The organism is Stenotrophomonas sp. STEN018 (assembly GCF_056760235.1).
Map to the genome: position 1 here is coordinate 1 of NZ_JBRREK010000038.1, position 45,291 is coordinate 45,291.

The 45,291-nt window shown below is 64.0% G+C and carries 38 protein-coding genes; 19 read left to right on the forward strand and 19 right to left on the reverse strand.

The genetic code is table 11. From position 1 onward, the window contains the following. Positions 1 to 41 precede the first annotated feature (41 nt). Positions 42 to 1,028, reverse strand: a complete 987-nt coding sequence (gene dmeF / locus ACVOMB_RS14560; protein WP_481531837.1) for a CDF family Co(II)/Ni(II) efflux transporter DmeF — start codon at positions 1,026 to 1,028, stop codon at positions 42 to 44. 64 nt (positions 1,029 to 1,092) lie between these two features. On the opposite strand from dmeF, the gene ACVOMB_RS14565 reads away from it, so the two are divergent. The 5 genes from ACVOMB_RS14565 to ACVOMB_RS14585 all read left to right on the forward strand — a co-directional run bounded on the left by ACVOMB_RS14565 (position 1,093) and on the right by ACVOMB_RS14585 (position 5,737). After that, complete coding sequence (locus tag ACVOMB_RS14565) at positions 1,093 to 1,365, forward strand: metal/formaldehyde-sensitive transcriptional repressor (protein ID WP_481531838.1); 273 nt, start codon at positions 1,093 to 1,095, stop codon at positions 1,363 to 1,365. Between the two features lie 245 nt (positions 1,366 to 1,610). Continuing rightward, positions 1,611 to 2,327 (forward strand): DUF3348 domain-containing protein, encoded by a 717-nt coding sequence (locus tag ACVOMB_RS14570; protein WP_481531839.1) that lies wholly within the window; start codon positions 1,611 to 1,613, stop codon positions 2,325 to 2,327. 10 nt (positions 2,328 to 2,337) lie between these two features. Continuing rightward, positions 2,338 to 4,425, forward strand: a complete 2,088-nt coding sequence (locus tag ACVOMB_RS14575) for a DUF802 domain-containing protein (RefSeq protein ID WP_481531840.1) — start codon at positions 2,338 to 2,340, stop codon at positions 4,423 to 4,425. Between the two features lie 5 nt (positions 4,426 to 4,430). Continuing rightward, entirely contained in the window at positions 4,431 to 5,081 is a 651-nt protein-coding gene (locus ACVOMB_RS14580; protein ID WP_481531841.1) for an OmpA family protein, read from the forward strand. Beyond that, positions 5,078 to 5,737 (forward strand): DUF2894 domain-containing protein, encoded by a 660-nt coding sequence (locus tag ACVOMB_RS14585; RefSeq protein ID WP_481531842.1) that lies wholly within the window; start codon positions 5,078 to 5,080, stop codon positions 5,735 to 5,737. The genes ACVOMB_RS14580 and ACVOMB_RS14585 overlap by 4 nt, the downstream gene beginning before the upstream one ends. Positions 5,738 to 5,755: 18 nt before the next feature. Here the strand turns inward: ACVOMB_RS14585 and ACVOMB_RS14590 are convergent, their stop codons facing one another. The 5 genes from ACVOMB_RS14590 to ACVOMB_RS14610 form a co-directional block, all read right to left on the reverse strand. Beyond that, entirely contained in the window at positions 5,756 to 7,123 is a 1,368-nt protein-coding gene (locus ACVOMB_RS14590; protein ID WP_481531843.1) for a heavy metal sensor histidine kinase, read from the reverse strand. Next, entirely contained in the window at positions 7,120 to 7,812 is a 693-nt protein-coding gene (locus ACVOMB_RS14595) for a heavy metal response regulator transcription factor (RefSeq protein ID WP_481531844.1), read from the reverse strand. The genes ACVOMB_RS14590 and ACVOMB_RS14595 overlap by 4 nt, the downstream gene beginning before the upstream one ends. Positions 7,813 to 7,837: 25 nt before the next feature. Continuing rightward, the gene (copD, locus tag ACVOMB_RS14600; RefSeq protein WP_481531845.1) at positions 7,838 to 8,734 is read right to left on the reverse strand and encodes a copper homeostasis membrane protein CopD; all 897 of its coding nucleotides are present in this window, start codon (positions 8,732 to 8,734) and stop codon (positions 7,838 to 7,840) included. 12 nt (positions 8,735 to 8,746) lie between these two features. After that, complete coding sequence (gene copC, locus ACVOMB_RS14605; protein ID WP_481531846.1) at positions 8,747 to 9,127, reverse strand: copper homeostasis periplasmic binding protein CopC; 381 nt, start codon at positions 9,125 to 9,127, stop codon at positions 8,747 to 8,749. A gap of 132 nt (positions 9,128 to 9,259) precedes the next feature. Further along, positions 9,260 to 9,940 carry a TetR/AcrR family transcriptional regulator gene (locus ACVOMB_RS14610; protein ID WP_481531847.1) on the reverse strand — a complete coding sequence of 227 codons (681 nt, stop codon included), beginning with the start codon at positions 9,938 to 9,940 and terminating at the stop codon, positions 9,260 to 9,262. 154 nt (positions 9,941 to 10,094) lie between these two features. On the opposite strand from ACVOMB_RS14610, the gene ACVOMB_RS14615 reads away from it, so the two are divergent. From ACVOMB_RS14615 to ACVOMB_RS14635, 5 genes are read left to right on the forward strand one after another with little or no spacing between them, the layout of a single operon-like run. Further along, positions 10,095 to 10,898 (forward strand): SDR family NAD(P)-dependent oxidoreductase, encoded by an 804-nt coding sequence (locus tag ACVOMB_RS14615; RefSeq protein ID WP_481531848.1) that lies wholly within the window; start codon positions 10,095 to 10,097, stop codon positions 10,896 to 10,898. Positions 10,899 to 10,934: 36 nt separating this feature from the next. After that, positions 10,935 to 12,065: a DUF5938 domain-containing protein gene (locus ACVOMB_RS14620; protein WP_481531849.1), complete on the forward strand. Its 1,131-nt coding sequence runs from the start codon at positions 10,935 to 10,937 to the stop codon at positions 12,063 to 12,065. A 17-nt stretch (positions 12,066 to 12,082) separates the two neighbouring features. Next, the gene (locus ACVOMB_RS14625) at positions 12,083 to 13,642 is read left to right on the forward strand and encodes an AMP-binding protein (protein WP_481531850.1); all 1,560 of its coding nucleotides are present in this window, start codon (positions 12,083 to 12,085) and stop codon (positions 13,640 to 13,642) included. A gap of 52 nt (positions 13,643 to 13,694) precedes the next feature. Beyond that, positions 13,695 to 14,564, forward strand: a complete 870-nt coding sequence (locus ACVOMB_RS14630; protein WP_481531851.1) for a transporter — start codon at positions 13,695 to 13,697, stop codon at positions 14,562 to 14,564. A gap of 49 nt (positions 14,565 to 14,613) precedes the next feature. Continuing rightward, complete coding sequence (locus tag ACVOMB_RS14635; RefSeq protein WP_481531852.1) at positions 14,614 to 15,798, forward strand: lipid-transfer protein; 1,185 nt, start codon at positions 14,614 to 14,616, stop codon at positions 15,796 to 15,798. A 324-nt stretch (positions 15,799 to 16,122) separates the two neighbouring features. Here the strand turns inward: ACVOMB_RS14635 and ACVOMB_RS14640 are convergent, their stop codons facing one another. Beyond that, entirely contained in the window at positions 16,123 to 16,833 is a 711-nt protein-coding gene (locus ACVOMB_RS14640) for a pirin family protein (protein WP_481531853.1), read from the reverse strand. A 137-nt stretch (positions 16,834 to 16,970) separates the two neighbouring features. On the opposite strand from ACVOMB_RS14640, the gene ACVOMB_RS14645 reads away from it, so the two are divergent. Beyond that, positions 16,971 to 17,900 carry a LysR family transcriptional regulator gene (locus tag ACVOMB_RS14645; protein ID WP_481531854.1) on the forward strand — a complete coding sequence of 310 codons (930 nt, stop codon included), beginning with the start codon at positions 16,971 to 16,973 and terminating at the stop codon, positions 17,898 to 17,900. 46 nt (positions 17,901 to 17,946) lie between these two features. Here the strand turns inward: ACVOMB_RS14645 and ACVOMB_RS14650 are convergent, their stop codons facing one another. The 3 genes from ACVOMB_RS14650 to ACVOMB_RS14660 form a co-directional block, all read right to left on the reverse strand. Beyond that, entirely contained in the window at positions 17,947 to 18,678 is a 732-nt protein-coding gene (locus tag ACVOMB_RS14650; RefSeq protein ID WP_481531855.1) for an outer membrane beta-barrel protein, read from the reverse strand. 278 nt (positions 18,679 to 18,956) lie between these two features. Further along, positions 18,957 to 20,132 carry a GDSL-type esterase/lipase family protein gene (locus ACVOMB_RS14655; RefSeq protein WP_481531856.1) on the reverse strand — a complete coding sequence of 392 codons (1,176 nt, stop codon included), beginning with the start codon at positions 20,130 to 20,132 and terminating at the stop codon, positions 18,957 to 18,959. Positions 20,133 to 20,411: 279 nt separating this feature from the next. Then, on the reverse strand, positions 20,412 to 21,050 hold the full coding sequence (locus ACVOMB_RS14660; protein ID WP_481531857.1) for an RpiB/LacA/LacB family sugar-phosphate isomerase: 639 nt from the start codon (positions 21,048 to 21,050) through the stop codon (positions 20,412 to 20,414). Between ACVOMB_RS14660 and ACVOMB_RS14665 the strand changes: the two genes are divergently transcribed. After that, positions 21,038 to 21,460, forward strand: coding sequence for a hypothetical protein (locus ACVOMB_RS14665; RefSeq protein ID WP_481531858.1), 423 nt, complete (start codon positions 21,038 to 21,040; stop codon positions 21,458 to 21,460). The genes ACVOMB_RS14660 and ACVOMB_RS14665 overlap by 13 nt on opposite strands. Here ACVOMB_RS14665 and kduD read toward each other — a convergent pair. The 6 genes from kduD to ACVOMB_RS14695 all read right to left on the reverse strand — a co-directional run bounded on the left by kduD (position 21,457) and on the right by ACVOMB_RS14695 (position 27,532). After that, positions 21,457 to 22,212 carry a 2-dehydro-3-deoxy-D-gluconate 5-dehydrogenase KduD gene (kduD, locus tag ACVOMB_RS14670; protein ID WP_481531859.1) on the reverse strand — a complete coding sequence of 252 codons (756 nt, stop codon included), beginning with the start codon at positions 22,210 to 22,212 and terminating at the stop codon, positions 21,457 to 21,459. The genes ACVOMB_RS14665 and kduD overlap by 4 nt on opposite strands. A 218-nt stretch (positions 22,213 to 22,430) precedes the next feature. Continuing rightward, positions 22,431 to 23,483, reverse strand: a complete 1,053-nt coding sequence (locus ACVOMB_RS14675; RefSeq protein ID WP_481531860.1) for a LacI family DNA-binding transcriptional regulator — start codon at positions 23,481 to 23,483, stop codon at positions 22,431 to 22,433. A 342-nt stretch (positions 23,484 to 23,825) separates the two neighbouring features. After that, positions 23,826 to 25,109, reverse strand: coding sequence for a TRAP transporter large permease (locus ACVOMB_RS14680; RefSeq protein ID WP_481531861.1), 1,284 nt, complete (start codon positions 25,107 to 25,109; stop codon positions 23,826 to 23,828). Between the two features lie 3 nt (positions 25,110 to 25,112). Next, positions 25,113 to 25,649, reverse strand: a complete 537-nt coding sequence (locus ACVOMB_RS14685) for a TRAP transporter small permease (protein ID WP_481531862.1) — start codon at positions 25,647 to 25,649, stop codon at positions 25,113 to 25,115. Positions 25,650 to 25,662: 13 nt separating this feature from the next. After that, positions 25,663 to 26,667: a TRAP transporter substrate-binding protein gene (locus ACVOMB_RS14690; protein ID WP_481531863.1), complete on the reverse strand. Its 1,005-nt coding sequence runs from the start codon at positions 26,665 to 26,667 to the stop codon at positions 25,663 to 25,665. Positions 26,668 to 26,704: 37 nt separating this feature from the next. Continuing rightward, positions 26,705 to 27,532, reverse strand: a complete 828-nt coding sequence (locus tag ACVOMB_RS14695) for a 2-keto-4-pentenoate hydratase (protein ID WP_481531864.1) — start codon at positions 27,530 to 27,532, stop codon at positions 26,705 to 26,707. A gap of 140 nt (positions 27,533 to 27,672) precedes the next feature. On the opposite strand from ACVOMB_RS14695, the gene ACVOMB_RS14700 reads away from it, so the two are divergent. The 3 genes from ACVOMB_RS14700 to ACVOMB_RS14710 all read left to right on the forward strand — a co-directional run bounded on the left by ACVOMB_RS14700 (position 27,673) and on the right by ACVOMB_RS14710 (position 31,013). Next, complete coding sequence (locus ACVOMB_RS14700) at positions 27,673 to 28,659, forward strand: alpha/beta hydrolase (RefSeq protein ID WP_481531865.1); 987 nt, start codon at positions 27,673 to 27,675, stop codon at positions 28,657 to 28,659. Positions 28,660 to 28,761: 102 nt separating this feature from the next. Then, positions 28,762 to 30,366, forward strand: a complete 1,605-nt coding sequence (locus ACVOMB_RS14705; RefSeq protein ID WP_481531866.1) for a carboxylesterase/lipase family protein — start codon at positions 28,762 to 28,764, stop codon at positions 30,364 to 30,366. 56 nt (positions 30,367 to 30,422) lie between these two features. Further along, positions 30,423 to 31,013, forward strand: coding sequence for a cysteine dioxygenase family protein (locus ACVOMB_RS14710; protein ID WP_481531867.1), 591 nt, complete (start codon positions 30,423 to 30,425; stop codon positions 31,011 to 31,013). A gap of 287 nt (positions 31,014 to 31,300) precedes the next feature. On the opposite strand, the gene ACVOMB_RS14715 is transcribed toward ACVOMB_RS14710, so the two are convergent. Together ACVOMB_RS14715 and ACVOMB_RS14720 are read right to left on the reverse strand one after the other, a co-directional pair. Then, complete coding sequence (locus tag ACVOMB_RS14715; protein ID WP_481531868.1) at positions 31,301 to 35,095, reverse strand: LamG-like jellyroll fold domain-containing protein; 3,795 nt, start codon at positions 35,093 to 35,095, stop codon at positions 31,301 to 31,303. Between the two features lie 140 nt (positions 35,096 to 35,235). Beyond that, on the reverse strand, positions 35,236 to 38,004 hold the full coding sequence (locus ACVOMB_RS14720; RefSeq protein ID WP_481531869.1) for a TonB-dependent receptor: 2,769 nt from the start codon (positions 38,002 to 38,004) through the stop codon (positions 35,236 to 35,238). A gap of 273 nt (positions 38,005 to 38,277) precedes the next feature. Here ACVOMB_RS14720 and ACVOMB_RS14725 point away from each other — a divergent pair, with 273 nt between their 5' ends. Together ACVOMB_RS14725 and eda are read left to right on the forward strand one after the other, a co-directional pair. Further along, positions 38,278 to 39,300 carry a sugar kinase gene (locus ACVOMB_RS14725; RefSeq protein WP_481531870.1) on the forward strand — a complete coding sequence of 341 codons (1,023 nt, stop codon included), beginning with the start codon at positions 38,278 to 38,280 and terminating at the stop codon, positions 39,298 to 39,300. Then, complete coding sequence (eda, locus tag ACVOMB_RS14730) at positions 39,287 to 39,925, forward strand: bifunctional 4-hydroxy-2-oxoglutarate aldolase/2-dehydro-3-deoxy-phosphogluconate aldolase (RefSeq protein ID WP_481531871.1); 639 nt, start codon at positions 39,287 to 39,289, stop codon at positions 39,923 to 39,925. Before ACVOMB_RS14725 ends, eda begins: the two co-directional genes overlap by 14 nt. 218 nt (positions 39,926 to 40,143) lie before the next feature. On the opposite strand, the gene ACVOMB_RS14735 is transcribed toward eda, so the two are convergent. Then, positions 40,144 to 42,003 (reverse strand): sigma-54-dependent Fis family transcriptional regulator, encoded by a 1,860-nt coding sequence (locus ACVOMB_RS14735; protein WP_481531872.1) that lies wholly within the window; start codon positions 42,001 to 42,003, stop codon positions 40,144 to 40,146. Positions 42,004 to 42,246: 243 nt separating this feature from the next. Between ACVOMB_RS14735 and adh the strand changes: the two genes are divergently transcribed. Then, positions 42,247 to 43,776: an aldehyde dehydrogenase gene (gene adh, locus ACVOMB_RS14740; RefSeq protein ID WP_481531873.1), complete on the forward strand. Its 1,530-nt coding sequence runs from the start codon at positions 42,247 to 42,249 to the stop codon at positions 43,774 to 43,776. Between the two features lie 109 nt (positions 43,777 to 43,885). Further along, entirely contained in the window at positions 43,886 to 44,914 is a 1,029-nt protein-coding gene (gene adhP / locus ACVOMB_RS14745; RefSeq protein WP_481531874.1) for an alcohol dehydrogenase AdhP, read from the forward strand. Positions 44,915 to 45,291 lie beyond the last annotated feature (377 nt).

Consider the following 45,291-nt stretch of genomic DNA (forward strand, 5'->3'; position numbering starts at 1 on the left):
CACTGTCTAGGCGCGTGTCGGCGCCGCGGGCTGTTCCGTGTTTATGTTGGTTGTGCGCCCGCCGCTGGGGGCCCCCCGGCGCGCCCCCCACTACGCACCTCCACCGTCACATGCACGATCTCTTCGTGGATCGCCAAGGCGCGATGGAATACCTCCGCCGCTACCACCGTTTCGGTCACCACTTCCATAGCGCAGGCATAGCGGCCACGGCCGACCTGCCACACGTGCAGGTCACTGATGTGGGCAGGCACTTCACCCTGCTCCACCGCTTCGCGAATCTCGGCCACCACCGGTGCATCCATTTCCGCATCCAGCAGCACGCCGCTGGTCTGCTTGATCAAGCCCCAGGCCCAGACCGACACCAATACCGCACCAACGATGCCCATCAGCGGGTCCAGCCATGAGGCGCCGAAGTACAGGCCACCGAGCAGGGCGATGATCGCCAGCACCGAAGTTGCCGCGTCCGCCAGCACATGCAGGTAGGCCGAGCGTTGGTTCAGATCGTGGTGGTGATGGTGGTGATCGCCATGCGTGTGGTGGTCATGCCCATGATCGTGACCATGATGATGATGTTGATCGCGCAGCCACCACGCACACAGCAGGTTCACCGCCAGCCCAACCACCGCGATCGCAATGGCCTGTTGGTAATGAATCGGGCTGGGCTTGAACACGCGCAGGATGGACTCGAAGGCCATGATCGCGGCCACCCCCAGCAACAGGATCGCGCTGGTGTAGCCGGCCAGTATCTCGATCTTCCAGGTACCGAAGGCAAAGCGCGGATCATCGCGGTAGCGCCGTGCACAGGCATAGGCGAACGCCGCCAAGCCAAGCGCCAAAGCGTGCGAGCTCATATGCCAGCCATCGGCCAGCACCGCCATCGAGTTGAACCACCAGCCACCGGCGATCTCCACCACCATCATCACGATGGTCAGCACCATGGCGCGGCGGGTGTTCTTCTCCGCCATCGGATTGCCTTCGCTGAAAGCGTGGCTGTGGCGGCGGGACTGGGCGAGTGCGGCGAGTTGCATGGAAGCTCTGCGGGGCGGGAAGTCGGCGTGATCATATACCCCCATGGGGTATATGATGTGGCCCATGGCTCACATCCAACGCGACAAGAAAAAGCTGCTGACCCGGGTGCGGCGCATCGCCGGCCAGGTGGCTGCACTGGAACAGGCACTGGAGAGCGGTGATGACTGCGACGCTGTGCTGGTGCAGATCGCCGCGGCCAAAGGCGCCATGCACGGGCTGATGCTGGAAGTGATGGCCGGTCATCTGAGTGACCACGTCGTCGCCGAAGCGGACCCGGCCAAGCGCGCGGCCGAGGCCGAGCTGCTGCTGGAACTGCTCAAGCGCCATGCACGCTGAGCCGGGCTACGGCGCGCTTGTTATCGGGCCTCGGCTCTCTTGTGGGAGTGGTGCAAGCCGTGAAGCAAGCCTCGCGGGAGCCATTGGCGCTGGTGCAATCTGGTGATGTGTGTGCTTCGCGGCTTACACCGCTCCCACAGAGAGCCCGTCCGGGCGCAGGCGCCGACAGGGTCCCCGGCCCTGAACCTCCGGGCGAGGGCGCAGTTTGCGCCAGCATGTAAAATGACCAATTTTTAGTCAGGACCATGGCGAAAGCATCCGAACGGGCGCCCGTTCTGGGCCCGGCGTTCATTCGCCTGCTGGCCCGCTTCAATGACGAGGGAGCATCCCCTACGGCGCCTGCGGTGCCGGAGCGGCTGGCGCAGTGGTTCGACTGGAACCGTGCCATCATCCTGTCCAAGGCGCTGGACAACCCGCCGCCGGAGCCCGAACCCGGTGCCGCCTACGCGCCGGCGCAAGATGCTGAATACGCCAATGCGCGGATCAAGCTGGTGGAGGCCATCCAGGCCGAGATCGACCTCAGCCCGCCACGCAACCCGCCACCTGCCGACGCCGAGTTGCCACCCGGCTTCGCTCCCTACCGCCAGCATTACCTGAACCAGCAACGCGCCATGCAGACCGCCAGCGGTCGCCTGCGCGGCCGCCTGCGTGACATGCTGGCGCGGCAATCCCCGGCCAAGGCGCGCCTGGCCGAAGTCGACGCGGTGATGGAAGCCACCCTCAGCCCGCGCGAACACAGCCTGCTTTCCCATGTGCCGGCGCTGCTCGGCCTGCACTACCAACGGCTGCTCGCTGCAGCCGCGCATGACCCCGCCGATGCAACCGCATCGGATACCACCGCGGCACCCACCGGCCCCTGGCTGGTCACGTTCCGGCAAGACCTGCGCATCGCGCTGCTGGCCGAACTGGATGTCCGCTTCCACCCCATCGATGGCCTGCTCGCAGCGCTACGCACCCGGTAATCCGTACCTCATGTCCAGAAACCTCGTTGCTGTCGTTGTCTTCCTTGTTGGCCTGCTGGCCGTGTGCTGGATCGGTGTGGGCTATGCCGGCACCCATCCGCTGGCCGCCGTGGTCGCCGCAATCATCGCCGCCTGCTATCTGGCCGGCGCGGTGGAACTGTTCCGCTACCGCCAGGCCACCAGCACCCTGCAGCAGGCCTTGCCGGCCATCGGCGAAGCGGCAGACAACCTCGACGGCTGGCTCAGCCGTCTGCAGCCGGGCCTGCGCGGTCCGGTGCGCCTGCGTGTGCAGGGCGAACGCGTCGGCCTGCCCGCACCTGCGTTGACCCCCTATCTGGTCGGCCTGCTGGTGTTGCTGGGCATGCTCGGCACCCTGCTCGGCATGATGGCGACCCTGCGCGGCACCGGTCTGGCGCTGGAAAGCGCGACCGACCTGGATGCGATCCGCAGCTCGCTGGCCGCACCGGTCAAGGGTTTGGGTTTCGCCTTCGGCACCTCGATTGCCGGTGTTGCCAGCTCGGCCGCACTCGGCCTGCTGTCGGCGCTGCTGCGTCGTGAGCGCGCGCAGACCGTGCAGGAACTGGATGCCAGCATCGCCAGCCAGCTGCACACGCACTCGCAGCGTTTCCAGCGCGGCGAAACCTTCCGCCTGCTGCAGGAACAGAACGCGCTGATGCCGACCCTGGTCGAGCGTCTGCAGTCGATGATGAGCAGCCTTGAGCAGCAGCATCAGAGCAACAACGAACGCCTGCAGGCCAGCCAGCAGGAGTTCCACCAGCGCACCGAAGCGGCCTACACGCAGCTGGCTGCATCGCTGCAGCAATCGATGCAGGCCGGCATCAGCCAGCAGGCGAATGCCGTTGGCGCCGCACTGCAGCCAGTGGTTGATGCAACCATGGCCGGCCTGGCTGACAAATCCAACGCCCTGCACGCCAGCATCGACAGCGCCGTGCACAAGCAGCTCGACGGCATCAATGCCGCCGTGCAAAGTGCGGCCGCAACTGCCGGCAGCAGCTGGAGCAATGCACTGGACGCACAGCAGCGCAGCAACAGCGCGCTCAACGAACAGCTGCAGCAGGCGCTGGCACAGTTCAGCAGCACCTTCGAGCAGCGTTCCAACAGCCTGATTGATGGCGTCGCCGCGCGCATGGAAGACAACGTCGGCCGCACCGCCGAGGCGTGGCGCGATGCACTGGCAAAGCAGCACAGCACGCACGACCAACTGGCACAGCGTAATGAGCAGGCTTTGCTTAGCGCGTCGTCCGCATTCGAGCAACACGCACAGTCGTTGTTGTCTTCGCTGCAGCAATCGCATGGAGAGCTGCAGAGCGCCTTCGCCGAGCGCGATGAACAGCGTCTGGGTCAGTGGTCGCAGGCACTCACGGCGATGGTTGCCACACTGGACAGCAGTTGGCAGCGCAATGGCGAAGCAGTCGCCCAGCGTCAGCAGCAGATCTGCGACAGCCTGGCGCAGACCACCCAGAGCATGAGCGAACAACAGCAGACGCAGGCCCGCGACACCATCGCCGAGATCTCGCGTCTGGTGCAGAGCGCTTCGGAAGCACCGCGTGCCGCCGCCGAAGTGGTGGCCGAGTTGCGCCAGAAGCTGTCCGACAGCATGGTCCGCGACACCGCCATGCTGGAAGAACGCAGCCACCTGCTGTCGACGCTGGAAACCCTGCTTGGCGCGGTTACCCACGCATCGACCGAACAGCGCAGCGCGGTCGACGCACTGGTCAGCACCTCGGCCGATCTGCTCGAACGCGTCGGCAGCCGCTTCAGCACCCAGCTCGAAAGCGAGACCAGCAAGCTCGACCACGCCGCCGCCAACGTCACTGCCAGCGCGGTGGAGATGGCCAGCCTGGGCGATGCCTTCGGCAGTGCGGTGCAGCTGTTCGGCCAGTCCACCGCGGCCTTGAACGAACGCCTGCAGCTGATCGAAAGCGCGTTGGACAAGTCGCTGGCGCGCAGCGATGAGCAGCTGGCTTACTACGTCGCGCAGGCGCGCGAAGTGGTGGACCTGAGCATGCTCTCGCAGAAGCAGATCATCGGCGAACTGCAGCAGCTGGCCGAAGCCCGCGACAACGCTGGAGCCTGAGCGCGATGAGCGACGAAATCGAATTCGACGCCGAATCCAGCGCCACCACCTGGGCGGCGTTCGGCGACCTGATGTCGGTGCTGCTCGGTGCCTTCGTGCTGATCCTGGCCAGCGTGATCGGCATCCAGCTGTTGCTGCACAACCGGCTGGATGAAGAGGTCAAGCAACGCCAGGAGCAGACCGCCAAGCTGAAGACCTTGGAACAGGCCTTGGCTGCACCGCTGGCGGCCGGCCGCGTCACCGTGATCAACGGCCGCATCGGCATCAGCGGCAGCGTGTTGTTCGCGCTCAACTCCGACCAGCTGCAGCCGGAAGGCCGTGAGCTGCTGCAGAGTATCGCCGCGCCATTGCGGGACTATCTGGGCGCACGCGAGGAGATCCTGATGGTCAGCGGCTTCACCGACAACCAGCCAGTGCGCGTGGTCCATGGCCGCTTCGCCGATAACCTGGAGTTGTCGGCTGCACGTGCACTTACCGTCACCCGTACCCTGATCGCCGATGGCGTGCCGTCGCAGTCGGTATTCGCTGCGGCATTCGGTGCCGAGCAGCCGGTCAGCAGCAACGATGACGAAGCGGGCCGCGCCAAGAACCGCCGCGTCGAGATCGCGCCGATCCCGCGTCCCAAGCAGGTCGACAAGGCCGATGCCGCGCAATGATGCCCGCTGATTCGGCAGCACTCGCACAGCTGCAGGCATGGCGCGAAAGCGGCGCGGATCGTTTCGATCCGCCACGTTTCGAGCTGATCGCGGCGCTGGCGCAGCGCGCACAGCGCTACGCGGGCAGCGCGCGCGCGCAGTTGGATGCACGCTTGTCGCAATTGACCGACGCATATGCGCAGCTTGTTGCCGTCGAAGTTAAGGAGCCTGCCGCAGATACCTGCGCTGAAAGCCCTTTGCAGTCATTGCTGCAGCAGCTGGAAGCAGATCCCCTGCAGTACCAGTTGCCGCTGAGCACCGCCAACGCAGCAATTGGCGACAGCGACACTGGCGATAGCACCGAAGCAGTGTTGATGCCGGCACTGGATGAATTCCAGCAGCTATGGAGCCGCATCCGCATCGACAGCCTGTTGCGGCAGTGTCTGGATTCGCTGCCAGAAGATGCCGGTCCATTGAACTCCAGTGTGCTCACCTATCGCGCGATGGCGCTGATGCAGGAGCTGTCGCCGGAGTACCTGCAGCACTTCATCGCCTACGTGGACGTGCTTACCTGGATGGAGCAACTAGGCGCCAGCAGTCCGCAAAGCAACACCGGCCGCGCTTCCGGCAGCCGCAAGCCGCCGCGCGCGAGCACAGGCAAACGCAAAAAGACCTAGCGCTTCAACGCGCGCCGTTCATGCCAGCGGCAGCTGCAGACTGAACACCGTGCCTTGTACTGTGGAAACCACCTGCACCTGCCCGCCATGCGCCTGGGCGATGGCGCGGGTGATCGCCAAACCCAAGCCTGCACCCTCACCATGGCCACGCCCGCGCGAACGATCCGCGCGATAGAAGCGGTCGAACAGTCGCGGCAATACCTCGGCAGGAATCGGCGCACCTGGATTGCGGACTTCGATATTGCAGCGCCCATCGTTGCTGCGGATACGTATCTGAACCACGCCGCCAGGCGGGCAATGCTGGATGGCGTTGGAAAGCAGGTTGGCAACGGCACGATGGATCATCAAACGATTGCCCTGCAGATCGACATCACCGTCGCGCTGCAGCTGCACTTGTTTGTCTTCAGCCAACAAACCATAGAACTCCAGCAAGGCATCCACCAGGCTGCCCAGCGCTACGCGCTCGCGGGTTGGCAACGCGTCCACTGCTTCGGCCTGGGCCAGATACAGCATGTCCGCAACGATGCGCGACAGCCGCTGCATCTCCTCGGCGCAGGAACCCAAGGCATCGCGATAGGCGACGTTGTCGCGCGGCTGCGCCAGCACCACGTGCACCTGGGTAAGCAGGTTGGTGATCGGCGTGCGCAACTCATGGCTGAGGTCTGCGGAGAATTCGGACAGACGCACGAAATCGTTCTGTAGCCGCGCCAGCATGCTGTTCAAGGTCTGCGCGAGGTGATCGAGCTCGGCCGGTGCCGCGCCCACTGACAGGCGCCGGTCGAGATGCTCGGTGGTGATCTGCTTGGCTTCATCGGCCAGGCTTTGCAGCGGCCGCAGCGTGCGCCGCACCACGTAGCCACCGAGCAGGCTGCTGGCCACCGCCGCCAACACAATGCAGGCCGCAAGCAGCTGGTGGAAGCCTCGCAGGAACGGCGCGTGGCGGGCGCCGTCAATCGCCAACAACAAGATCAACGGGCGGCCCTGTTGCACCTGCCGCAGATGCAGAACGATGAAGCGGTTGCCATCCGGCAGGCGCCACAGCTGTTGCCGCAGCTGCGCCGTCGGTGAATGCTGCTGCGCATAGGCCAACAAGGTGGATGGCGCGGTAGAGAACAGAACATTACCGTCGCCATCGCCAATCCAGAAGGCGATATCGGGATGATGACCCAGAGCTTCACCCAGGCGCTGTCCGAGCTCCTGCGGCGGCACGGTCGCCGCCATATCGCTGATCAGTGCCGCCTTGTTCTCCAGCTCGGCGTGGTCCAGGGCATTGAAGTTGTGCCGCACCGCCTGGTCGATGGCGATGCCGAGTACCGCCATCACCAACACACTGATCGTGGCCAGCAGTGCGGTCAACCGCCAGACGGTGGAGCGGCGCCGCGTCACGCATCGTCACCGGCGGCTGGCGCTTCCAGCACATAGCCCATGCCGCGCACCGTAACGATGAGCTTGTCGGCGAAATCGTCGTCGATCTTGGCGCGCAGCCGGCGTACCGCGACATCGATGACGTTGGTGTCGCTGTCGAAGTTCATGTCCCACACCTGCGATGCGATCAGCGAGCGCGGCAGCACTTCACCACGGCGCCGCGCCAGCAGTTCCAGCAAGGCGTACTCCTTTTGGCTGAGTTGGATGCGGCGCTCGCCGCGCTGCACGCGGCGGCGCAGGGTATCCACCACCAGATCGGCGATGACGATGCGCTCTGCCTGCGGCTGAACCTGGCCGCGACGCAACAAGGTACGCACCCGCGCCAGCAGTTCGACAAAGGCGAAGGGTTTGACCAGGTAATCGTCGGCGCCCAGTTCCAGGCCTTGCACGCGATCAGGGATGCTGCTGCGCGCGGTCAGGAACAGCACCGGCAGCGGATTGCCTGCATCACGCAGCCGCGCCAACACGCTCCAACCGTCCATGCCCGGCAACATCACATCCAGGATCAGCAGCTGATAGTCGCCGCTGCTGGCAAGGTGCAGCCCGTCCACGCCATCGGCGACCAGGTCCACCACATACCCAGCCTCTTCGAGCCCTTGGCGCAGATAGCTGCCGGTCTTGGGTTCGTCTTCGACGATCAACAACTTCATTGCGGGTCCTCGAAGCAGCGCTGGCTCAGGCGGTGGGGTCAAGCGTACCCAGTACGGCGACACATGCCAGTACCAGCAGCGCCAACGCAGCTTCGAGCGACAGGCTGCGGCGCAGTGCCCGCAATGGGTTGGCGGCCTTGGTCTGCAGTGCTGCGGCCAGAGCCGGCACCAATCGCCAACGGTGCAAGGCTGCCAGCAGCAGCATGCCGGCCACCAGCAGCAGCTTGAACGACAGCCAACGCCCGTGCGTGGTCCCGGTAAGGCTGGCGATGCTACCCCCCAGATCGATGTAGCTGATGCTGCCGGTAACGGCCAGCAACGCGACGATGACCGTGCCAGGCAGCGCGAAGCCACGCAGGCCGGCCAACAACGCCACTGCGCGCTCACCTTGTGGCTGCTGTTGGCTGCGCCGTAGCAAGCTCAGCAAGGCCACGATGGCGCCCAGCCATGCACCGGCAGCAAGCAGGTGGATGATGCCAGCCAACAGCCGCGGCCAGCCCTGCAGGTAGTCGCCGGCGCCGGCATGACCATTCCAGGCAAGGCTGGCCAGCGCGATGGCGGCCAATGCTGTCTGTGGCAGCAGTTGGCGCGCGTGCTGACGCCGCGGCAGCAACAGGAGCAGCAGCAAGGCCAGCACCGCGCCGCGCACCAAGGCGGCACGACCGGCGGTGGTGGCGCCGATGAACCAGGCCAGATCATCTACACCCAGTGCATCCGGCGCGATGTCGAGCAAGGTGGAAACGCGCAGAGTCGCGTCCAGCAACACCATCACCAGACCACCCACCGCCAGCAGCACGCCCCAACTGCGCCAGCCCAGCAGCGGCGCCAACCGCTGACTGCGCGCGAACAGCGGCACGCCGAACAGCAGCATCAGGTCCACATACAACAGGAAACGCAGCGCGTAGACAAAGGACTCCGACATCATCCGGCCTGCTTACTTGACGCTGAAATCGATCTCGCCACTCATCGGGTGGCTGTCCGATCCCACCGTGCGCCACTGCAGGCGGTAGTTGCCCGGCACCAAGGCTGCATTGGGCACGGTGCGCAGGGTGCGGCCATCGGCAAGTACCTGCGCAGGCGCCGCTGCCACCTTCATCCACAGGCGGCCATGGCCCATGAACAACTCGGCGCGCGATCCGCGTGCCAGCAAGTCTTCGCTGAAGGTCACATCGATCTGGGTAGGCGCGGCAACGGCGGCGTTGGCAGCAGGGCTGGAGCTCAGCACACGCGGATGCGCGATTGCAGCGGCCGACATGAAGACGCCAGCCAGCAGCACGGCGGCAGCGGAGAGGGAAAAACGACGAAGTAATGACATGACCGGCACCTGCAGGAGAGGTGCTCAGGCTAGGCGCGGCCAGCTGTCATCGGCCTGACCTGGAGATTACGAAACTGTCAGGAAGCGCGGTTGCAACGGCCTTCTTCGATAGCAACAGACCAGGCCAACGGCCTAACCCAGAAGCAGCGGCATCACCTTTTTGGTCTGCATTTGCAGGTTCTTCGCCGCATCAGTATCGCCGCTGACGTGCTCCAACAATGCCCGCTGGAACAAGCCATCCATCAATGCATAGGCCACTTCCGGCGTCACCGCCAGCGACTTCTTGTTGAACGCGGCGTAGCACGTCACCACCCGCCAGACCATGTCCTGCAACAGCAGGTCGATCTCTGCAACATCTTCGCGCAGAAAGCCTTCAAACAAGGCCTGTGAGCGCAGGTCGTACCACAGGCTGTGCACCCTCGCATCGTTCTGCAAGGTCTCGCCAAGGCGGGTAAGAAAGCCGTTTGCAAGCTCCTCCACCGAACGCGCATTGGCAATCACGTCGTCATAGCGCGTGGCGCAATGCACTTTGTACTCACGGATGCTGCAGCTGATCAGGTCCAGTTTGTCGGTGAAGTAATAGTGCAGCACGCCATGGCTGTACTCGGAGTTCTGCGCGATCTCGCGCAGGCTGGTGCGCGCATAACCCAGATCCGCCAGGGTCAACAACGTGGCCTGGGCCAACTCGCTGCGGCGCGCGGCGAACTTGTCGGCCGGCACCGCCAGCTGCCTGCGCACAGGCGATTTGGCCGGCGATGCAGCAGCGGATTTTGACAACCGACGGGGCGTGGACGGCACGGCACTTCCATTCATGAACTCGAGCCTGATTCTGCCATTGCGCGGCGCAGCATGACAATTGTCCAGAAATATCTTTACATCCGTCCAAAGTTTGTTTGACGAGTGTCAAGGAATGCCGGCGCAGGCCATCCCGACCGCGCCGTAACGCAGCACATCGAGCGAGAACAGCATGAGCGAGCAGAGCTTGGTTGGTCGTAAGGCGCTGGTTACCGGGGGTGCACGTGGCATCGGCGCGGCCATTGCCGCCGCACTGGCACAGGCCGGGGCGGCGGTGATGATTGGAGACATCCTCGACGAGGCCGGCCGCGCCACCGCGGCGGCGCTGGCGCAGGAAGGAGCACAGGCGGGCTTCGTGCACCTGGACGTGGCCGACGACGGGCAGTGGCAGCACGCCGTGGCAACCACGGTGGCGACGCTGGGCGGGTTCGACCTGCTGGTCAACAACGCCGGCATCGAGGTCACCGCGTTGATCGCCGACATCGACGCCGCTGGCCTGCGCCGCATGTGCGAGGTCAACATCATCGGCACCGCGCTGGGCATGAAGCACGCGTTCCGCGCGATGCGTCCTGACGGCATTGCCGGTGACGGCGGCTCGGTGGTCAACATCGCCTCGGTTGCCGCCACCATCGCCTTCCCGGCCATTGCCGGTTATTCCGCCACCAAGTCGGCGGTGGACCGGATGACCCGGGTCGCGGCGATGGAGGCCGGCAAGCTCGGTTACGGGGTGCGGGTGAACTGCATCTACCCGGGGCTGATCGCCACCGAGATGGGCCTGCAGCTGGCCAACGACATCGTCGGCAACGGGCTGGCGGCAGACGTACCGGCAGCGGTCGGTGCGGTGATTGAACAAACCCCGTTGGGGCGCTTGGCCGAGGTGGAGGAAGTCGCCGAAGCGGTGGTGTTCCTGTCCTCGCAGCGCGCGCGCTTCATCACCGGTGCGGGGCTGCCGGTGGATGGCGGCATGGGTATGTAAGCCCGACCCGATCTTACTTTTGAACAGGAGAAATCCATGAGCAACAAGCGCCCCGTGGTGGTCTACGGTGCGTCCGGTTACACCGGGCGCCTGATCTGCGAATACCTGCGCGAATACGGTATCCCCTTCATCGCTGCCGGTCGCAGCGCCGACAAGCTGCACGCTGCGATGCAGTGCAACGTCGCCGGCATCGAAACCGCCGATTACGATGTGGTTGCCGTCGAACACGACGTTGCCGCGCTGACCGAGCTGTTCCGCGGTGCCAAGGTAGTACTCAACACCGTTGGCCCATTCAGCCGCTATGGCGATGTGGTGGTGGAGGCCTGCCTGGCCAGCGGCTGCCATTACGCCGATACCACCGGCGAGCAGGACTGGCTGATCCATCTGGATGAACACTGGGGCGCGCGATTTGCCGCTGCCGGGCTGCTGCTATCGCCGGGTATCGCGCACATGTACACAACCGGCGAGATCGCCGCGCAGCTGTGCCTGGAAACACCCGGGTTGGATACCTTGGATATCGCCGTGTTCTGGGGTGGCAGCCCGACCATCGCCTCCACCCAGACCATCCTGGTCAACGCGGCGATGTCCAAGGCCTACTACCTGCAGCAGAACCAGTACGTCGAATGGGAGGCGGATGCAGGCCTGTACCAACTGAGCATCCCAGGCCAGCACGAAGCGGCACTGGCCCTGCCATGGGGTGGCACCTCGCACCCAGTGTGGTTCCGCCGCGACCCGCGTGTGGCCAATGTGCGCGTGCTTGGCGGTGTGTTCAACAAACCACTGATGCAGGGCGTGCCAAAGATTGTTGCAGCCGCCCTGGAAGCAACCAAGGACATGCCGCCGGAGCAGCGCTACGCGGCCTTGGCGCAGACCGCATCCGGGGTGATGAACAGCATGCCGCCCCGTGAAAACCCACGCATCAACAAATCGGTGGACTCGGTGCATGCCTCCGGTCCGTTGGGGCGCGCGCACTGCGTGATCCATGGCAACTGCAATTACAAGCAGACCGGGTTGCTGCAGGCCTTCACTGCGGCGTGGCTGCTGCAGCAACCGCCCAAGCGGGTGGGCTTTGCGTCGGCCTGCCAGGCATTTGGCCACCACGAGTTGCTGGGCGCACTGCGCAGCTTCGGGCTGGTGCAGGCACCGCTGTTGACCGTGCAGGCCTGAGCGCAGGGACCACGACGATGCGACTGATTGACTACCTCGACAAAGGCGCCTCGCTTGGTGCACAGGCGCCCTGCCTGAGCATGGACGGCACCGAGCTGAGCTACGCGCAGGTGCAGGCATTGAGCTACCGCGTCGGCCGCGCATTGGCGGCCAGCGGCGTGGCTCCGGGCGAGAAGGTGGCCATTCTGTCGGGCAACAACCTCTTCGCGTTCTGCTGCGTATTCGGCATCTCGCGTAGCGGCGCGGTGTGGTGCCCGATCAATCCACGCAATGAAGCGGGTGAAAACCGCGCGGTGCTGGATGGCTTTGACTGCAGCGCACTGATTTTCCACAGCACCTACGCAGCGATGGTGCGGACCATGCTGCCGGATCTGCCCAAGCTGCGCGCGGTGATATGCCTCGACGCCGAGCTGGATATCGCTCCTGCCCTGCAGCAGTGGTTGTTCGCACACGACGACACGCCCTTTCAACGCGAGCCGTTGGACGATGTGGTGATGCTGCCCGGCACCGGCGGCACCACCGGGACACCCAAGGGAGTGATGCTGACCGGACGCAATCTGGAGGCGATGACCGCCACGGTCTTGATGCGTTACCCCTTCAGCGGCAGGCCGGTGTATCTGGCGCTGGCACCGCTCACCCATTCCGCCGGGGTATTCGCGCTGCCGATGCTGGCCTTGGGGGGGCGCATCGTGATCATGGGCCATGCCGATTACGGCGCGTTCCTGCAGCTGATCGAACGCCACCGGGTTACCCATACGCTGCTGCCGCCCACCGCGTTGTACATGCTGCTGGACCACCCGGCCCTGGACAGCACCGACCTGGGCTCACTGCAGTGCTTCTGGTATGGCGCCGCACCGATCTCTCCGCAGCGCCTGTCCGATGCACTGCAACGGATCGGCCCGATGGCACAGTTCTTCGGCCAGACCGAAGCACCGATGGTGGTGTCGACGCTGGCCCCGCGTGATCACTACAACGACGACGGCAGCATCGCCCTGCAGCGGCTGACATCGGCCGGGCAGCCTGCACCGTTGACCCAGGTGGCGGTGATGGACGATGCCGGGCAGCTGCTGCCGACCGGAAGCCGCGGCGAGATCGTAGTGCGTGGTTCGTTGGTGATGGCTGGCTATTACAACAACCCCGAGGCCAGTGCCGAGGCCGCACGCCACGGCTGGCATCACACCGGCGACATCGGCTATCTGGACAGCGCCGGCTTCCTGTACATCGTCGACCGCGCCAAGGACATGATCATCACCGGCGGCTTCAATGTGTACTCGATCGAAGTGGAGCAGGTACTGCAGGCGCACCCTGCCGTACAGGACTGTGCGGTGATCGGCCTGCCCGATGACAAGTGGGGCGAGCGCATCGTTGCCGTGGTGGAACTGCGCCACGGTGCCGAGAGCAGTGCCGAAGAACTCATTGCCTTTGCCCGTCAACAGCTGGGTGGGGTCAAGGCGCCCAAGCAGATCGAGCTGTGGCCGGTCCTGCCCAAGTCCAAGGTCGGAAAAATCGTCAAACCCGAAATCCGTGCGGCCTTGTTGGCCACCGACACCCTGCCCCATGCACCGCTACCGGAGTGATACCGGCGCGGCATGGAGCATTCATCGCAGTACACCGATCTGGAGGATTTACATGTTGAGCAAGCGCACCACTGCCGTTGCCATCACCGCCCTCTTGTTCGCCGGTAATGCCGCAGCGATCGACATCATGCCCGGCGACTACACGGTGCTGCCAAAAGGCACCACGCTGGGTCTGTTCTACGCCGGTCATTCCAGCAGCAACGAGTTCTCGCTGGATGGGGTCGGCAGGATTCCCAGCTCGCATCTGGATACCAACCTGGGCATCGCCCGCGTGCTGCACTACAGCCAGATCGGCAACATGCCGGTGGCCTACCAGGCCTTCCTGCCGTTCGGCAGCCTGGACAACTTCAAGGTCGGCGGCGCCAAGCCCGATGCCAACGATGGCGTGGGCGATCTGACCCTGGGTTTCACCACCTTCTTTGCCACGCCTGCCGAGCCGAGCAAGGGCACCACGGTTGGCGTGACCTGGTACCTGACAACGCCAACCGGCAGCTACGACCTGGGCAAGCCCGGGCTGGGTTCGGGCACCTACACCTTCATGCCGCAGCTGGGCGTGATCCATGGCTTCGGCAACGGCTGGTTCTTCGATGGCGCACTGGACGTGGCCATGCAGAAGGATCACCGCGAGCGCGGCGTGGAAGTCTCGGTCGACCCGAGCTGGCAGGCGCAGGCCTACCTGCGCAGGCAGTTGTCGGCAGCCACCTCGGTGTCGTTCGGTTACTCCGCGGTAACCGGCGGCAAGTCATTCAAGGACGATGTCTACGACCTGCAGAAAACCCGTGGTGATGTGGTCAAAGTCTTCGCCAGCCACATGTTCACGCCGAGCTTCCAGGTCAACGGCATGCTCGGCACCGAGTTCAATACCGAAGGTGGCTTCAGGGACAAGCTGATCACCCAGGTGCGACTGATGAAGGTGTTCTGAGCATGATCAGCGCAGCTCACAACCTGCCACTGGGGCGAGGATGATTGCGATGGAGGGATACGCCTTGGTGGTGGGTGTGGGCATGACCCCCTTCAGCAAACCCGGGACCAGCCCGCCCTATCCGTTGATGGCTGCCGACGCCGGCCGCAAGGCCTTGGCCGATGCCGGTATCGACTACGCCGATGTGCAGCAGGCTTACGTCGGCCACGTCTATGGCGATTCCACCAGCGGCCAGCGCGCGGTGTACGAGCTCGGCCTGAGCGGCATCCCCGTGGTCAACGTCAACAACAACTGCTCCACCGGATCGACAGCACTGTGGCTGGCGCGACAGGCTGTCCAGTCCGGTGCGGCCGAATGCGTGTTGGCACTGGGCTTCGAGCAGATGCGACCTGGTGCGCTTGGCACATTGTTCGATGACCGCGAATCGCCGTTGCAGCGGCATCAGGCAGTGCTCAGCAAACTGCACGGCGAAAACGCGGCGCCGTTGGCCGCCCAGCTGTTTGGCGCGGCCGGGCGCGAGTACCAGCAACGCTACGGCATCGCCCGCGAAACCTTCGGCCGCATTGCGGTGAAGGCGCGCAGGCATGCCTGCAACAATCCGTATGCCTTGTTCGCGCAACCGCTGACACTGGAGCAAGTGATGGCTTCGCCGCTGGTCTACGACCCACTCACACGCTACCAGTGCTGCCCGCCCACCTGCGGCGCGGCCGGCGCGATTCTGTGCTCGGAGGCGTTTGCGCGCCGCCATGGCCTGCTCGGCAAGGCCGTGCGCATCCTCGCCCAGGCGATGACTACCGATGGCCCGGACAGCTTTGCCAGTTCGATGATCGACACGGTTGGCTACGGCATGTCGCAACGTGCTGCCGCACAGGTCTATGAAAGCGCCGGCATCGGTCCAGACGAAGTGCAGGTAGTGGAACTGCATGACTGCTTCACCAGCAACGAGCTGCTCAGCTATGAGGCACTGGGACTGTGCGCGGAGGGCGACGCCGAGCGTTTCATCATCGAGGCCGACAACACCTACGGCGGCAAGGTAGTGGTCAATCCTTCCGGCGGCCTGCTGTCCAAAGGCCATCCACTCGGCGCGACCGGGCTGGCGCAATGCGCCGAGTTGGTATGGCAGCTACGCGGCCAGGCCGACGCGCGGCAAGTAGACAATGCCCGCATCGGTCTGCAACACAATATTGGTCTTGGCGGCGCCTGCGTGGTGACGCTGTATCAGAAGGCGGGGTAATGCAGACAGCACACGACAAAGGGCGCGGATATCCGTGCCCTTTGTTGTTGATGCGAACCTGATCGACTGAATACGTATAAGCCGTTGCTTACAACGGCACGCACACCGGCTTTTGTAGGAGCGGCGTCAGCCGCGAAGCAGGTACATCAGCAGATGGCACAGATACCAAGAACCTCAACAATGTCAGCTTCGCGGCTTACACCGCTCCTACAAACAAACGCTGACCCATGCCGGATTGCGAAGCCGCTGCATCACCAACTTCGCAACCCGGGCAATGCTGCTCGACTGAAGTGAGCAGCACTACAAGCCTGTGCCCGGCTTTGCTTACTGCAGCGCCGCGGTATCCACCAGCACCAGCTCGGAATCCTCCAGCGCGGTGATTCGGATGCTGGTCTCGCCGGTGATGGCAGCGCCATCGCGGGCTTCCAACACCACGCCACTGACGTCGACCTTGCCGGTGTTCGGCACCAGATAGCCGTAACGGTTGGCATCGGTGAAGTGGTACTCGGTGCTCTCGCCGGCCTTCAGCGTGGCGCCCAGCACGCGGGCGTTGGCGCGGATCGGCAATGCATCGTCGTCACCTTCCATGCCACTGGCCAACGTGATGAAGCGGCCCGAGCGCTCGCCCTTGGGGAAGGGCTTGCTGCCCCAGGACGGCTTGCCACCGCGCTGGTCCGGGAAGATCCAGATCTGGAATATCTTGGTGACACCCGCCTCCAGGTTGTACTCGGCGTGGCGGATGCCGGTACCGGCACTCATCACCTGCACATCGCCGGCCTCGGTACGGCCCTGGTTGCCCTGGTCGTCCTTGTGGGTGATGGCGCCTTCGCGCACATAGGTGATGATTTCCATCTCGGCATGCGGGTGCGCCGGGAAGCCGGTGCCGGGCTGGATGATGTCGTCGTTCCAGACCCGCATCGCGCCCCAGTTCATGCGCTTGTTGTCCTGGTATTCGGCGAAGGAAAAGTGGTGCTTGGCATCGAGCCAACCGTGATTGGCTCCACCGAGGCTGGCAAATGGGCGACGTTCAATCATGGCGTTCTCCTGAAAGCAGTGGGGTTTCGATGGGGGCAAGTCTAGGCCTGCCCCTCAATGTCGAGAATAGAAAGTATGGAAATGCATTATTTCCATTTATGACATGATCGCCCCACCCTGCCCTGCGAGCTGTCGCCATGAACCGTCTGCCAGACCTGGAAGCCTGGGCGATCTTCGCCAAGGTCGCCGAAGCCGGCTCGTTCGCCCGCGCCGCCGAGGAGCTGCAGCTGTCGCAGGCCACCGTCTCCAAGGCCATCACCCGGCTGGAGACGCGCATCGGCACCAGCCTGTTCCACCGCACCTCGCGGCGCATGTCGCTGACCGCCGCGGGTGAAGCGGCCTTGGCGCGAGCAGTACGCATCCTCGACGAAGGCGAAGCGGTCGAAGCCGAAGTCGCCGACCGTTCGGCGGCGCTGCGCGGCCTGATCCGGCTGGCGGCACCGATGTCATTCGGCGTGTCGCGGCTGGCGCCGTTGCTGCCGGAGTTCATGCAGACGCACCCGGACGTGGAGCTGGATATCCAGCTCAGTGATCAGATGGTGGACCTGGTGGCCGAACGCTTCGACATGGCGTTGCGCATTTCCACGCTTGCCGACTCCAGCCTGCGCGCGCGCCAGCTATGCCAGGTACGCATTCTGCTGGTCGGGTCGCCCGCGTATTTCGAAGCGCACGGCCGCCCCACCCATCCGCGTGATCTGGTCCAGCACCGCGGTTTTCAATACAGCTATACCCGCGGCGGCAATACATGGCGCTTCCGCCACCCGCGCCACGGCGAGTTCGCGCAGACCGTGCCGCGCCAACTGCAGGCCAACAATGCCGACATATTCGATGCCGCCCTGCAGGCCGGGCTTGGGCTGGCCTTGCAGCCGGAGTTCCTGGTCTGGGAACAACTACGCGACGGCCGCCTGCAGACCGCCATGGACGACTGGAAGGTCGAACCGCTGGCGTTGAGCATCATCACCCCGCCCGGCCTGCATCGGCCGGCACGGGTACAGGCCTTGATCGACTACCTGGCACAGCGCTTGGAGAAGGAGCCGTGGGCGGCATCCGGCCGCTACAGCGGCTAATCAAGCGCAGCCGTGAGCCGGCCTGCAACGACCGGCACACAAGCAATCAGAAGCGGACTTCCGCCCCCAGGGTGACCACGTCGGCCCCCCTCACCTCGTACACTTCGTCGTCGTAGTTGTACTCAGCCGAGTACAGGTAGCCGGTGTACATCAGCTGCAGATTGAAGTGACGGCTGATGTCTACGCCAACACCCAAGCCTGCGTAGGCACCGTCGGTACTGACCTCGCCCCAGTAGTCATCCGACTTGGCTCGCCAGTAGCCCGCACGCACGGTGCCGAACCAGGCGCCATTTCTGCCGAAGCTGAAACGCGCGTTCGCGCCGATATTGGTGAACTTCACCTCAGGCACCAGATAGCCCTTCCAGTGCGTTTCCTGCAACCTGCCTGCACCAAGCTCGATACCGACCTGAGCGAAATCTTCTATCTGCCAGCGGTAACCCGCATTGGCGGAAACCACACGCTGATCGACGTCCTCGTACACCCAACCAGCACCACCCTGCACGCCGACAAAGAAACCATGCTGCGGCTGCTCGCGCCTGGACGACGGGCCGCCCCATTGCGGTGCGGGTGCCGTTGCAGGTGTCGGGACGATGGGCGAAGCAGGAGTAACCTGCGCCGCAGTCTCACCGGCCACCGGCGGCTGCGCTGGCGTTGTAGCGGCGGGCGCAGTCTGCTGGGCGCGGTAGGCGGCCCACCCCTTGGAAATGGACTGAGCATCGGCAGCGCCGGCGCTCAGCAGCAACAACGGAACGAATGCGGCAAGGCAGGTCTTCTTCATCTGATTCCATCCTGGATGATGCGTATTCCATTCTTCCTGAGCCGAACCGCCACGTCCGCAGGACGCGCGCCGCCGGCAGCTGCTCGCGCAGAAGCGGTGGTTGTCTGGATCGGAAGCCCCTAAGGACGGCACATTGGGGGCCGTCCGGTGCCGTGTCAAGCTGGCCCGGTACCGGCATCGTCATCCGCCGCGGAGGTGCCGGTGGAAGGTCATCTTTGCACCGATGCCGCAGCCGATTACCGTTGCGGCGGGCCGGGTGGGGCTCCCAACCTGCGCAATCAACGCGTCGCCGGATACGCCAGCATCACCACCAGATCATCTTCACCCGTCTGTTGCAGGGCATGGCTGCTGCCGCTGCGGGTAAGCAAGGCATGGCCTGGAGCGACGTCGTACTGTTTGCCGTCCAGCACGTACAGACCGCGGCCGCTGACGATGTAATAGATCTCATCCTTGTGCTGCGGATGCAGGCCGATGCCGGCGCCCTTATGTAGTACGCGCTTGCGCATGACGAAGGGCAGATCGCTTACCTCGGCAAAGAACGAGTAGGCGGTGGTTGGACCTGCACCACCGTGCGGGCCGGGTTGTTGCCGGCCGATGTCCTGTTCGCGGATGACCTGTGAGCCGTGCGGGTTGCCTGCATCCTGTTTTGGTGTGGCAACAACAGGTAGCGCCGCGCTTGATGTGGAAGGCGCAGCGCCCTGCCCCACGCCTATCGCACCGCAGTCGATATCGCGCTTGAGTGTGGGCTTCATCTGCGGCGCGATCTGCACCCAGCCGCGCATCACCTGGCAAGCAACCGCCGTTGCGCCGGCAACGCTGAAGTGAGTGCTGTCGGCTTTGTTCTGCTCGGGCACGAACATGAAGTACGGCTTGGCGCCCTGCTCGCCCAGCGCCCGTATCCACGCCATCGAACTTGCGTTGAGATCGATCAGCTGCACATTTTGTTCTGCGGCGACGTGCTTCATCGCCTGCGTGTAGCGGCCGTGCGTATCCAGCAGCGCGCCGAAGTCGTAGAGCAGACGCGCGACGGGTGTGATCAGGATTGGCGTCGCGCCTTTCGCACGTGCAGCGGCGATGTAGCGCGAGAGGAATTGTTGATAGTCGCTGTCTGGATCGGTGTAGCGCGTTGGATCTTCCTGCTTTGCATCGTTGTGGCCGAACTGGATCAGCAGCACATCACCTGGCTGCAGTTCCTTCCCGATTGCATCCAGGCGCCCTTCGTTGATGAAGCTGCGGGTGCTGCGGCCCCCGACCGCATGATTGCGTACCTGCCATTGACTGTCGTCGAGCCAGCTCTGCAACACCTGGCCCCAACCGGCTTGTGGCGCGCGTTCCGGGCCATAGCTGGCGGCGGTAGAGTCTGCAGCTATGAAGATGCGGTGGGTGGGTTCGTTGGCGTGGGCGCTGGCAAAGAAAGCGCTTAGGAGGATGAGGAAAAAAGCTGAGGTCTTCATGCTTTGCTGTTCGCCTTGAAGCCCCTTTCCCCTTGTGGAGCGGGGTTGGGGAGAGGAGACGCGATCGAAGATCGCTGGCTTGATGAGTTCCAGCACCAAGAAGCGCGCGTGCGGTGCACGCCTCCCCTCTTCCGCCCTTCGGGCACCTTCTCCCGCAAGGGGAGAAGGGCTGGTATTCAACATTACGAATGTGTCGTTGGGTGCATCGGTATCCACAAACAACAAAGGCGCCCGTAGGCGCCCTTGTCTGCCCGCAAGGGCGCTACCGCATGCGTGAGCTTACTTGCCCAGCACGCTCTTCACGTAGGCGACGATGTTGTCGTCCTGCGCGTTGTCGAAGAATGCCTTCTGGAAGCGCTCGCCGCCGACGGCCTGCTTTACCAGTTCCTGGTCAATGGCCTTCAGGCCTTCGACGAAGTCCTTGGACGCGCCCTGCTTCAGCTGCGCCAGGATGCCGGCATTGGCCATCTGCGATTCCTTGCGCTCGGCCGGGTAACCCTGGCCGCGCTCACCGGCAAATGCCTTCTCGAAGATGTAGCGGATGTTGATTTCCGCGCCCCAGCCGAAGCCCTTGGCGAACGGCAGTGCCAGCGCGTTGCCGCTGTTGACCTGGGCGAACAGGAAGGCATCGGTCGGCTCGATGCAGTAGCCGCAGAACACGCCCGGCCATGCGTTGAGCGACATCATCGCGCCCTGCCCGGTGCCACAGCCGGCAACCACGAAGTCCACGGCCTTGGCGTTGAGCAGCAGCGCAGCGCAGATGCCGAGGTGGATGTAGGTCAGGCGGTGATCATTGTCACCATCCATGCCAACGTTGAACACGTCGTGGCCCTGTGCAGCGGCGACGGTGTTGAGCTGCTCCAGCACCACCGGGTTCTTGGCGGCCTGGCTGAACTCCTGCATCAATGCGATTTTCATTGCGTGACTCTCAATTAGGGGAAACGTTGTTGTTGATGGGGTGGAAGCAAGTGCAGAAGCAAGAGCTCCCCTCATCCGCCCCTTCGGGGCACCTTCTCCTGCAAGCGGGAGAAGGGAAACCTGTGCTGCTAGCGACTGCTGGTTGGCTGCCGCCACTCGCTGCTGCTTTGATCATTGCCTTTGCTTTTGCTTCAGCCTTTGCTTTTGCTTTTGCTTTTGCTTCAGCCTTTGCTTCAGCCTTTGCTTTGGCTTTGGCTGTTGCTTTGGCTACTGCTTTGGCTTTGGCTTTGGTTGTTGCTTTCCCCTCTCCCGCATGCGGGAGAGGGGTAGGGGTGAGGGCGCTTCTGGCTTTTCAGCTTTACGCTTCGTACCTGCCTTTCAGCTTCCGCTTCACCACCTTCAATCCTTAGCGCGCCAACCAACCACCATCCACCGGAATGATCGCGCCGTTGACGTAATCCGACGCGCTCGACGCCAGGAACACCGCAGTGCCGCCCAGGTCTTCCGGCTTGCCCCAGCGGCCGGCCGGGATGCGCTCCAGGATTGCCTTGTTGCGGTCTTCATCAGCACGCAGCTGCGCGGTGTTGTCGGTGGCCATGTAACCCGGGGCGATGGCGTTGATGGTCACGCCCTTGCCGGCCCACTCATTGGCCAGCAGACGGGTGATGCCAGCAATGCCGCTCTTGGAGGCGGTGTACGACGGCACCCGCACGCCGCCCTGGAAGGACAGCATCGAGGCGATGTTGATGATCTTGCCGCTGCCCTGGGCGATGAACTGCTTGCCTGCAGCCTGGCTCATGAAGAACGCGGACTTGATGTTGACGTTCATCACGTCGTCCCAATCCTTCTCGCTGAAATCCACCGCGTCGGCACGGCGGATCAGGCCGGCGTTGTTGACCAGGATGTCGATGCGGCCCAAGCCAGCAATCGTTTCAGCAACCACGCGCTCAACCGGCTCGATGCTGATCAGGTTGGCTTCGATGTTGAGGAAGCGGCGGCCCAGCGCGCGCACCTTCTCGGCGGTCTCGTCGGCCGGGACGATGCCGGCGCCGGCAATGTCGGCACCGGCGGCGGCCAGCGCCAGCGCGATGCCCTGGCCCAGGCCGGTATTGGCACCGGTTACCAGGGCAACCTTGCCTTCGAGACTGAATGGATTCGTCATGCTGTTCCTCTCCCAGAGCGGTAGTTCGGTAGTGCTGCCGGCGGCGGGTGCCGGAGCGGGGCGATGGCGCCGGGTCGATCCCGGTCAGCGCATCTGTCCAGTGGCCCGCCGCTGCAATCCGCGGGCCTGCCGGGCGATTCTAGCCAATTATGGAAACCGGTGTCATTTTGCACTGCAAGATAAGCAATTACCTTTTTAAAACAAAAACTTGGAACGAATCAGTCCTGCGGCGGCTGGCAGGAATCGCGCACGATCAGATGCGGGCGCACGCTGGCCATCGGCATGGCCGTCTTGCCCTCGGGCTGGATCAGCATCGCGGCCGCTGTTCTCCCGGTGTCACGGGTGTTGCGGCGTACCGAAGTCAGCGATGGCCACAGCCGTGAGGCCAGCGGACTGTCGTCGTAACCGACGATCGACAACTCGCGTGGAATGCTGATGCCGGCACGCATCGCCACCTTGTAGACGCCGGCGGCCATTTCATCGTTACCGGTGAAGATGGCGGTCGGGCGCTGCTTGCCCAGCAACAGCTTCTCGGCCGCGGCCACACCCGATTCGAAGGTGTAGCCGGCCTCGATGATGCGTGCCGGCGGCAGCTCGATGCCGCGCCGCTCCAATGCCTCAAGGAAACCAGCGGTGCGCTCGTGCGCGGAGCGGTAGGCGGTGGGGCCGGTGATCAGGGCGATGTCGCGATGGCCCAGCGACAGCAGATAATCGGCCGCTTCGGCAGCGCCGTCGCGGTCATGGGTGATCACCATCTGCGAGGTTTCATCCAGCGGCAGCGCGGCGATGCGGGTGAAGCGGCAGCCGATCTCATCCAGCATGTCGGCCAGTGCCTGGTCCTCGGAGGCACGCGGCACCAGGATCACCCCGTGCAGCTTCTGCTGCTGCACGAAGCGCTTCACGCCCTCGATATAGCCAGGGCTGCGGGTGTCGCAAGGGTGCACCACCAGCTCGAAGGTGGAACCGCGCAGCGCGTCCAGCGCACCGTTCTGCATGTCCACCACGTATTGCGCGGTGGGGTTGTCGTAGACCATGCCGATCAGGAACGAGCGCCGGAACGCCAGCCCACGCGCCAGCGGATCGGGCGTGTAGCCGACTTCGCGCATCAGCGCTTCAACCTTGTCGCGGGTGTCTTTGCGCACCAGCGGCGAGTTGTTGATGATCCGCGAGACCGTCTTCTTGGAAACCCCCGACAAACGCGCGATGTCGTTGATGGTGGCAGGCCGTCCCAGCGCTTTGGGCGTGGCGGCGACATCGGCATTCTTGCGCAAGGAAACTCCTTGAAACCGTTCAATACGAACATTCTATCGGGCCGCACTCAAACCACGGCGCGGTAACGAAGCGGGCGAACCGCGCTGGCCATGGCCGGCCTCAGCGCAACGAAGTCCCCGCCACATTGTGATGCCAGCCGGGGACTTCCATCTGAACAGGATACGCAAGCCGTTGGCCGGCGTCCTTACCGCAGCCCCAACCCAGACAATCCAGCTGCTACCGCTGCACATGCGCTGCCGGCAGGGCAGGGCAGGCCGCCATACCTCGCAGCTGGCCTCAGCAGCATTCCCTGGTTACATCCGCCACCGCTGGGCAGGCGCTGGCCTGCCCAGCGGTGCGCATCAGCTGCGCAACAGTGCTGGCAGCCACAGCGACAGTTCGGGGAAGAAGGTCACAATCAGCAACACCGCCAGCCCTGCCATCCAGAACGGCCAGATGGTCTTCATGCTTTCGCCGACGCTGATCTTGCCGATGGCGGTGCCGATGAACAGCACCGAGCCCACTGGCGGCGTGACCAGACCCAAGCCACCAGTCAGCACCAGCACCAGGCCGAAGTGGATCGGGTCGATGCCATAGGCCTTGGCCACCGGCAGGAAGATCGGTGTGCAGATCAGGATCATCGGCGCCAGATCCATGAAGGTGCCCAGCAACAGCAGCATCACCACGATCATCAGCAGCACCATGTACTTGCTGTGGGCGAAGGACTGCAGGAAGTCCACCGCCGCTGCTGGTACCTGCAGGTAGGCCAGCAACCAGCCGAACACCGCAGCGGTGGCGATCACGAACAGGATCACACCGGTGCTGCGCGCCGCGTGGATGACGGTCTCGAAGAACTCCTTGATGCGCAGCTGGCGGTACAGCACGGTGGTCACCAGCAAGGCGTAGACCACGGCGATTGCAGCTGATTCCACCGCGGTGAAGATGCCGGCGCGGATACCGAAGAAGATCAGGCCGACCAGGCCGAGGCCGGGCAGGGCGGCAACCAGCCGCAGCAGCACCGCGCGCCAGCCCGGGAAGGCTTCCACGCCGTAACCGCGACGACGCGCGACCACATAACCGGTGATCATCAGCACCAGCGTCATCAACAAGGCCGGCACGATGCCTGCGGCGAACAGATCGGCAATGGACAGGCCACCACCGGCCGCGGCCGAGAACAGGATCAGGTTATGCGAGGGCGGCACCAGCAACGCCACCAAGGCGGCGGTGATGCTGACGTTGACCGCGAAGTCACGGTCATAACCGCGCTTGACCATCTGCGGAATCATCGTGCCACCAACCGCCGAGACGTCGGCAATTGCCGAACCCGACACGCCGCCGAAGAACAGCGAGGACAGGATCGAGACCTGGCCAAGGCCACCGCGCATGCGCCCGACCAGCGATGACGCCAGCGAGATCAAGCGCTCGGAAATACCGCCGCGCATCATGATTTCACCGGCAAAGATGAAAAGCGGAATGGCGATCAGCGAGGCCGAGCCGGTACCGGCGGAAATCTGCTGGACCAGTACGATGCTGGGAATATCCAGGTACAGCAAGGTGGCCAGCGCAGCCGCAGCCAAGGCATAGGCCACCGGCACGCCGATCAACAACAGCACGCCGAACACCAGGAAAAGAATAGCGATACCCATGACTCAGCGGTCCCCTTCAGCAGCGTTGGCGGTCTTGCCGGCGCCTGCGCGCAGCGACAACAGCAGGCGATTGAGCGCGAACACCGCCATCAGTGCACCACCGATGCTCAACGGCAGGTAGTTCACGCTCTGCGGCAGGTTGGCACCGGCGGTCTTGATGTGCAGGCCGTCCAGCCACAGCACCCAACCCCACCAGGCGAGGAAGCCGCCGATGGTGCCGACAATCAGCGGTACCAGCGCATCGATCAATCGCTTGACCAGCGGATGCATCTGCTCGGCCAGCAGGAAGAAGCCAAAGTGGCGGTTGGTATACACACCGGCGGCCGCACCCATGCTCATCGTGGTGCTCAGCAGCAACAGCGTGACCGGCTCGGTCCAGCTCGGCGAATCATTGATCACATAGCGGGCGAAGACCTGCCAGCCCTGCACCACCACCAGCCCGAGCAGGGCGGTGACGGCGATGTAGATGACCACGTCGGCAACTTTCTCCAGCACGCGCTGGAAACCTGCCGGGCCCGTTTGTACGTTGGAATCGGACATCGGTACGGCCCCCTCAGGCGAAGTCGCGGATGCGACGGTGCAGCGCGGCGATATCGGCCTGCTGCAGGTAGTCACGCAGCAGCGGCTCGGCGGCTGCGCGGAACGCCGGCATATCGACCGCGTTGAACTTCACCCCGGCCGCCAGTACTGCGGCGCGGGCCTTGTCTTCGGATGCGTCCCATGCGGTGCGCATCACCTGCACCGATTGCCGCGCCAGATCGATCAGCAGGCGACGATCTGATGGCGTCAGCGCATCCAGGCTGCGGCGCGACATCAGCAGGATGTCCGGCGCATACGAGTGCTGGCTTTCCGACCAGTAATGCGCGGCCTCGAAATGACGGCTGGAATGGAAGCTTCGCATGTTGTTCTCGGCGCCGTCGATCATGTGCGTCTCCATGCCGGAGAACGTGTCGCCCAGCGACATCGGCGTGGGATTGGCGCCGAACAGGCGCATCAGCTGCAGGAAGATGTCCGAGCTGGCCACGCGCAGCTTCAGCCCGTGCAGGTCCTTGGGCGTGACGATCGGGTGCTTGGTGTTGTAGAAGCTGCGCGCACCGGAGTCATAGACCGCCAGACCGACCAGCTCACGGGTTTCAAAGCCCTGCAACACCGCATCGGCGATACCGCCATCCAGCGCGCGTCGCATATGCGCGACCGAGTCGAACACATACGGCAGGCACAGCGCGCGGGTCAGCGGAAACGCGTTGTTGAGCGCGCCAGAGTAAACGCGGGTGATGTCGATGGCGCCGAAGCGTGCCATGTCGATCGCCTCGGACTCGCGGCCGAGCTGGCCGGAGTGGAACTGGTTCAAGCCCAGACGGCCGCCGGTTTCGCGCAGCAGCTGTTCGCCGATCCACTTAACCGCGGTGACCGTCGGGTAATCGGCCACGTGTACATCGGTAGCGGTCAGCAGCTGACTGCCAGCGGCCGCACCCTTGCCGCCGCCAGAACAGGCGGCGAGTACCGGAACGGCCAATGCCCCCATGCTGGTTTTGAGAAAGCCTCTTCGAGTAACCATAGCGCCCTCCAACGCGTTGCTACCGTGGCTGCCGGGATTACCCGGCCGGCACAGCCTTGCAGGAAATGTCGCCGTAACCGGCGAAGCGAATCAATGCCTGTTGGCCCACGGTGATGTCGTGGATGCCAGTGGCATTGCCGGTAGCGATCAGCTCGCCCTTCTTCAACGGCCGGCCACGCTTGGCCGAACGCGACAGCGCGAAGGCATAGGCCGCACGCAGGCCGCCGGGCAGGGTGGTGGCGCCACCGGTGCCGACCACGACGCCATCGATCTCGGTCTGCGCACGCAGTTCCGGCTCGTCGCAGCGGGTCCAGTTCGGGACTTCGCCACCCAGCACCAGGCCGTTGTTGTTGCCGAAATCGGATACCACCACGCGCGGGCCCAGCACATTGATGGTTTTCAGCGGGCTGCTGGCCACTTCCACGCCGATATAGAGCTTGGCCGGCAGTGCCTCGGCTTCTTCCGGGGTCCAGTCGAGCTTGTCGGCCGGCGCATCGGCCAGCAGTTCCAGCACGTACTCGGCTTCCACCGCGGCAAAGCCGCCTGCGGCCGCAAATACCGGGATCTCCACGATGCTACCGGTAGCATTCCAGAGATTACGCTTGAAGATCGGGCCGAGCAGGCGGTCGTCGCCAGAGCTGTCGCGGCGTTCGGCGGCGATATAGCCCACCTTCCAGCCGACCACACTGTCATCCCAGCGATCGATCGCCAGATCCTGCACCTGATAGGCGGTGACCAGGTCGTCCGGGATCGCACCGGGGAAATCCGGAAGCGAGCGGCCATCGCGGCGTGCTTCCACAAAAGTGCGGGCAATCTCGTCCAGCGCGGCTGGCGCCTGCGGCTGGCTGCCTTGGTCGTTGCTCAAGTGACTCTCCTGGTGACTTTGCTGCACTGCCCATCGACAGTGCCGTGACTGGCTGTATAAGGTAAACCGGTGTCATCTGACAATGTGCACTGCACCAGAACCTGTACCACGCCCTCAGCCAAGACCTGACCGCTACGCTCATGATTCGATTGAAACCATTGCTGCAGCTGGCTTTCGCCGCTTTTATAGGATTGCTTCCGGCAACCGCGTTGGCCGCCATTGATGGTGAACCCGCGGCGGCGGCGGCCGACCGTATCGCGCTATGGCCGCAGGGTATGGCACCGGGGGACAAGCCGCTGTCGCAGGCGCAGCGCATCGTCGAACGCAGCAGCGATCCGGCGCTGCCAGACCGCTATATCGAGCATGTCAGCGCGCCCTATCTGGTGGCCTATCGTCCAACCAAGCCCAATGGGAGCGCCTTGCTGGTAATCCCCGGCGGCGGCTATCAACGCGTCGTGCTGGACAAGGAAGGCACGGCACTGGTGCCGGCCCTGGTGGAACAGGGCGGGGTGACCCTGTTCGTACTGCGCTACCGGCTGCCCGGCGAAGGCCGCGCCGACCGTGAAGCGGCGCTGGCCGATGCGCAGCGTGCACTGCGGCTGATCCGTCACCGCGCCAGCGAATGGGACGTGGACCCGCAGCACATCGGCACGATGGGCTTCTCTGCCGGCGGGCATCTGGCCGCGCGCCTGGGCAATGGTTTTGACCGCATGGTCTATCCGCACAACGATGCGATTGATGACGAAAGCGCACGCCCGGACTTCCAGCTGCTGATCTACCCGGTCATCACCATGTTGGGGGCCGATGCACATGCAGGCTCGCGCGCACGGTTACTCCGCAGTGCGCCCGGCGATGAGCTGCTGCAGCACTACTCCATGCAACTGCAGGTGCGCGTCGATACACCGCCAACCTTCCTGCTGCATGCAGCTGACGACGACGCAGTGCCGGTAGGCAACAGCCTGCTGTTCTACGACAGCCTGCGCAGCGCAAAGGTCAGCAGCGAAATGCATCTGTTCCCACACGGCGGCCACGGCTTCGGTACACGCGGCACGACCGGACTGACCACCGCCGCATGGCCACAACTGGCTCTGAGCTGGATGGCGTCGCAGACAACTCAACCGAGGTAGCGCTCCAAAGCCCCTCTCCCCTCGCGGGGGAAGGGTTGGGGAGAGGGGGCAGAACCATCCAGGCCTCTTGACCACTCAACCGCCTGATTAAAGACAACCACCATGCCCCGGCACCCCAACAACCCAGCCCGCCGCAGCTTCCTCCAGCAAACCACCCTGCTGGCCGCAGCAACGAGCCTGGGCAGCTTCAGCAACACCAGCTGGGCCAACACCCTCACCAGCCCCATCGCCCGCGTCCGCAGCGGCCGCCTCGCCGGCCAGACCGAAAACGGCACGCACGTATTCCGCGGCATCCCCTACGGTGCCGACACCGCCCCACGTCGCTTCCAATCCGCTCTACAAGAACACTCCTGGCGCGGCATACGCGACGCCCTCGACTACGCCGCAGCCGCCCCACAAACCGGCAGCGAAGCCCCAGGCAGCGAAGACTGCCTGTACCTCAACGTGTGGACACCAGCGCTGCGCGACGGCGGCAAGCGGCCGATCCTGTTCTATATCCACGGGGGCGCTTACAACAACGGCTCCGGCAGCGACCCGTTGTACGGCGGCGGCAACCTGAGCCGACGCGGCGACGTGGTGGTGGTGACCGTCAATCACCGGCTCAATCTGTTCGGCTATCTCTACCTGGCCCAACTCGGCAACGATACGTTTGCCGACTCCGGCAATGTCGGCCAGCTCGACCTGATCCAGGCACTGCAGTGGCTGCGCCAGCACGCGGCCGAGTTTGGCGGCGATGCCGACAACGTCACCGTGTTCGGTCAATCCGGTGGCGGCGCCAAGATCGCCACGCTGATGGCGATGCCGGCGGCCAAGGGCCTGTTCCACCGCGCCTGGACGATGAGCGGCCAGCAGGCCACCGCCGCCGGTCCGCGTGCGGCCACGCAACGCGCGCAACTGGTGCTCGATCACTTCAAGGCTGATCCCGAGGCACTGCGGCGCATGCCGATGCAGCAGCTGCTGGACGCTGTGAAAGTGCGCGACCCCTCGCGCGTGGAAAACAGCGGCCTCTACGTCGGCCCGGTGCTGGACGCACGCAACCTGCCGGTGCATCCGTTCTGGCCGCAGGCACCACTGCAATCAGCGTCAATCCCGATGGTGATAGGCAACACCCACGACGAAACCCGCGCCTTCCTCGGCAACGATCCGAAGAACTTCGAACTGAGCTGGGAGGAATTGCCGGCCAAGCTCGAAGCCCAGCAATACGTGGATCTGCTGCCATCGGTGGTGATCACCGAGTACCGCCGCCTGTATCCGCACTACACGCCGTCGGACGTATTCTTCGCCGCCACCACCGCCGGCCGTTCCTGGCGCGGTGCGGTGGAGGAACTGGAGGCGCGTGCCCGTCAAGGTGCACCAACCTGGGCCTATCAGCTGGATGGCTATGACCGCGATGGCGACGCCGCCAAATTGCGCGCCTTCCACACACTGGATATCCCGCTGGTTTTCAACAACAACACCCAGCCTGGCTCACGCACCGGCAGCAGCGCGGCGATGCAGCAACTGGCAGACACGATGAGCGATGCCTTGCTTGCCTTTGCGCACCTGGGCGACCCGAATCACGCTGGTCTACCGCAGTGGCAGCGCTATGGCCTGGAGCGCAGACAAACGATGCTGTTCGATGCACAAAGCCGACAGGTAGATGACCCGCGCAGTGGCGAGCGACGGCTCTACCAGCAGGTGCCTTTCATCCAACGTGGAACTTTCTGAATCAGCGACAGGGCAACCTCAACGGAATCTTTACCTGCCTTGCCTAGACTGCAGTTATGAAACTGCAATCGCCGCATCCCGAATTTTCCGGGCAACAGCGACTGCAGAGTGGCATCGATGCCGCTCTGCAGGCCGCCGATACTCACAGTACCGTTGCGCAGATACAGCGCGTGCTGGAGCAGGCCATAAACGATCCACAGATCGTGCTGCCCGATTGTGTACACGCTTCGGTAGAGGGCCATTACGCGCGCCGCGAGATCTACCGCAGCCCGCAGCACGGCTACAGCATCATCGCCATGACCTGGGGGCCAGGGCAGGGCACACCATTGCATGACCACGACGGCCTATGGTGCGTGGAAGGCGTATGGCAGGGCAGCTTGGACATCACCCCGTACCGGATGCTGGAGCGCGATGGCGAGCGTTACCGGTTCGCGCCGCGTGATTGCCTGCGTGGCTGCAAGGGCAGCGCTGGCAACCTGATTCCACCGGATGAATTTCATACGCTGCGTAACAGTGATGCAGAGCGGATTGCGATCTCGGTGCACGTCTACCAGCGGGTGATGGAGCGCAGCCACGTGTTCCAGCCGATTGACGATGCTCCGCGCTGGTATGCGCGTGAGTGCAGGGAATTGGGCTTGGACGCGTAATCGGCCCTGCGTTTTGTGGGAGCGGCGTGAGCCGCGAAGCCGACAATCCAACCGATGCCTGTAGTGGGGGGGGGGGGCGGGGCGGGCGGGGGGAGAGGGGGGAGGAGTGGGAGCGGAGGGGGGGGGGCGGCCGCACCCCAAACCCACACACCCCCCGCCCCCCTTGCGTGTGGTGGGCTGGTGGGGTTGTGGTGTGTCGTTGTCTTGCTTGCCCCCCGGGTCCGCCCCCCCCCCCCCCCACTACCGCAAGCAAAGCGCCTCTCCCGTCGGGAGAGGCGCTTGAACAATCACTGCAACGGCAAGCGGTTATTGAGCTTCGTCACCTCAGCCCCATCCCCAACCAAGCCAACCCGCACACTCGCTCCCTCACGCTTGAACCCAGTCGGCATAACCAACTCCACCGTCGTAGTCCGCGGAGAAAGATCCAACGGCGCTTCCAATGCAGGCACCGCAACCCGCGCAAGCTCACGACCACGCGCATCCTCCAGCACCGCGTAACCAGCACCGGTGCCTACATGCCCCAGGCTGTGCACGGTCAGCAGCACGCGGTCACCGTCGAACTTCAGATCGCCACGGCCAATGCCCAGATCCGCGCGCGTCTCCACCGGTGTGCCGGGCGTGACCAGCTCGAACTCGTAGATCTGGCTCTGTCTCGGCGCAAAGCGCAGCTGCGTGCTCGTGCTCTTCTCCAGTAGCACCTCACGCACCTCCGCCTTGCCGTCGATCACATCGTCACCATCGCGATCCACACCGCTACGCACACGCCAGGTACCGGCGGCGATGTTCCAGCCGGTCATGGTCGCATCCAGCGGCGTGTTGCCCAGGTTGTAAGCGATCACCTTGAAGCGCTCACGTGACGGCGCATGCACCAGCAAGGCGACCTGCTCGGCACCGTTGGGCTGGGCGAACTGCCAGCTCACCGTATGACCAGGCCAGCTCTGGTTGCGCTTCAGACCGATGCCGCCCAGACGCAGGCGCTGCAGGAACTCACTCGGAGCCTCGACGCGATCACTCCACCAGTGCCCTTCGGTGTTCATGTACTCGCGCTGCGCCTTGGCCTGGATGCCGTCGGCGTGCAGTGCTTCCAGATACTTCTTGTCTCCGGTCTGCTGCCAGGCACTGATAGCAGCGAAACCGCTGCCGCCCTTGTCGGCATCGGCTAGCAACTGCTTTCCCCAGTCCTGCTGCCTGCCCAGCACATCGACGTAGTTCTCGCCCAGGTTGGACAGCACGCCCGGCCCACCGCGAACAACGCGGTAGTCCAATGCCTGCAGGTACTTGGCATCGCCACTCCAGCGCCATGCGGCCCAGAAGGTGTGCATCAAATCGCCGCTGCCCGAACCCTGATTCAACTCACCACCGCGGGTCTTGCCGGTGGCCCAGTTGATCTCGTTGGGCAGGGTGAAGCGGCCCTTGTCGTCCTTGTAGGCGTGGGCCAGATAACCATCAGCCAAGCCGGTAACCAGCTTGCGGCCGGTCGGATCGGCGTTGTATTCGCCAATCAGGAAGGCTGGGTGCAAAGCAGGGAACGAGTATGGCTTTTGCCACTGCCAGTTCGGCTCGCGGTAGACCTTGTTGCCACCAAACCAGTTGCTGGAGAACAGCAGGTTGCCCTGCGGGTTGCGCAGGATGATGCGTTCGTCGAAGGCCTTCACCGTCTCCATCAAGCGCTCGACGGTGAGCGGATCGCCCCAGTTGAGGTAAAGCATCGCGCTGTTGGCATTGATGCCTTCCTCGTAGGCGTGCAGCTCATCAGTCTCGATGGTGCTCAGGCCGTTGGAGAACATGCCGTTCTTGTAGACGGCGTCAGACAACGCGGTCAGCGAGGTATTCAGGCGCTCGGGCTCGACACCCATCAACGCCAGACCCGGCCACTGCTGGACCAGATCCGAGTCATCGGAAATGCCGCCGCCGAAATCGCCGTAAGCGACCTGGCGGTTATCAATCCACCAGTCGATGAAGCGGCGCACATGCTTCAGGTCCTCGACCTGACGGAATGCCCACAGTGGCACGCCCTTCGGCGCCTGCGGTTGCTCGAACGCCGGCTTGCCCTGGCTGTTGTAGCTGATGTAATTCCAATACAAGCGGCCCAGTTCATGGTCCGGATCGACTCGCAGCAGATCACTCAGATCGGCATAGACGCGTGAGTACAGCCGCTGCCGCTTGGAGGTGGTGTGTTCTTCAACCAGGAAGCCCCAGTTGTCACGCACTTGATTGAAGCGGTCGGCGACGTGCTGCTTGATCGCCTCCTTGCGCTCCTTGAACACCAGGCGCACTTCGGCACCGTCCAGCGATGCCGCATTGAAACCCGGCGCAGCCGAGGCCACCGAGATCCACAGGCTGTCGGCAGTGAGGATGCGGTCACGCAGGTCCAGCCACAGCGTGCGCGCTTCGCCCGGCTTCACCGACACCGAGACGTCGATCATGTCGCGTGCCGGCCAGATCGGGTCCTTGATGCGGATGTTCAACGGAATCACGCCATCATGCGTGGCCGGCAGATCCAATGCGGGAATGTCGATCGCCACACCATCCAGGCCGTCGTACATGTTCTCCCAGCTATGCGCCCAGCTGCGGATCAACGGCTGCGCAGACGGCGCATCGCCGACGCCGGATGGAACCAGCACGTGCACGATCGGCATCGGCTTGGCTGGCAGGCTGGTGGCAGCGCGCTTGCGTGAGCCGGCACCCTTGGGCAGCGCCATCACCGTGCTGCGCTCATCCGGCGCGAAGCGGCCGTCGATGTAGGCGCGCAGGCTGGCGATATTGGTGTAATCCGGCAACACGCTGCTGTCGATCTGATAGCGCTGCTTGACTGTACCGTCCGGCTCGACCGCGTCGCTGACCTGGTAGCCCCAGATTTCCTGGATAGGGGTTTCCTGCGCGGTGTTGTGGAAGTGCAGCGTGCCGCCAACCTGGTCGGCGAAGCTGTCGACGCTGCGCACCACGCCTTGCGGACGATTGAATAAGGTCCCCGCCGTGCCTTTCAGCTCACCGTAAGCGGCCCCGCGGATCTCGATACGATTGATGTGCTCGCCTTCGGGAACCGTCAGGTCGAGTTTCTGGCCACCTTCGACATAGGTGTTCCAGTCCGGCAGCTGCATGTAGTCGTTGCGGCCAGGCAGGCGCGAGCGGTTGTAGACGCCGGGCCAGGTGGTTTCGGCGATGCCGTCGGTGCCTTTCCACATCCATTGCAGCTTGTCTTTTACATCGGCGAACTCGACCTTGCGGATGCTCGTCGTTGCTGCCGTCAACGCTGGTGGTGCAGCGCCTTCCCAGCCATAACGGTGCCACCAGGCGCGCTGCGAGGCGGTACTGACTTCGCCACTGCGTGGCTCGGCATTGCGAGCGAGTGCCGCAACACCGGCGCCATCGAGCATGCGGTCGTAGACGCGGATCTCGTCGAAGTCGCTGCCACGCAGGAAGTTGTAGCGGCTCTGCACCTGGTACGGCGCCATCACCCGGCCAGCGAGGCCGAGCTGGTCCAGTGCTGCGTCGTAATCGCCGGTAGTTGCTGCTTGGGCGACCTCGCGACCATCGACAAAGAGTTTTACGCCCTTGTCCTCGTCCCAGGCGAAGGCGATGTGCTGCCATTGCTCGGGCGACGGATTTTTATCGAGCTTGAAGGAGACGCGGGTGCGAGCCAGATTGGCATCGGTGACGAAGGCATCAAAGCCATGCCCGTTCCAGTCGATGCGCAGCCACGCCATGTCCCAGCTGCTGTGGTCGGCATAGCCGACGCGGAAGATCACGAACGGGGTTTCGCCCACCGCGTAGCGTGAGCGCCAGAAGAACGACAAGGTGCCGCGCTCGGCTTGGATGTTGCCGGGCGCATTCCACGACAGCACACCGTCGTCCTGCCACTGGATGGCGCGGCCGTGTGCACCGTCATCGACAAGGCCGACCTTGTCCTGGAAATTGGGGGTTGCCTCGCCCTGCGCGCTGTCGGCAATGAAGCCCTTGTCCGCGGATACACGGAACAACAGCTGCGGCGAAGAAGCCTGCGCCGCTGCCGGGAGAGCCAGCAGCAGCGCAGAAGCCAGAAGCAAGGGGCGGAACATTGGGCGGGTGGAACGTGGAGGCATCGTGCGTCTCTTGGTAGCGTGCGGCGCAGGTACAACGTCGCATGCGGTGGGCCAAGTTAGCGACGCCAACGCGTCTGCACATTCTGCGTCGCACCATCAGAACCCCCTCCCGGCGCGGCGCCGGGAGGGGCATCACAGCATCAGAATTTGTAACGCAGGCCCAGGGTGAACTGGCGGCCGGTCTCGCTGTACTCCAGCGGCAGCGATACCGACGGGTTGGACACCCAGGATTCCTGCGCTTCGTTGGTCAGGTTGGCGCCTTCCAGGCTGATTTCCAGCTGGTCACTGATGCGGTAGTGGATCGACGCATCGATGAAGGTTGTGCCGCTCTGGCCATGCACGCCCAGGCCCTTGCTGTCGAAGCCGGCTTCGGTGCCCGGCACCTGGATCAGGTAATCGTCGCGGTTGGTCGCCGACACGCGACCCGACCAGCTCGTACCTTCGTAGAACAGGGTGGCATTCCACGCGTTGCGCGACAGGCCGGTCAGGTCGTCTTTCTGCGCCATCACGCCACCGGCGGTGACATACTGGATCTTCGACTGGACGTAGGTGTAGTTCAGCTGCGTGCCGAAGTTGGCCCACTTGCCAGGCAGGAAGGTGAACGGCTGGGTGTAGTTGAACTCCACACCGGTCAGCTCGCCACCGGGAGTGTTGACCGGGGTGCTGAACACGAACTCGTCATCGACCGTGGCGTTGAGGTTGTCGAGCAGGCTGGCCGGCAGGCCGCTGGTCGAGTACACACGGCTTTCGCGGGTTGGCTGGATGAAGCTCCCGATGTCCTTGTAGAACAGGCCGACGCCGACCATCGCGCCTTCGGAGAAGTACCACTCAAAGCCGAGATCGGCGGTCTTGGCGCGGATCGGATCCAGCGCCGGATTGCCACCACTGACCGTGCGCGCACTGCCGCTGACGCTGACAGCCACACCCGGGGTCAGGCTGCCCAGACCCGGACGCGACATCACCTTGGCCGCACCAAAGCGGATCAGGAAATCCGGGGTGATTTCCGCCACCACGTTCAAGGACGGCAGGAAGTCGTTGTACTCACGGCTGACCGTGGTGCTGATCGGCGTGCCGCTGGCGGTGGCGATACCGCTGGAGGTCTGCTTGGTCTTGACGTAGCGCGCGCCGATGTTGCCGCTGAACGGGATCGAGCCGATGTCGAAACCGAACTTGCCCATCAACCAACCGCCGCGATCCTGTTCCTGCACGCTGCGGATGCTGGCATTGAAGTCCACCAGCGCATAGATGCCTTCGCCGCTGAGCACATCGAACTCGTTGGCGATGCCGTTGAAGTTCGGCACCACCCACTTGCCCGGCGAACCCGACATGCCCTTGAGACTGGCCAGCTCGGTCATGTTGACCGGCACGATCTTGCTGCCATTGCTGAAGTTCGGCACGGTGGTTTCATTGCCGACGCGGCGACGTTCCATCGAATCGAAGCTGAAGTTCTTGGCCTGCACGCCGCCTTCCAACGTGAAGGACGGACCGATCACCCACGAAAACTCCAACTGGCCGTTGTCGAAATCGTTGGTGACATAGTTTTCGCGAAGACGGATGGTGGACAGCGTCCAGCCGGTGGGATCGGTCGGGCTGACGCCGTAGTTGAAGACCGGCTTGTTCGGGTTGCCACGGTAGTCGTAGCTGTAACCTTTGACGTTGAGCTTGTCCATCATGATGGTGGCCTGGATCGGGTTCTCGTGCTTGGAGCGCGAGGTACCCACCTTGCCGGTGATGGTGAAGTTGTCGGTCAGGCGGTGTTCGCCGTCCAGGCTGATCTGGTAGAACTCGGTGGTCCACTCGTCGTGGCGGTTTTCAGCACGGATATCGACGTTGTCCATTTCCGCGTAGACAAGCGCGCCATTACGCACTTCGCCGTTCTTGACGATGATCTCACGCTTGCCCAGTGCATCGGATTTACTCAGGCCATTGGCCTCGATGTACTTCTCATCGCGCTTGGCGTCGATCTTGGAGTACAGCGCATCCAGGCTGAAGGTGGTGCGGTCGCCGGGCTTGAACTGCAGCGCACCGGTCACGCCCAGGCGCTTCTGGTCATGCTCCATCAGCGTGTAGCGCGGGAACCGCGGCGAATACACGTCGGACTTCAGCGCATCCTTGAACGGCGAAGCCGCATTGAAGCCGCCATTGGTGGTGCCACCAGCCCAACGCACGGTGCCACTGCCTTCTTCGACCGTCTCACGCTCGGAATAGGCCACCGACAACAGCGCACCGAATTTGCCATCGGCCCAGCTGTTGGAGATCAAACCGGCAAAGCGCGGCATCGCCGACTGCGAGGCGTCGTTGTACGAGGCCTGCACATTGGTGACGATCGTCAGGCCGTCATAGTCGAACGGGCGTGCGGTGCGCAGGTCGACGGTAGCGCCCAGCGAGCCTTCTTCCACATCGGCCGATGCGGTCTTGCGCGCGATCAGCTGGGTGAACAGGTCCGCTGCGAATACGTTGAAGTCGAAGCCACGGCCACGGTTGGTGCCGCCCTGGCCGTCGCTGCTGCCGACGGTGCTCAGCGCTTCCAGGCCGTTGATGCGCACGCGGGTGAAGTCCGGGCCCAGACCACGCACGGAGATGTTGCGGCCTTCGCCGCCATCACGGGTGATCACCACGCCGGGAATGCGCTGCAACGACTCGGCCAGGTTGCTGTCGGGGAACTTGCCGATGTCCTCGGCGACGATGGCATCCACCACGCCGGCTTCGCCGCGCTTGATGTCCAGCGCCTTCTCCACGCTGGCGCGGTAGCCGGTGACGGTCACTGCATCCAGCTGGGTCGCGGCGGTATCACCGGCGACCGGCGCAGCCGCGTCCTGGGCCATGGCAACGCCTGCCTGCAGGGCCAAACTGATCCCCAATGCGAGCAAGGTAACCGGTGTCTTTTTCTGCGAGTTACGTGGATTCATGTGCTTCCCCTCTCCAAGGTTTGCATGCGATGCAGTGGCTCCGGCTTATGCTTTTCGCTGGATGACACCGCTGGTCAAAACGGAAAGTAGCAGCTGCGTGAAGAGGGAGCATCTTGCACTGCAACAGGGAGCAAACAGGGCGGAAACCATTGTCTTAGGGACATTGGCGGACGGTTATGGAGGCAGGCGAGGGGACAGCGGCGGCCGAATGACACCGATAGTCAATCAACCATGCCATGATGCGCGCCGATCGACGAGGAGACAGGAATGGCGATGATTTCCCCCCGTGTTGTCTGTTTTGGTGAGCTGCTGCTGCGCCTGGGTGCGCCCGGTAACCAGCTGTTGTTGCAGTCGCCCACGCTGGATGTGCATGCCGGCGGTGCCGAAGCCAATGTCGGCGTGTCGTTGGCGCATTTCGGCCATGACGTGGCGATGATCAGCGTGGTTGCCGACAACCCGCTGGGTGCGGCGGTGGCCGGCGAACTGCGCCGCCACGGCGTGGACACCTCGCGCGTACGCCGCAGCGACGGCCGCATGGGCCTGTACTTCCTGACCACCGGTGCCGGCCACCGTCCCAGCGAAGTGGTCTATGACCGCGCCGACTCGGCGTTCGCCACAGCCCGTGCCGATAGTTACGACTGGCCCGCGCTGCTGCACGGCGCGCAGTGGCTGCACCTTTCCGGGGTCAGCCCTGCCCTGGGCATGGAAGCGGCACAGGCGACTCTGGCCGCTGCACGCGCCGCCAACGAGCGCGGCATCAAGGTGTCCTTCGACGGCAACTTCCGGCCCAAGCTGTGGGAACGCTGGGGCGGCGACGCCAAGGCGATCCTGCGCGACCTGTTCGACTGCGCGCATATCGTGTTTGCCGACTACCGCGACATCGGCGTGGTGCTGGGTGGCGAGTTCAATCAGGCCGAGCCACAGGCGCGCGTCGATGCGGCGGCGGCAATGGCGTTCGCGGCCTTCCCGCGCCTGCAGTACATGGCCTGCACGCAGCGCACCGCGCATAGCGTCGGCCACCATTCCCTGGGGGCGATGCTGCTGGGCCGTGATGGCACGCGTGCTCTGGCACCAGCCGAGGAGCTGACCGATATCGTCGACCGCATTGGTGGCGGCGACGCGTTCGCGGCCGGCGTGCTGCATGGCCTGATCGAAGGCATGGATGCGGAGACCACGATCCGCTTCGGCCTGGCCGCTGGCTGCCTGAAGCATTCCATTCCCGGTGATTTCAACCCAGTCGGCGTGGCCGACGTCATGGCCCTGATGGGCGAAGGAAAATTCGATGTCCGGCGCTGATCCGCGCGTACGCGCAGTGCTCAAACTGGCCCCGGTGATTCCGGTGTTCACTCCCGACAACGTCGACGATGCGGTGCAGGTGGCGCAGGCCTTGTTCAACGGCGGCCTGCCGGTGATCGAGGTGACCTTGCGCACCGCAAACGCGATGGATGCGATCAAGGCCATGGTCGAGGCGGTGCCTGATGCGGTGGTCGGTGCCGGCACCGTGCTGACCCCGTCGCAGATGGAGAAGCTGAAATCGGTCGGCGGCCGCTTTGCGGTATCGCCGGGTGCTACCGACACGCTGTATGCAGCGGCACGCGATACCGACCTGCCGTTCCTGCCGGGTGTGGCGACCTCGTCCGAGCTGATGCGCGGCCTGGAGCAGGGGCTGGATACGTTCAAGTTCTTCCCGGCCGTGCAGGCGGGCGGCGCAGCGATGTTGTCGGCCTGGAATGGTCCGTTCGGTGACGTGCGGTTCTGCCCGACCGGCGGCATCAGCGCGCAGACCGCATCGCAGTTCCTGCATCTGCCGAATGTGCTGTGCGTGGGTGGTTCGTGGTTGACCACGCGCGAGCTGTTGCAGGCGCGTGATTGGGCGGGGATTGAGGCGTTGGCGCGAGCTGCGGCGGTGTTGCCGGGTTGATTGGGGTTTGGGATTGGCTCCAGATCAAAGTCAACGTCAAAAGCTGACCCCTCCCCAACCCTCCCCTTCGCTACGCGAAAGGGAGGGGGCTGAAGCTGCAATTGCGCAGAATCCCGCAGGCTGCCGGAACCACTCCCTCCCTTTCGCGTAGCGAAGGGGAGGGCCGGGCCGGGGAGGGGTGCTGTTGCTGTTGCTGTTGCTGTTGCTGTTGCTCAGCTTTAGAGCTTCAAGCGCCGATACAAGGTACTGCGGTTAACCCCCAACCTTTTCGCCGCCAGACTCACATTGCCATCGCAGGCGGCCAAGGTCTGTCGCATCACATCCAAAGCCAGTTCCTGCAAGCTGCCATCCACCACCGGTGCAGCAGCAACGCGTCGCCCAGCCTGATGCAGATACTCAGGCAGCAGCTCCATATCAATCACCGCACCCGGCTCGGTCAACGCCACCAAGGTGCGCAGACAGGCCGCAAGCTGGCGCAGATTGCCCGGCCAGTCATAGGCCACCAACGAATGCTCTGCCTCCACACTCAACACCCGTCCTTGCGCCAAGGGCTGCCACATCGCCTGCAGCAACTGTGCGCGGTCGTGCGCCTCACGCAGCGGCGACAGCCGCATCACGTGATCGGCAATGCGGTAATACAGATCGGAACGGAAACGGCCTTCCTCCATTGCCTGCTGCAGATCGCAGTGGGTGGCGCAGACGAGCATGAAATCCAGCTTCACCGGTTTGCCGCCGCCCAGCGGTGACAGCTCGCGGTCCTGCAGTACACGCAGCAGGCGTGGCTGCAGCGCCAAGGGCATGTCGCCGATCTCATCAAGGAACAACACGCCGCCCTGCGCCTGCCGCAGCAGGCCCTGACTGCCTTGCCGGCGCGCACCGGTGAAGGCGCCTTCTTCGTAACCGAACAGTTCGGCTTCGATCAAGCCTTCCGGCAAGGCCGCGCAGTTCACCGCGACGAAAGGTTTGCTGCTGCGGCTGCCCTGCCCATGCAGCGCGCGCGCCGCCACTTCCTTGCCAGTGCCGGTTTCGCCCTGCAGTAGCACCGGCAGGCCGGCTTCCAATACGCGACCGGCACGCAACAGCTGTTCGCGCTGGTTGGTATCGAATACCACGGCAGGCGCGGCGACGGTGGTTGGCAATGGTCGCGCCAGTGCTTGCGCTACGCTGGTCGTCCGCGTGCGCGCTGCGGGTGTTTGCGCACCCAATTGGCCATGCAACAAGCGACCGCTGCGATCCTGCAACATGCCTTCATCGCGCATCCGCGACAGCGGCATCTCGAACAACGCTTCATAGGAAGCGCGGCCGATATCGCCACGTTCCAGGCCGAACAGGTGCAGGCCGACGCCATTGGCTGCCACCAGGCGGCCGTTGCGGAAGCCGAGCACGGCTTCGCCTGCGGTGCCCAACAAGGTGCGGTCGTGGTGCAGGCGCAGCAGCTCACAGTCGCTGATACCGTTCTCGAAGAAGCGATGTTCGATGCGGTTGGCGGCCAACCGCGCCAGACCCATCGCGTGCATCTGCTGCACGCTGGCCGGGCCGCTGATGTCGAGCACACCGGCCAACTGCCCGTGTGGATCATGGATGGGCATGGCCGAACAGCTGAGGATGCCGTGCGGTGCGTAGAAGTGTTCGCCGCCGCGCACTTCCACCGCGCGGCCTTCGACGATCGCGGTGCCGATGGCATTGGTGCCGACCGCCGATTCGCTCCAGCACACGCCCGGCATCAAGGCCACGCGCCCGGCCTTGTCGAGGAAGCCGGCGCTGCCCTCGGCATTGAGGATCCAGCCGCTTTCGTCGGTGAGCAGTACGATGCTGCCGGTGCTGGCGGTATGGGTGGCCAGCCCGTCGAGCTCAGCGCGCGCCAGCCGCCATAGGCGTTCGTGACGTTCGCGCAGCTCACGCAGGTTGTGGCCTGGCAGGGGTTCCAAGGCGGGTTCGGCATCCACCAGCAAGCCGCTGCGTTGGCAACGCCGCCATGACTGCAGGATGTTGTCGGGCACGGTGCCCACGGGCGTGGTGCCGCGCTCGAAGAACGAGCGGCGGGCGTTGCCCACGCGATGTTGCAGTGCCAGTGCCATGACCGCTCCTGTGTCGCATTTTGCGACAGCTGTTCAAACCACTGTTCCGATTAACACCACAGCTGGGCGGGCGCTGCAATCACCTGCCGTTTCGCAGTGCAGCAAATCTGCCAAAGAGTCTCCGCAACCAATGGGTTTTCATCGTGCCGCAACGCAATAGGCGGAACTTGGCATTGCTCTTGCGCCTGATGTAGCCACCGCCACACACGCGGCCCACACACCGCTGAACCGGAGATTTCACAGATGAACGCAGTTCTGTCCGCCAAACCGCATGCCACCGATCCGCAGTCCCTGTTCAAAGCCCGCTACGGCAACTACATCGGCGGCCAATGGGTAGCCCCGCGCAGTGGCCAATATTTCGACAACACCACGCCGATCACCGGCAAGGTGTTCACCCAGGTGGCGCGCTCCAATGCCGAGGATGTGGAGCTGGCGCTGGATGCCGCGCACGCCGCCAAGGACGCCTGGGGCAAGCGCTCCACCACCGAGCGCGCCAACATCCTCAACCGCATTGCCGACCGTATTGAGGAAAATCTTGAACTGATCGCCCATGCCGAAACCTGGGACAACGGCAAGCCGATCCGCGAGACGCTCAACGCCGATGTGCCGTTGATGGCCGATCACTTCCGCTACTTCGCCGGTGCCCTGCGCGCGCAGGAAGGCAGCCTGTCGCAGATCGACAACGACACCGTCGCCTATCACTTCCACGAGCCGCTGGGCGTGGTCGGGCAGATCATCCCGTGGAACTTCCCGCTGCTGATGGCGGCGTGGAAAGTGGCCCCGGCACTGGCCGCCGGCAACTGCGTGGTGTTGAAGCCGGCCGAACAGACCCCGGCCTCGATCCTGGTGTTGATGGAAGTGATTGGCGACCTGCTGCCGCCGGGCGTGCTCAACATCGTCAACGGTTTCGGCCTGGAAGCGGGCAAGCCGCTGGCCAGCAGCCCGCGCATTGCCAAGATCGCCTTCACTGGCGAGACCAGCACCGGCCGGCTGATCATGCAGTACGCCAGCCAGAACCTGATCCCGGTGACGTTGGAGCTGGGCGGCAAATCCCCGAACATCTTCTTCGCCGACGTGATGGCCGAGGACGATGATTTCCTCGACAAGGCGGTGGAAGGCTTCGTGATGTTCGCCTTCAACCAGGGCGAGGTCTGCACCTGTCCGTCGCGGGTGCTGATCCAGGAATCGATCTACGAGAAGTTCATGGAGCGTGCGTTGGCACGGGTGGCGGCGATCAAGCAGGGCAACCCGCTCGACCCGAACACCATGGTCGGCGCGCAGGCCTCGCAGGAGCAGCTGCAGAAGATCCTGTCCTACATCGAGATCGGCAAGGCAGAAGGCGCCGAAGTGCTGATCGGCGGCGAGCAGAACCAGCTTGATGGCGATCTGGCTGACGGTTTCTACGTCAAGCCGACGGTGTTCAAGGGCCACAACAAGATGCGCGTGTTCCAGGAAGAGATCTTCGGGCCGGTGGTGTCGGTTACCACCTTCAAGACCGAGGAAGAAGCGCTGGAGATCGCCAACGACACCTTGTACGGCCTCGGCGCCGGCCTGTGGAGCCGCGACGCTTCACGCCTGTACCGCATGGGTCGTGCGATACAGGCAGGGCGGGTGTGGACCAACTGTTACCACGCCTATCCGGCACACGCGGCGTTCGGTGGCTACAAGCAGTCGGGCATCGGCCGTGAGAACCACAAGATGATGCTCGACCACTACCAGCAGACCAAGAACCTGCTGGTCAGCTATTCGCCGAAAAAGCTGGGCTTCTTCTGAACCAAGCCCGGATGCGCCCGGTCGGCACCGGCCGGGCGTGATCTGGATCAAGGCGCCAGGCCAGGCTTGGCGCGAAGCTGGACTTATCCCCCGCAAAGGAGATCCATTGATGGACAAGACGATGAAGGCGGCCGTGGTCCGCGCGTTCGGCAAGCCGTTGGTGATTGAAGAAGTAGCCGTGCCGCGTCCGGCCGCAGGCGACATCCTGGTCAAGATCGAGGCCTGTGGCGTCTGCCACACCGACCTGCACGCCGCCGAAGGCGACTGGCCGGTGAAGCCCAATCCCCCGTTCATTCCCGGCCACGAAGGCGTCGGTCACGTGGTCGCGGTGGGTGCAGGCGTTACCCACATCAAGGAAGGCGACCGCGTCGGCATTCCGTGGCTGTATTCGGCCTGCGGCTATTGCGAGCACTGTCTGGGCGGCTGGGAAACCCTGTGCGAAGCGCAGCAGAACAGCGGCTATTCGGTGAACGGCGGTTTCGCCGAGTACGCGCTGGCCAATGCCAACTACGTCGGCCTGCTGCCCAAGGAAGTGGGCTTCGTCGAGATCGCACCGATCCTGTGCGCAGGCGTTACCGTCTACAAGGGCTTGAAGGTCACCGACACCAAGCCCGGTGATTGGGTGGCGATCTCAGGTATCGGCGGCCTCGGCCACATGGCGGTGCAGTACGCCAAGGCGATGGGCTTGAACGTGGCGGCGGTGGATATCGACGACAGCAAGCTGGCACTGGCCAAGCGCCTGGGCGCCAGCATCACCGTCAATGCCCGCAACACTGATCCGGCCGCGTTCCTGAAGAAGGAAATCGGCGGCGCACACGGTGCCCTGGTGACGGCGGTATCGCCCAAGGCCTTCGAGCAGGCGCTGGGCATGGTGCGGCGTGGCGGCACGGTGTCGCTCAATGGTCTGCCGCCGGGTGACTTCCCGCTGGACATCTTCGGCATGGTGCTCAATGGCATCACCGTGCGCGGTTCGATCGTCGGCACCCGCCTGGACCTGCAGGAATCGCTGCAGTTCGCTGCCGAAGGCAAGGTCGCGGCGACGGTGAGCACCGACAAGCTGGAGAACATCAACGAGGTGTTCAAGCGCATGCATGAAGGTGCGATTGAAGGCCGCGTGGTGTTGGACTTCAACGCCTGACCGCAACCGGCCAGCACATCCGCACCTCCCCCGGGGTGTGCTGGCTGGGTTGCTTTTGCTTTTGGCTTTTGCTTTTGGCTTTTGCTTTTGGCTTTTGGCTTTTGATCTTCTCCTCTCCCCTTGCGGGAGAGGATGCCGAAGGCAGGAGAGGGGAGCGGCGAAGCCGCTAAGCTCAAAGCATCGTCAGATTGCATACCAATCGGTAGCCAAGCATTACCAGCTTCGCGGCTGACGCCGCTCCCACAAGCACCAACCCAGGCCTCGCCTAGGGAAGGTCTGAACAATCAGCTCATACCCTTTGTTATGCAGCGATTGAACTAGCGCAGTCGGCAGCCTGCATCAAATCGGTAACTTTCATGCCTAACTTCGCACAGCAG

Bases quoted from the DNA above. Each gene is read 5' to 3' on its own strand.
- dmeF (WP_481531837.1), bottom strand. From the start codon at position 1,028: ATGCAACTCGCCGCACTCGCCCAGTCCCGCCGCCACAGCCACGCTTTC.
- ACVOMB_RS14565 (WP_481531838.1), top strand. From the start codon at position 1,093: ATGGCTCACATCCAACGCGACAAGAAAAAGCTGCTGACCCGGGTGCGG.
- ACVOMB_RS14570 (WP_481531839.1), top strand. From the start codon at position 1,611: ATGGCGAAAGCATCCGAACGGGCGCCCGTTCTGGGCCCGGCGTTCATT.
- ACVOMB_RS14575 (WP_481531840.1), top strand. From the start codon at position 2,338: ATGTCCAGAAACCTCGTTGCTGTCGTTGTCTTCCTTGTTGGCCTGCTG.
- ACVOMB_RS14580 (WP_481531841.1), top strand. From the start codon at position 4,431: ATGAGCGACGAAATCGAATTCGACGCCGAATCCAGCGCCACCACCTGG.
- ACVOMB_RS14585 (WP_481531842.1), top strand. From the start codon at position 5,078: ATGATGCCCGCTGATTCGGCAGCACTCGCACAGCTGCAGGCATGGCGC.
- ACVOMB_RS14595 (WP_481531844.1), bottom strand. From the start codon at position 7,812: ATGAAGTTGTTGATCGTCGAAGACGAACCCAAGACCGGCAGCTATCTG.
- copD (WP_481531845.1), bottom strand. From the start codon at position 8,734: ATGTCGGAGTCCTTTGTCTACGCGCTGCGTTTCCTGTTGTATGTGGAC.
- copC (WP_481531846.1), bottom strand. From the start codon at position 9,127: ATGTCATTACTTCGTCGTTTTTCCCTCTCCGCTGCCGCCGTGCTGCTG.
- ACVOMB_RS14610 (WP_481531847.1), bottom strand. From the start codon at position 9,940: ATGAATGGAAGTGCCGTGCCGTCCACGCCCCGTCGGTTGTCAAAATCC.
- ACVOMB_RS14615 (WP_481531848.1), top strand. From the start codon at position 10,095: ATGAGCGAGCAGAGCTTGGTTGGTCGTAAGGCGCTGGTTACCGGGGGT.
- ACVOMB_RS14620 (WP_481531849.1), top strand. From the start codon at position 10,935: ATGAGCAACAAGCGCCCCGTGGTGGTCTACGGTGCGTCCGGTTACACC.
- ACVOMB_RS14625 (WP_481531850.1), top strand. From the start codon at position 12,083: ATGCGACTGATTGACTACCTCGACAAAGGCGCCTCGCTTGGTGCACAG.
- ACVOMB_RS14630 (WP_481531851.1), top strand. From the start codon at position 13,695: ATGTTGAGCAAGCGCACCACTGCCGTTGCCATCACCGCCCTCTTGTTC.
- ACVOMB_RS14635 (WP_481531852.1), top strand. From the start codon at position 14,614: ATGGAGGGATACGCCTTGGTGGTGGGTGTGGGCATGACCCCCTTCAGC.
- ACVOMB_RS14640 (WP_481531853.1), bottom strand. From the start codon at position 16,833: ATGATTGAACGTCGCCCATTTGCCAGCCTCGGTGGAGCCAATCACGGT.
- ACVOMB_RS14645 (WP_481531854.1), top strand. From the start codon at position 16,971: ATGAACCGTCTGCCAGACCTGGAAGCCTGGGCGATCTTCGCCAAGGTC.
- ACVOMB_RS14650 (WP_481531855.1), bottom strand. From the start codon at position 18,678: ATGAAGAAGACCTGCCTTGCCGCATTCGTTCCGTTGTTGCTGCTGAGC.
- ACVOMB_RS14655 (WP_481531856.1), bottom strand. From the start codon at position 20,132: ATGAAGACCTCAGCTTTTTTCCTCATCCTCCTAAGCGCTTTCTTTGCC.
- ACVOMB_RS14665 (WP_481531858.1), top strand. From the start codon at position 21,038: ATGCGATTTTCATTGCGTGACTCTCAATTAGGGGAAACGTTGTTGTTG.
- ACVOMB_RS14660 (WP_481531857.1), bottom strand. From the start codon at position 21,050: ATGAAAATCGCATTGATGCAGGAGTTCAGCCAGGCCGCCAAGAACCCG.
- kduD (WP_481531859.1), bottom strand. From the start codon at position 22,212: ATGACGAATCCATTCAGTCTCGAAGGCAAGGTTGCCCTGGTAACCGGT.
- ACVOMB_RS14680 (WP_481531861.1), bottom strand. From the start codon at position 25,109: ATGGGTATCGCTATTCTTTTCCTGGTGTTCGGCGTGCTGTTGTTGATC.
- ACVOMB_RS14685 (WP_481531862.1), bottom strand. From the start codon at position 25,649: ATGTCCGATTCCAACGTACAAACGGGCCCGGCAGGTTTCCAGCGCGTG.
- ACVOMB_RS14690 (WP_481531863.1), bottom strand. From the start codon at position 26,667: ATGGTTACTCGAAGAGGCTTTCTCAAAACCAGCATGGGGGCATTGGCC.
- ACVOMB_RS14700 (WP_481531865.1), top strand. From the start codon at position 27,673: ATGATTCGATTGAAACCATTGCTGCAGCTGGCTTTCGCCGCTTTTATA.
- ACVOMB_RS14705 (WP_481531866.1), top strand. From the start codon at position 28,762: ATGCCCCGGCACCCCAACAACCCAGCCCGCCGCAGCTTCCTCCAGCAA.
- ACVOMB_RS14710 (WP_481531867.1), top strand. From the start codon at position 30,423: ATGAAACTGCAATCGCCGCATCCCGAATTTTCCGGGCAACAGCGACTG.
- ACVOMB_RS14715 (WP_481531868.1), bottom strand. From the start codon at position 35,095: ATGCCTCCACGTTCCACCCGCCCAATGTTCCGCCCCTTGCTTCTGGCT.
- ACVOMB_RS14720 (WP_481531869.1), bottom strand. From the start codon at position 38,004: ATGAATCCACGTAACTCGCAGAAAAAGACACCGGTTACCTTGCTCGCA.
- ACVOMB_RS14725 (WP_481531870.1), top strand. From the start codon at position 38,278: ATGATTTCCCCCCGTGTTGTCTGTTTTGGTGAGCTGCTGCTGCGCCTG.
- eda (WP_481531871.1), top strand. From the start codon at position 39,287: ATGTCCGGCGCTGATCCGCGCGTACGCGCAGTGCTCAAACTGGCCCCG.
- ACVOMB_RS14735 (WP_481531872.1), bottom strand. From the start codon at position 42,003: ATGGCACTGGCACTGCAACATCGCGTGGGCAACGCCCGCCGCTCGTTC.
- adh (WP_481531873.1), top strand. From the start codon at position 42,247: ATGAACGCAGTTCTGTCCGCCAAACCGCATGCCACCGATCCGCAGTCC.
- adhP (WP_481531874.1), top strand. From the start codon at position 43,886: ATGGACAAGACGATGAAGGCGGCCGTGGTCCGCGCGTTCGGCAAGCCG.